Origin of the sequence: Micromonospora sp. M42 (assembly GCF_000568915.1) — a bacterium.
In the GTDB taxonomy this organism is placed as follows: Bacteria; Actinomycetota; Actinomycetes; order Mycobacteriales; family Micromonosporaceae; genus Micromonospora; species Micromonospora chalcea.
In genome coordinates, this window is the sequence record NZ_KK037233.1 from 5500782 (window position 1) to 5558452 (window position 57671).

Annotated in this window: 46 protein-coding genes and 1 pseudogene (1 of these 47 only partly in view); 28 read left to right on the plus strand and 19 right to left on the minus strand. The window is 72.2% G+C overall.

Annotated features, from left to right (window positions below):
• From MCBG_RS25420 to MCBG_RS25445, 6 genes and pseudogenes are all read left to right on the plus strand, one after another.
• The coding region (locus tag MCBG_RS25420; protein ID WP_043328715.1) for an alpha/beta fold hydrolase at positions 1-1007 on the plus strand (1007 nt) is incomplete at its 5' end.
• A gap of 123 nt (positions 1008-1130) precedes the next feature.
• Positions 1131-2921, plus strand: coding sequence for a 3-hydroxyacyl-CoA dehydrogenase family protein (locus tag MCBG_RS25425; protein ID WP_043328718.1), 1791 nt, complete (start codon positions 1131-1133; stop codon positions 2919-2921).
• A gap of 41 nt (positions 2922-2962) precedes the next feature.
• Positions 2963-3456 (plus strand): annotated as a pseudogene (locus tag MCBG_RS25430) (SigE family RNA polymerase sigma factor).
• Positions 3453-4529 carry a hypothetical protein gene (locus MCBG_RS25435; RefSeq protein WP_043328722.1) on the plus strand — a complete coding sequence of 359 codons (1077 nt, stop codon included), beginning with the start codon at positions 3453-3455 and terminating at the stop codon, positions 4527-4529. Before MCBG_RS25430 ends, MCBG_RS25435 begins: the two are co-directional and overlap by 4 nt.
• 63 nt (positions 4530-4592) lie before the next feature.
• Entirely contained in the window at positions 4593-4919 is a 327-nt protein-coding gene (locus tag MCBG_RS25440) for a hypothetical protein (protein ID WP_223201325.1), read from the plus strand.
• A gap of 67 nt (positions 4920-4986) precedes the next feature.
• Positions 4987-5796 carry an alpha/beta hydrolase gene (locus tag MCBG_RS25445; protein ID WP_043328726.1) on the plus strand — a complete coding sequence of 270 codons (810 nt, stop codon included), beginning with the start codon at positions 4987-4989 and terminating at the stop codon, positions 5794-5796.
• Between the two features lie 4 nt (positions 5797-5800).
• On the opposite strand, the gene MCBG_RS25450 is transcribed toward MCBG_RS25445, so the two are convergent.
• From MCBG_RS25450 to mce, 5 genes are all read right to left on the minus strand, one after another.
• Positions 5801-7018, minus strand: a complete 1218-nt coding sequence (locus tag MCBG_RS25450; protein ID WP_043328728.1) for an AI-2E family transporter — start codon at positions 7016-7018, stop codon at positions 5801-5803.
• Between the two features lie 153 nt (positions 7019-7171).
• A complete protein-coding gene (locus MCBG_RS25455) occupies positions 7172-9268 on the minus strand; it encodes a coiled-coil domain-containing protein (protein ID WP_043328730.1) in 2097 nt (698 codons plus the stop codon).
• Positions 9269-9440: 172 nt separating this feature from the next.
• Positions 9441-10691 carry a DivIVA domain-containing protein gene (locus MCBG_RS25460; protein WP_043328731.1) on the minus strand — a complete coding sequence of 417 codons (1251 nt, stop codon included), beginning with the start codon at positions 10689-10691 and terminating at the stop codon, positions 9441-9443.
• 264 nt (positions 10692-10955) lie between these two features.
• On the minus strand, positions 10956-12311 hold the full coding sequence (gene ccrA, locus MCBG_RS25465) for a crotonyl-CoA carboxylase/reductase (protein WP_043328733.1): 1356 nt from the start codon (positions 12309-12311) through the stop codon (positions 10956-10958).
• 300 nt (positions 12312-12611) lie between these two features.
• On the minus strand, positions 12612-13076 hold the full coding sequence (mce, locus tag MCBG_RS25470) for a methylmalonyl-CoA epimerase (RefSeq protein WP_043328735.1): 465 nt from the start codon (positions 13074-13076) through the stop codon (positions 12612-12614).
• Between the two features lie 62 nt (positions 13077-13138).
• Here mce and MCBG_RS25475 point away from each other — a divergent pair, with 62 nt between their 5' ends.
• The 3 genes from MCBG_RS25475 (at position 13139) to MCBG_RS25485 (ending at position 16035) form a co-directional block, all read left to right on the plus strand.
• A complete protein-coding gene (locus tag MCBG_RS25475) occupies positions 13139-14332 on the plus strand; it encodes an acetyl-CoA C-acetyltransferase (RefSeq protein WP_043328737.1) in 1194 nt (397 codons plus the stop codon).
• A 78-nt stretch (positions 14333-14410) separates the two neighbouring features.
• Positions 14411-15346 (plus strand): methylmalonyl Co-A mutase-associated GTPase MeaB, encoded by a 936-nt coding sequence (gene meaB, locus MCBG_RS25480; protein ID WP_240925857.1) that lies wholly within the window; start codon positions 14411-14413, stop codon positions 15344-15346.
• Between the two features lie 284 nt (positions 15347-15630).
• The gene (locus tag MCBG_RS25485) at positions 15631-16035 is read left to right on the plus strand and encodes an Asp23/Gls24 family envelope stress response protein (RefSeq protein WP_043328740.1); all 405 of its coding nucleotides are present in this window, start codon (positions 15631-15633) and stop codon (positions 16033-16035) included.
• 15 nt (positions 16036-16050) lie between these two features.
• Here MCBG_RS25485 and MCBG_RS25490 read toward each other — a convergent pair whose 3' ends face one another.
• Positions 16051-16467 (minus strand): GntR family transcriptional regulator, encoded by a 417-nt coding sequence (locus MCBG_RS25490; RefSeq protein ID WP_030503874.1) that lies wholly within the window; start codon positions 16465-16467, stop codon positions 16051-16053.
• Positions 16468-16731: 264 nt separating this feature from the next.
• Here MCBG_RS25490 and MCBG_RS25495 point away from each other — a divergent pair, with 264 nt between their 5' ends.
• From MCBG_RS25495 to MCBG_RS32660, 5 genes are all read left to right on the plus strand, one after another.
• On the plus strand, positions 16732-17058 hold the full coding sequence (locus MCBG_RS25495) for a DivIVA domain-containing protein (protein WP_369799366.1): 327 nt from the start codon (positions 16732-16734) through the stop codon (positions 17056-17058).
• The gene (locus MCBG_RS25500) at positions 17055-17312 is read left to right on the plus strand and encodes a hypothetical protein (RefSeq protein ID WP_043328742.1); all 258 of its coding nucleotides are present in this window, start codon (positions 17055-17057) and stop codon (positions 17310-17312) included. The genes MCBG_RS25495 and MCBG_RS25500 overlap by 4 nt, the downstream gene beginning before the upstream one ends.
• A 152-nt stretch (positions 17313-17464) precedes the next feature.
• Complete coding sequence (locus tag MCBG_RS25505; protein WP_223201326.1) at positions 17465-18181, plus strand: FadR/GntR family transcriptional regulator; 717 nt, start codon at positions 17465-17467, stop codon at positions 18179-18181.
• Between the two features lie 191 nt (positions 18182-18372).
• Complete coding sequence (locus MCBG_RS25510; RefSeq protein ID WP_043328746.1) at positions 18373-19824, plus strand: P1 family peptidase; 1452 nt, start codon at positions 18373-18375, stop codon at positions 19822-19824.
• Positions 19825-20075: 251 nt separating this feature from the next.
• Positions 20076-20276 carry a hypothetical protein gene (locus tag MCBG_RS32660; RefSeq protein ID WP_146074891.1) on the plus strand — a complete coding sequence of 67 codons (201 nt, stop codon included), beginning with the start codon at positions 20076-20078 and terminating at the stop codon, positions 20274-20276.
• A gap of 320 nt (positions 20277-20596) precedes the next feature.
• Here the strand turns inward: MCBG_RS32660 and MCBG_RS25515 are convergent, their stop codons facing one another.
• The 3 genes from MCBG_RS25515 to MCBG_RS25525 form a co-directional block, all read right to left on the minus strand.
• A complete protein-coding gene (locus MCBG_RS25515; RefSeq protein WP_043328747.1) occupies positions 20597-22117 on the minus strand; it encodes an ABC transporter substrate-binding protein in 1521 nt (506 codons plus the stop codon).
• A 124-nt stretch (positions 22118-22241) separates the two neighbouring features.
• Positions 22242-23198, minus strand: coding sequence for a formylglycine-generating enzyme family protein (locus MCBG_RS25520; RefSeq protein WP_043328749.1), 957 nt, complete (start codon positions 23196-23198; stop codon positions 22242-22244).
• A 7-nt stretch (positions 23199-23205) separates the two neighbouring features.
• Positions 23206-24294 (minus strand): 3-isopropylmalate dehydrogenase, encoded by a 1089-nt coding sequence (locus tag MCBG_RS25525; protein ID WP_043328752.1) that lies wholly within the window; start codon positions 24292-24294, stop codon positions 23206-23208.
• A 185-nt stretch (positions 24295-24479) separates the two neighbouring features.
• Here MCBG_RS25525 and MCBG_RS25530 point away from each other — a divergent pair, with 185 nt between their 5' ends.
• The 9 genes from MCBG_RS25530 to MCBG_RS25570 are packed head-to-tail and all read left to right on the plus strand — an operon-like array spanning position 24480 to position 35414.
• On the plus strand, positions 24480-26006 hold the full coding sequence (locus MCBG_RS25530; protein ID WP_030503866.1) for a MocR-like pyridoxine biosynthesis transcription factor PdxR: 1527 nt from the start codon (positions 24480-24482) through the stop codon (positions 26004-26006).
• Between the two features lie 11 nt (positions 26007-26017).
• Positions 26018-27253, plus strand: coding sequence for a M20 family metallopeptidase (locus MCBG_RS25535; RefSeq protein ID WP_043328753.1), 1236 nt, complete (start codon positions 26018-26020; stop codon positions 27251-27253).
• Positions 27250-28692, plus strand: a complete 1443-nt coding sequence (locus MCBG_RS25540; RefSeq protein ID WP_043328755.1) for an aldehyde dehydrogenase family protein — start codon at positions 27250-27252, stop codon at positions 28690-28692. The genes MCBG_RS25535 and MCBG_RS25540 overlap by 4 nt, the downstream gene beginning before the upstream one ends.
• A gap of 22 nt (positions 28693-28714) precedes the next feature.
• Positions 28715-29659, plus strand: coding sequence for an ABC transporter permease (locus MCBG_RS25545; RefSeq protein ID WP_043328757.1), 945 nt, complete (start codon positions 28715-28717; stop codon positions 29657-29659).
• Entirely contained in the window at positions 29656-30540 is an 885-nt protein-coding gene (locus tag MCBG_RS25550; RefSeq protein ID WP_043328759.1) for an ABC transporter permease, read from the plus strand. Before MCBG_RS25545 ends, MCBG_RS25550 begins: the two co-directional genes overlap by 4 nt.
• Before the next feature lie 5 nt (positions 30541-30545).
• A complete protein-coding gene (locus tag MCBG_RS25555; protein WP_223201327.1) occupies positions 30546-31532 on the plus strand; it encodes an ABC transporter ATP-binding protein in 987 nt (328 codons plus the stop codon).
• Positions 31529-32353 (plus strand): ATP-binding cassette domain-containing protein, encoded by an 825-nt coding sequence (locus tag MCBG_RS25560; protein ID WP_030503861.1) that lies wholly within the window; start codon positions 31529-31531, stop codon positions 32351-32353. Before MCBG_RS25555 ends, MCBG_RS25560 begins: the two co-directional genes overlap by 4 nt.
• Positions 32350-33105: an SDR family NAD(P)-dependent oxidoreductase gene (locus tag MCBG_RS25565; RefSeq protein ID WP_043328763.1), complete on the plus strand. Its 756-nt coding sequence runs from the start codon at positions 32350-32352 to the stop codon at positions 33103-33105. The genes MCBG_RS25560 and MCBG_RS25565 overlap by 4 nt, the downstream gene beginning before the upstream one ends.
• Before the next feature lie 8 nt (positions 33106-33113).
• A complete protein-coding gene (locus tag MCBG_RS25570; RefSeq protein ID WP_043328766.1) occupies positions 33114-35414 on the plus strand; it encodes an arylsulfatase in 2301 nt (766 codons plus the stop codon).
• A 75-nt stretch (positions 35415-35489) separates the two neighbouring features.
• On the opposite strand, the gene MCBG_RS25575 is transcribed toward MCBG_RS25570, so the two are convergent.
• The 5 genes from MCBG_RS25575 to MCBG_RS25595 all read right to left on the minus strand — a co-directional run bounded on the left by MCBG_RS25575 (position 35490) and on the right by MCBG_RS25595 (position 41906).
• On the minus strand, positions 35490-36758 hold the full coding sequence (locus tag MCBG_RS25575; RefSeq protein ID WP_043328768.1) for a dihydrolipoamide acetyltransferase family protein: 1269 nt from the start codon (positions 36756-36758) through the stop codon (positions 35490-35492).
• 14 nt (positions 36759-36772) lie between these two features.
• Positions 36773-37747 (minus strand): alpha-ketoacid dehydrogenase subunit beta, encoded by a 975-nt coding sequence (locus MCBG_RS25580; RefSeq protein ID WP_043328770.1) that lies wholly within the window; start codon positions 37745-37747, stop codon positions 36773-36775.
• A gap of 27 nt (positions 37748-37774) precedes the next feature.
• Positions 37775-38905: a thiamine pyrophosphate-dependent dehydrogenase E1 component subunit alpha gene (locus MCBG_RS25585; protein ID WP_043328772.1), complete on the minus strand. Its 1131-nt coding sequence runs from the start codon at positions 38903-38905 to the stop codon at positions 37775-37777.
• Between the two features lie 116 nt (positions 38906-39021).
• Positions 39022-40353: an aspartate aminotransferase family protein gene (locus MCBG_RS25590; protein ID WP_043328774.1), complete on the minus strand. Its 1332-nt coding sequence runs from the start codon at positions 40351-40353 to the stop codon at positions 39022-39024.
• Positions 40354-40373: 20 nt separating this feature from the next.
• On the minus strand, positions 40374-41906 hold the full coding sequence (locus MCBG_RS25595) for a CoA-acylating methylmalonate-semialdehyde dehydrogenase (protein ID WP_051611371.1): 1533 nt from the start codon (positions 41904-41906) through the stop codon (positions 40374-40376).
• Positions 41907-42012: 106 nt separating this feature from the next.
• Between MCBG_RS25595 and MCBG_RS25600 the strand changes: the two genes are divergently transcribed.
• Positions 42013-43656: a PucR family transcriptional regulator gene (locus tag MCBG_RS25600; RefSeq protein ID WP_043328776.1), complete on the plus strand. Its 1644-nt coding sequence runs from the start codon at positions 42013-42015 to the stop codon at positions 43654-43656.
• A gap of 3 nt (positions 43657-43659) precedes the next feature.
• Here MCBG_RS25600 and MCBG_RS25605 read toward each other — a convergent pair whose 3' ends face one another.
• On the minus strand, positions 43660-44028 hold the full coding sequence (locus MCBG_RS25605) for a hypothetical protein (protein WP_043328777.1): 369 nt from the start codon (positions 44026-44028) through the stop codon (positions 43660-43662).
• Between the two features lie 319 nt (positions 44029-44347).
• Between MCBG_RS25605 and MCBG_RS25610 the strand changes: the two genes are divergently transcribed.
• From MCBG_RS25610 to MCBG_RS25620, 3 genes are all read left to right on the plus strand, one after another.
• Positions 44348-46036 (plus strand): acyl-CoA mutase large subunit family protein, encoded by a 1689-nt coding sequence (locus tag MCBG_RS25610; protein ID WP_043328778.1) that lies wholly within the window; start codon positions 44348-44350, stop codon positions 46034-46036.
• Positions 46037-46215: 179 nt separating this feature from the next.
• A complete protein-coding gene (locus MCBG_RS25615; protein ID WP_043328779.1) occupies positions 46216-47133 on the plus strand; it encodes a tetratricopeptide repeat protein in 918 nt (305 codons plus the stop codon).
• A gap of 58 nt (positions 47134-47191) precedes the next feature.
• Complete coding sequence (locus tag MCBG_RS25620) at positions 47192-48466, plus strand: arginase family protein (protein WP_043328780.1); 1275 nt, start codon at positions 47192-47194, stop codon at positions 48464-48466.
• 12 nt (positions 48467-48478) lie between these two features.
• Here the strand turns inward: MCBG_RS25620 and MCBG_RS31295 are convergent, their stop codons facing one another.
• The 4 genes from MCBG_RS31295 to MCBG_RS25640 all read right to left on the minus strand — a co-directional run bounded on the left by MCBG_RS31295 (position 48479) and on the right by MCBG_RS25640 (position 54213).
• Entirely contained in the window at positions 48479-49363 is an 885-nt protein-coding gene (locus tag MCBG_RS31295) for an adenosine deaminase family protein (protein WP_064447796.1), read from the minus strand.
• A 2-nt stretch (positions 49364-49365) separates the two neighbouring features.
• A complete protein-coding gene (locus MCBG_RS25630) occupies positions 49366-50664 on the minus strand; it encodes a methyltransferase domain-containing protein (RefSeq protein ID WP_043328781.1) in 1299 nt (432 codons plus the stop codon).
• A complete protein-coding gene (locus tag MCBG_RS25635) occupies positions 50661-51974 on the minus strand; it encodes a prenyltransferase/squalene oxidase repeat-containing protein (RefSeq protein ID WP_158629869.1) in 1314 nt (437 codons plus the stop codon). The genes MCBG_RS25630 and MCBG_RS25635 overlap by 4 nt, the downstream gene beginning before the upstream one ends.
• A gap of 274 nt (positions 51975-52248) precedes the next feature.
• Positions 52249-54213: a penicillin-binding transpeptidase domain-containing protein gene (locus tag MCBG_RS25640; RefSeq protein WP_043328783.1), complete on the minus strand. Its 1965-nt coding sequence runs from the start codon at positions 54211-54213 to the stop codon at positions 52249-52251.
• A 288-nt stretch (positions 54214-54501) separates the two neighbouring features.
• Between MCBG_RS25640 and MCBG_RS25645 the strand changes: the two genes are divergently transcribed.
• On the plus strand, positions 54502-57671 hold the 5' portion of the coding sequence (locus MCBG_RS25645) for an NAD-glutamate dehydrogenase (RefSeq protein ID WP_043328784.1). The gene runs 1897 nt beyond the window's last position; the window shows 3170 of its 5067 coding nt (coding positions 1-3170); it begins with the start codon at positions 54502-54504; the stop codon falls past the right edge of the window.

A 57671-nucleotide genomic window follows, 5' to 3' on the forward strand; every position in this document is an offset into this window, starting at 1 on the left:
CCGGTCCGCCGGACGGCGTACCGGTCCTGCTGGTGCACGGCAACGTCTCCTCCTCCGCCTTCTGGGAACCGCTGCTCGCCCGGCTGCCGGACACGCTCCGGGTGGTCGCCCCCGACCTGCGCGGCTACGGCGAGACCGACACCGCACCCGTTGACGCCACCAGGGGGCTCGACGACTTCGCCGACGACGTGGCCGCGTTGCTGGACGTCCCGGGGCTGTTCCCGCCCGGCGCCCGGCCGGTGGTGGCCGGGCACTCGCTCGGCGGCGGCGTGGCGATGCGGCTGCTCGTCGGCCACCCCGAGCGGGTATCCGGGCTGCTGCTGGAGGCGCCGGTGTCCCCGTACGGCTTCGGCGGCACCCGGGACCTCGACGGCAACCCCACCACGCCCGACTTCGCCGGGACCGGCGCCGGAGGCGCGAACCCGGACTTCGTGGCGCGGCTCGCCGCCGGTGACCGGAGCGCCGACGGCCCGACCAGCCCGCGGGCGGTGCTGCGCGCCGCGTACGTGGCCGACCCGGCCTCGCTGGGCGAGCACGAGGACCTGCTGCTGGACAGCATGCTGACCACCGCCACCGGGGACGACAACTACCCGGGCACCGCGGTGGCCTCGGCGCACTGGCCGGGGACCGCCGCCGGGCCGCGCGGCGTCCTCAACGCGTTGGCCCCGGCCCACTTCCGGCTCGCCGACGAGCTGGTCGCCGTGCCGGTCAAGCCGCCGGTGACCTGGGTACGCGGAGACGCCGACGTGATCGTCTCGGACACCTCGCTGTTCGACCTGGCGTACCTCGGTCAGCTCGGCGTGGTGCCCGGCTGGCCGGGCCCGCAGGAGTGCCCGCCGCAGCCGATGGTGGGGCAGACCCGCGCGGTGCTGGACCGGTACGCGGCGGCCGGCGGGACGTACCGTGAGGTGGTGCTGCCCGGGTGCGGGCACAGTCCGCACCTGGAGCGGCCGGCGGAGTTCGTCGCCGAACTGCTGGCGCTGGCCGGGGAGAACGCCACCGGCTGAGGCGCGGTGCGTGAAATATCCCACGGCGTCTCGACAACACAGCGTCACGTGGCAGACTCCGGCGCATAACCTTAGCGGCCGTTCATGTCGCGGACGGCGGAGTCGAGCCAGGGGAGGCCGGTCGTGGCGCGGGAGTTCACCAGGGTGGGCGTGGTGGGTCTGGGCACCATGGGTGCCGGCATCGTGGAGGTTTTCGCCCGCAACGGCCTCGACGTCACAGCCGTCGAGATCTCCGAGGCCGCCCTGGAGCGGGGCCGGGTCACGCTGACCGGCTCCACCGACCGGGCCGTCGCCAAGGGCAAGCTCGCCGAGGCCGAGCGGGACGCGCTGCTGGCGCGCGTCGACTTCCGGGTCGGCCTGGACGCGCTGCACGACGTGGACCTGGTGATCGAGGCGGTGCCCGAGCACCTGGACCTCAAGCAGCGGATCTTCGCCGAGCTGGACCGGGTCTGCAAGCCCGAGGCGATCCTGGCCACCAACACGTCCTCGCTGAGCGTCACCGAGATCTCCGTCGCCACCTCCCGGCCCAACCAGGTCATCGGCATCCACTTCTTCAACCCGGCCCCGGTGATGAAGCTGGTCGAGGTGGTCCGCACGGTGGTCACCTCGGCCGACGTGGTCGCTGACGTGGAGGCGCTCTGCGAGCGGCTCGGCAAGGTCGACGTGACGATCAGCGACCGGGCCGGCTTCATCGCCAACGCGCTGCTGTTCGGCTACCTGAACCACGCGGTCGGCATGTTCGAGGCCCGCTACGCCACCCGCGAGGACATCGACGCCGCCATGAAGCTCGGCTGCGGCCTGCCGATGGGCCCGCTGGCGCTGATGGACCTGATCGGTCTGGACACCGCGTACGAGATCCTCGACACGATGTACCGGCGCGGCGGCCGGGACCGCCGGCACGCCCCGGCCCCGCTGCTCAAGCAGATGGTCACCGCCGGGCTGCTCGGCCGGAAGTCCGGTCGCGGCTTCTACACCTACGAGCGGCCGGGCTCGCCGAAGGTCGTACCCGACGAGTACACGCCGCCGGCCGGTGACGCCGCGCTCGCCGACGGCGCCCGCGCCATCGCGAAGGTCGGCGTGGTCGGCTCCGGCACCATGGCCACCGGCATCATCGAGGTCTTCGCGAAGGCCGGCTACGAGGTCATCTCGGTGACCCGGGGCGCGGAGAAGTCCGCGAAGGTCTGCGAGGCGGTCAAGACCTCGCTCAACAAGGGCGTGGTGCGGGGCAAGCTCAGCGAGACCGACCGGGACGCCGCGCTGGGCCGGATCACCTGGTCCGCGACGCTGGACCACCTGGCCGACGTCGACCTGGTGGTCGAGGCCGTGATCGAGGAGCTGAGCGTCAAGAAGGCGCTGTTCGCCAGCCTCGACGAGATCTGCAAGCCGGGCGTCGTGCTCGCCACCACCACCTCGTCGCTGCCGGTGATCGACGTGGCGATGGCGACCCAGCGCCCGGCCGACGTGATCGGCCTGCACTTCTTCAACCCGGCGCCGATCATGCCGCTGGTGGAGATCGTGCGGACCATCCGCACCTCCGCCGAGACGTCGGCCACCGCCCGCGCGGTCTGCGCGACGCTCGGCAAGACCGGCGTGGTCTGCGGCGACCGGTCCGGCTTCATCGTCAACGCGCTGCTTTTCCCGTACCTGAACGACGCGGTGCGGATGCTGGAGGCCAGCTACTCGACCGCCGACGACATCGACTACGCGATGAAGCTCGGCTGCGGTTACCCGATGGGCCCGTTCGAGCTGCTCGACGTGGTCGGCCTGGACGTCTCGCTGGCCATCCAGCGGGAGCTGTACCTGGAGCTGCGCGAGCCCGGCTTCGCCCCGGCGCCGCTGCTGGAGCACCTGGTGACGGCCGGCTACCTGGGCCGCAAGTCCGGCCGCGGGTTCCGCGACCACACCCGGCGCTGACCGTCGTCAACAGCCGGGCCCGGTGACGGCGTCTTCGAGGTGTGACCTTCGAGGAGTACGTCGGCAGCCGCGGCCCGGCTCTGTTGCGTCTGGCCCGGCTGCTGACCGGCGACGCGCACCGCGCCGAGGACCTGACCCAGGACGTGCTGGCCCGCGCGTACGTGCACTGGCGCAAGATCGCCCGGGCCGACCGGCCCGACGTGTACGTGCGCCGGATGCTCGTCAACGCCAACACGTCCTGGTGGCGGCGGCGGTCCAGCCATGAGCTGGCCGTCGACACGTTCGCCGACCGGCCCGAACGCGGCGACCTCGGCGGCGAGGCGGCGGACCGGACGAGATGTGGGGGCTGATCCGCGCCCTCCCGGACCGCCAGCGCGCCGTACTGGTGCTGCGCTACTACGAGGACCTGGACGACGCCACGATCGCCCAGATCCTCGACTGCTCCCCGGTCACCGTCCGCACCCACGCGATGCGGGCGCTCGCCCACCTCCGGGAGCGCTGTGGCGTCCCGATGACAAAGGGGAGCCGGCTGTGACCGACCTCGACCAGCGAATCGTCTCGGTGTTGCGGGAGCACGCCGAGGGCGAGACGGACACCGGACGCCTGCTGCGCCGCTCGCGCGCGCTCGGCCGGCGCCGGCAGGTACGCCGCCGACTCACCGCCGGCACCGCGCTCGCCCTGGTCGGCGTGCTCGGCTTCGTCGGCGTGGTACGCGCGGACTTGGGCGGGCTGGCCGAGCGGATGCCCTGGACGGCCGCGACGCCGACAGCCGGCGTGCCGGTGCCGCCGAAGGCCGACGGGGTGCCGGGCGCCGACCAGCGTCCCGAACTCGTCGGCACCGACCCGCTGGTGCTGCACCTGGGGGTGGACACCAGCCGGGCCCGCTACCTGCGGTGGGCCGTCTTCGGCTCGAACCGGACCGAGTCGATCCGGTACCGCGTCGGCGGCGGGAAACCGGTGCTCGTCGAAGTGAGCCCGGACGCCCGGGCGGTGAACGAACTCCTTCTCGACGGCCTTCCCGGCGCCGAGGGAGCGATCCCGGTGACGTTCGACGGCAAGGTCCGGGAGTTCCGGGTCGGGGCCGGCGGCGTGATCCGGGCATGGCAGCCGGTTCCCGGCCTGTACGCCCGGGCGAGCATGCTCGGCGGCGACCGGAACGCGCTGGCCGAGGCGCTGCGCGCCATCCGCTGGAACGAGGCACGCCGGTGCGACGCGCCCCTGCGGTTGGGCGCCGTGCCGCAGGACGCCCAGGTGGCAACCTGCGAGGTCGAAGCCGGCGCCTTCCCGGGCGGCCTCACCGTCTTGCTCACGATCACGCGGTCGCCGAGCGCGACGATGGAGGTGAGACTGGTCTACGGGGCGCAGATCGCCCGGGACGTCACCCGGGCCGACCGGACGGTCGGCGGCCGTCCCGCCTACCTCTATCCGGACGGACACCAGCTCGAACTGCTCGGCATCCCGAAGGCGCACCTGACCGCCACGTTCGGCTGGCAGTGGCCGGAGGACCCGCCCAAGGGGCAGATCGACTTCACCGAGACGGAGGCGGCGAACGTGCTGGCCGGGACACGGGTGGCACAGGACCTGACCGACCCGTCGACCTGGCGCTGACACCCGCCGGCCGGGCCGCCCGACCCGGGCCGGTCCGGCCGGCGGCCCGTACGCTTGGTGACCGTGAGCCCCCGTCGCAACCGGCCCCGCCGGGACGAGATCGCCGCCGTGGACGCCGAGCGTGCCCGCCACGGCGTGCCGACAGTGCAGCAGTGGCGCGACGGCGACTGGCAGGTACGCGCGATCAGCGGCGGCGCATCGGTCAAGACGTACCGTTGTCCCGGCTGTGACCAGGAGATCCGGCCGGGCGTGGCGCACCTGGTGGCCTGGCCGGCCGACGACCGGGGCGACCTGACCGACCGCCGGCACTGGCACTCCGGCTGCTGGCGGGCCCGGGACCGGCGCGGCCCGAACCTCCAGCGCGGCCGGGGCGCCCCGCGCTACGGCTGAGCGATCTGGATCACCCGGTTCCCGTCCCACTGGGCGGCCGGGCCGCCGACGCGGGAGACTGGCAGGCGTGAGCACTCCGATTCGCGCGTCGTCGATCCTGCCCGGCCGCCGGGAGGACATCGAGCTGCACACCGCCGACGGGCTGACGCTCGTCGGTGAGCTGGCCCGGCCGCTGGAGGGCGAGCCGTCCGCCACCCTGGTCTGCCTGCACCCGCTGCCCACCCACGGCGGGATGATGGACAGCCACGTGTTCCGCAAGGCGGCCTGGCGCCTACCCGCGCTGGCCGGCCTGGCCGTGCTCCGGTTCAACACCCGGGGCACCAGCAGCGTCCGCGGCACCAGCGAGGGCGCCTTCGACGGCGCCGTCGGCGAGAAGTTCGACGTGGCCGCCGCGATCGAGTACGCCGAGTTCCACGAACTGCCGAACATCTGGCTGGTCGGGTGGTCGTTCGGCACCGACCTGGCGTTGAAGTACGGCTGCGACCCGGCGGTGGCCGGCGCGATCCTGCTCTCCCCGCCGCTGCGCTACTCCGCCCCGGAGGACCTGGCGGTCTGGGCCGAGACGGGCAAGCCGCTCACCGCGCTGGTCCCCGAGTTCGACGACTACCTGCGGCCGGAGGAGGCCGGGCAGCGGTTCGCCGCCGTCCCGCAGGCCGAGGTGGTCGGCGTGAACGGTGCCAAGCACCTCTGGGTCGGCGACGCGGAGAAGGTGCTGGACGAGATCGTCCGGCGGGTCGCCCCGGGTGTACCGCTGCCGCTGCCCACCACCTGGGACGGCCCGATGGAGACCGGCGACGTCAGCGCGTACGCGGACCGCACTGTCGCCGCGTTCGCCGACACCCCGGTGCCCGGCCCGGCCCAGCGGCGCGCCGAGTAACGGCTCAGCGGGCGTCCTGGCGGGGTAGCACCACCTCGCGCAGGATCAGCTGCAACGCGGCCACCGTGGGAATCGCGATGAGCGCGCCCACCACGCCCAGCAGCGCCACCCCGAGCAGCGCGGCCAGCAACGCGGCCACCTCGTTCACCGAGACCGCCCGGCGCATGATCTTCGGGTAGATCAGGTAGTTCTCCACCTGCTGGTAGACCACGAAGAACACCAGGCAGGCGATGCCCACCGGCAGGTCGGTCGCGAGCCCGACGAGCGTCACCACCACCGCGCCCAGCGTCGCGCCGATCTGCGGGATCAGGTCGGTCACCGCGACCACCACGGCCAGGGCGAACGGGTACGGCAGGCCGACCGCCAGCGCGAACACGAACGTGCTGACCCCGGCCAGCACCGCGATGGCGAGCGCGCCCACCATGTACGCGCCGACCCGGGTCAGGATCTCGTCGCCGATCAGCCGGACCCGCTCCCGGCGCGAGCGCGGCACCAGCGCGTACCCGAGTTCGCGCAGCCGGTCGAAGTACGCCAGGAAGTAGATCGTCAGCACCAGCACGGTGAGCAGGCGGAAGAGCGTCCCGAAGATCAGTTGCGCGCCGCCGAGCACACCGCCGAGCGCCCGCCCGACGTTGTCCGCGTTCGCCGCCGCCTGGACCCGCTCCATCACGTCGTAGCGGATCACCAGGTCGTTGACAGTGGGGTTGCGGCGCAGCTCCTCGACGTACCCGGGTAGCTGCTGGATGAACTGGCCGGACTGGGTCACCACCGGCGGCACCAGCGCCAGCAGCCCGGCGACGATCAGCAGCAGCAGGGTGAGTGTCACGACCGCCACCGCCAGCCCGCGCGGCAGGCCCCAGTTGCGCAGCCGGACCACCGCCGGGTGCAGGCCGACCGCGAGGAACAGCGCGATCACCACGAGCACCAGGATGCCGGCCGCGTTCCGCACGCCCAGGAACAGCGCGTACGCCAGCAGCACGCCGAGCGCGCCGGTGAAGCCGATCAGGAAGGCGCTGCGCCGTAGCGGGCGCCCCGGCACGCCGAACCGGCCGCTCGGCTCGAACTCGGCCGGCTCGACGTCGGTCGGCCGCTCGCTGCCCGTGTCCGTGCCGGCTCGCGGGTTGCCGACGGCGGTCGTGGCGTCGCGCGCGGGTTCCGCCTCGCCGGTGGGGTTCACGGCCGCCGCCTCGTCATCAGGGGCGGCGGAGACCTCCTGCGACACCCGTGCCTCCCGGCTTCCGCGCTGCCGGCTCGCCCGCCGGTGCCGTCCACGGCCGACGCGCGGCCCTCTGCCCGCAGGGTAGTCCTCGCCGTCCGCCCCGACCATCCCACCACCGCTTCCGGCCGGGCCGTCCCGCCGGGTGCGGCGGGTGGGTCAGTCCTTGTCGACCGTCACCGTGCTGGGCTTGGCGCTGCGCTCGTCGGTGGTCGGCTTGGTCGGGCGCTTGCCGTTCTCACCGGTGCTGGTGATCTTCGTGGGGGTGGCGCCCCGCCCGCCCTCACCCGGCACGGCGGCAACAGTGGGCTCGCCGTCGACGCCCGCCCCGCCGGGGGAGTCCATCGTGGTCACCGGCTCGCCGACCGGCTTCGCCTTGCCCGCCTCGGCGGGCTCGCCGTCACCAGTGGCCGGCCCGGCGCCGTTGGGGACCGCGGTGGCGGTGCCCTTCGCGGCCACCGGCGCACCTCCGCCGGCCGGGGTGTCGCCGGCGCTCTCCGCGCCGCTGGTGACCAACGTGCCCTCGGCGGCCGGCGTGCCGTCGTCCGTGGACCGGCCGGTGGAGGCGGCGGCGAGGTCGTCCGGGTCGACCGGGGTGGCCGTGATGCCGGCCGAGTCGGCGTCGCGCCGCAGATCCGCGAGCTGCCGCTGCAGGTCGTCGGACTCCTGCCGCGACTTCCACGTCTCGGTACGCAGGTCGGCCAGCTCCTGCTGCGCCTTGGCGATCTCCAGCATCACACCGGCGAGCTGCTGCCGGCCGGCGGCCACCTCCTGCTGGGTCGCGGCCAGGTGCTGCTGCGTCGTGGCGAGGTGCTGCTGGGTGGTGGCCGCGTACTCCTCGAACTGGCGGCGCGAGGCCGCGACGTGCTCGTCGGCCTTGCGGCGCTGCGCGCCGGCATCCGCCTCGGCCCGGCGCAGCAGCTCGGCGGCCTCCAGCTCGGCCTGCTGCCGCATGCTCAGCGCGTCGGCCTCGGCGGCCTGCCGGACGTCGGCGGCGGTGCGCTCGATCTCGTCGCGGCGCGTGGTGTACGCCTGTTCCAGCTCCTCCTGCCGCTTGGCGTGCTGCTTGTCCAGCTCGTCGCGGCGCTTGGCGAACTCCTGCTCGGCGGCGGCCCGGCGCTGGGCCAGCTCCTTCTCGGCGCTGTCCCGCCGCTCGGCGACCTCCTTCTCCACCCCGGCCCGCCAGGCGCCCAGCTCCTGCTGGGTCTGGGCGCGGGACTGCTGCACGTACGCCTCGGTCTCGGTGCGCATGCGCTGCACGTACGCCTCGACCTCGGCGCGGTTGCGCTTGCCGGCCTCGGCGGCCTCGGTGGTTAGCCGGTTGGCCTCGGTGCGGGCCCGGCCGCGGGTGGCCTTGGCCGCCTCCTCCGCGTCGTCCACGATCTTCTTGGCCTCGGCGAGCGCCTTGGCGTGCGTGGCCCGGCCGGCCTCGGCGGCGGCGTCGGTGAGCCGCTTGGCCTCCTGCTGGCCCTTGGCGTGCACCTCCTTGGCCGCCTCGCGGAGCTGGTTCGCCTCCTGCTGGGCCTTCGCCAGCGCCTCCTTGGCCGTCTCGCGCAGCCGGGCGGCCTCCTGCTGTGCCCGGGAGTGGATCTCCTTGGCGGTGTCGCGGAGCTGGGTGGCCTCCTGCTGGGCCTTCGCCAGCGCGTCCTGGGCGGTCCGGCGCAGCTTCTCCGCCTCGTCCCGGGCGGCGGCGCGCATCTTCTCCGACTCGTCCTGCGCGCTCTTGCGCAGCGTCGCCGACTCGTCCTTCGCGGCCTTCAGCGTGGCCTCGGCCTCGGCCTTGCGGGCGGCGGTGTGCCGCTCCTCCTCGCTCCGGCGGGCGGCCAGCGCGATCTCGAAGTCCTTCAGCGCCTGGGCGGCCTGCTCCCGGGCCTCCTCGACGATGTGCTCGGCGGCGGCCCGGCGGGCCTCGATCTCCTCGTTGGCGGCGGCGAGGATGTCGTCGGCCTGCTCCTCGGCCATGGTGAGGATCTGCTCGACACGCGGGCCCAGGTGCCGGAACGACGCCCGGTCCACCACCGCCGCCTGCTTGCGCACCTGGGCCAGGTCGCGCTGGAGCACCTCGACCTGACCGGCCAGCTTGTGGATCTGCGTGTACGCCTGTTCCCGCTCGGTCGTCAGCGCCGCGATCTCGTGCTCCGCGCGAGCGACGTAGCGGTCGACCTGCCGTTTCTCGTACCCCCGCAGGGCGGACTCGAAGCTGGGCTCCGTCGTCACGTCCCCGCCGAGCGCGAACAGTTCCTCGCCGTGCGACATGACCCCATCCTCACACGCATCCGGCTCTGCTGGGGCGATACGGACGCCCCTTCTGGGAGCTACTTCACCCTCCCGGCGAAACGGGCCCGCACAGCATGACGGCGCGAGGCGACACCGGTCACCCGGTGTCACCCCGCGCCGTGGCTCATGCCCCCGACAGCGGGTGTAACGGTCAGCCGGCCGACTCGGCCGTCACCTTCTGCCCGGAGGCGTCGGCCTTCGGGGTGTCGCCCTTGCCGCCGGCCGGCACGCCCGGCACGATGCCGGCCAGGCCGGACAGCATCTGCCCGAGCTGCGAGGTGACCGCGTCCTTCTGGCGGGTGAGGTCCTCGACCTCGCGGCGGGCCGCCTGCGTGGTCAGCTCGGCCTCGGTACGGGCCTCGTTGAGCACCCGCTGCGCCTCGGCGCGCGCCTCGTTGAGCGTCTTGTCGGCCAGCGCCTTGGCCTTGTCGACGGTCTCGTTGGCGGTGCGCTCGGACTCGACCCGGCGGGCCTCGGCCCGCTGCTCGATCTCCTTGGCCCGCTCCTGCGCGGCGCGGGCGCGCTGCTCGGCCTCGTTCACCAGCTTCTGGGTCTGCGCGACCTGGGCGGCGTGCCGCTCCGACTCCTCGCGCTCGGCCTTCTCCCGCCGCTCGGCGAGCTGGAGCTCCAGCGCCTGCAGGTCCTTGTCGCGCTTGTCGCGCGCGTCGGTGAGCAGCTTGGTCGCCTCGGCGCGCTTCTCCTCGGCCTCCCGGGCGGCCTTGGCCCGCTGCTGGGTGATCTCCCGCTCGGCGGTGGCGCGCAGCGTGGCGACCTCGCGCTCGACAGTCGACTTCAGCTCGGCCACCTCGTGCGCGGTGACCGTACGCAGCTGCTTGGTCTCGCGGTCGGCGTCGGCGCGCAGCGTGTCGGCCTCGCGGCGGGCCTGCACCCGGACCTCGGCGGCCTCGCGCTCGGCGGCGGTACGGACGCTGCCGGCCTCGCGCTCGGCGGTCGCCTTCATGGCGGCGGCCTCGGCGCGGGCCTTGTCGGTGATCTCACGCGCCTCGAGGCGGGCGGCGGAGAGGATGCCCTCCGACTCGCGCTTGGCCTCGTTGCGGTGGTCGTTGGCCTGCTCCTCGGCCAGCCGCAGGATCTGCTCGACGCGAGTGCCCAGGCCGGACAGGGTCGGCCGGCTGTTCTCCTCGAGCTGCTTGTTGGTCTCGGTGAGCTTCTGCTCGAGCGCGCTCTGGCGCTGCTCGGCCTGCCGCAGCCGGCGCTGAGCGTCGTTCATCCGCTGCTCGGCCTCGGCGCGGGCCTGCTCGGACTGGCTCAGGGCGGCGGTGAGGCGGCCGATGAAGTCGTCCACCTGGTTGGTGTTGTAACCGCGCAGGCCAACGGTGAAATCGGGCTGTGAGTTCGCGTTATCGAAGAACGCAAGAGGGGAGGACTGCTGCTGGGGCATTGGGACATACTGGCAGACGCCCCAGGGTGGTTCGCAAGAGCGGTCGGCACCTTTCGCGTCCTGTTTACATGGTCAACTCGGCCGCCCGGCGGGACCGGACCAATAGGCGATCTTGGCAGCTCCCGGGCGGGTCGGGCGGGTCGGGCTTCTGCGGGGAAGGCGGCGCGAAAAGGGCCGCGGGTTCGACACCCACGGCCCTTTGTGCGTACGCCGGTCGAATGGCGCCCGGGTCGGCCGGAAAGGCAATCCGGGACGACCGTACGGTCAGTGACCGCGGAAGCGGTTGATCGCGCTTTCGTGCCGCGCGCGCATCTCGGTGTCCCGGACGCCCAGTCCGTCGGCGGGGGCGAGGCACCGCACGCCGACCTTGCCCTGGTGCGCGTTGCGGTGCACCTCGTACGCGGCCTGGCCGGTCTGCTCCAGCGCGTACGTCTTCGACACGGTCGGGTGCACCTTGCCGAGCGCGACCAGCCGGTTGGCCTGCCACGCCTCGTGGTAGTTGGCGAAGTGGCTGCCGACGATCCGCTTGAGGTGCATCCACAGGTAGCGGTTGTCGTACTGGTGCATGTAGCCGCTGGTGGAGGCGCAGGTGACGATCGTGCCGCCCTTCTTGGCGACGTAGACGCTGGCGCCGAACGTCTCCCGGCCCGGGTGCTCGAAGACGATGTCCGGGTCCTCGCCGCCGGTCAGCTCGCGGATGCGCTCACCGAAGCGGCGCCACTCGTCCTGGTCCTGGGTCTGCTCGTCGGACCAGAACTTGAACCCCTCGGCGGTGCGGTCGATGACCAGCTCGGCGCCCATCTTGCGGCACAGCTCGGCCTTCTCCGGCGAGGAGACCACGCAGACCGGGATCGCGCCGCCGTTGAGCGCCATCTGGGTGGCGTACCCGCCGAGGCCGCCGGACGCGCCCCAGATCAGCACCACGTCGCCCTGCTTCATGTTCGCGCCGTGGTGCGAGACGAGCTGCCGGTACGCGGTGGAGTTGACCAGCCCCGGGCTGGCCGCCTCCTCCCAGCTCAGGTGGCGCGGCTTCGGCATCAGCTGGTTGGCCTTGACGATCGCCAGCTCGGCCAGGCCGCCGAAGTTGGTCTCGAAGCCCCAGATCCGCTGCTGCGGGTCGAGCATCGTGTCGTCGTGACCGGCGGAGTCCTCCAGCTCGACCGACAGGCAGTGCGCGACCACCTCGTCGCCGGCCTTCCACTTGGTCACGCCCGGGCCGGTGCGCAGCACGACGCCGGCGGCGTCCGAGCCGACCACGTGGTACGGCAGGTCGTGGCGGCGGGTCAGCTCGGAGAGCCGGCCGTAGCGCTGGAGGAACTTGAACGTGGGCAGCGGCTCGAAGATGCTCGTCCACACCGTGTTGTAGTTGATCGCGCTGGCCATCACCGCGACGAGCGCCTCACCCGGGCCCAGCTCGGGGGTGGGCACCTCCTGCACGTGCAGCGCCTTGCGCGGGTCCTTGTCGCGGGTGGCCATGCCCTCGAACATGCGGGTGTCCTCGGCGCGCACCACCACGCCCCGGTAGCTCTCCGGCACGGGCAGGCCGGCGAGCCCGGCGAGCTCCCGCTCCGGCTGCGACGAACCCTCCGCCGCCATGATCGCTTCGAGGATGTCCTGCACGGTGACCTCCCGTTTGTCCGCACCCGCACACCGCGGGCAGGGGTGCTGCCATCGTCGGCGCCGGTGCGACGGGACCGCCATGTCGGCAATCGACACATTCGGCACCGGTCGCCGCTGCTGTTCGGGCGGACGTTACTTAACGGTAGCTAAAGCAGGAACCCCTCTGTGAAAAACTGCATCGGCCGATGCGTGGAGGTGTACGTGGGAACGTGCAAGCGCGCACTGCCGCGCGCGTTCCCACTTGTTAGGAAGGGCCCCTTCTTAACAGACGTCTGTTAAGAAGGGGCCCTTCCTTGCGCATCAGGCGGGCTGGACCAGCTCGATCAGCACGCCCCCGGCGTCCTTCGGGTGCACGAAGTTGACCCGGGAGTTCGACGTGCCGCGCCGCGGAGCGTCGTAGAGCAGCCGCACGCCACGCTCGCGCAGCGCCGCGCAGGCCACGTCGATGTCCGCCACCGTGTACGCCACCTGCTGGATGCCCGGACCGCGCTTGTCCAGGAACTTGCCGATCGTGGTGTCCGGGGACAGCGGCGCGAGCAGCTGCACCATGCCGCCGGACGCGTCCGGCCCGACCGCCAGCATCGCTTCGCGTACGCCCTGCTCCTCGTTCGTCTCGGTGTGCATGCAGCGCATGCCGAAGGTGCGCTGGTAGAAGTCGATCGCGGCGTCCAGGTCGCCGACGGCGATCCCGACGTGGTCGATGCGGCGCAGCCCGATGTCTGTGACAAACTCGGCAGCGGGCTCGACGGGGGAGTTCTCAGCCATGACGCTAGTCTGACCGAACAATCGTTAAGGCGTACAGGTCGGCACCCCCTCGGAGGCAGGCAATGGCTTCGGTGATCGTCAGCGGCGCGCGGACCCCGATGGGGCGCCTGCTGGGCAACCTCAAGGACCTCCCCGCGACCAAGCTCGGTGGCATCGCGATCAAGGCGGCGCTGGAGCGCGCCGGCGTCGCGCCCGAGCAGGTCCAGTACGTGATCATGGGGCAGGTGCTCCAGGCCGGCGCCGGGCAGATCCCGGCCCGGCAGGCCGCCGTCGAGGCCGGCATCCCGATGTCCACCCCGGCGCTGACCATCAACAAGGTCTGCCTCTCCGGGCTGGACGCGATCGCGCTGGCCGACCAGCTCATCCGGGCCGGCGAGTTCGACGTCGTGGTGGCCGGCGGCATGGAGTCGATGACCAACGCCCCGCACCTGCTGCTCGGCCAGCGCTCGGGCTACAAGTACGGCGACGTGGCGGTCAAGGACCACATGGCGCTGGACGGACTCACCGACGCCTGGGACTGCTGCTCGATGGGCGAGTCCACCGAGCGGCACGGCGCGAAGCACGGCATCACGCGCGAGGAGCAGGACGCGTTCGCCGCGGCCAGCCACCAGCGCGCCGCCGCCGCGCAGAAGAACGGCCACTTCGCCGACGAGATCACCCCGGTGGTCATCCCGCAGCGCAAGGGCGAGCCGCTGGTGATCAGCGAGGACGAGGGCATCCGGCCGGACACCACCGCCGAGTCGCTCGGGAAGCTGCGCCCCGCCTTCACCAAGGACGGGACCATCACCGCCGGCAGCTCCTCGCCGATCTCCGACGGCGCCGCCGCGGTCGTGGTGATGAGCAAGGCCAAGGCCAAGGAGCTGGGGCTCACCTGGCTGGCCGAGATCGGCGCCCACGGCAACGTGGCCGGCCCGGACAACTCCCTGCACTCGCAGCCGTCCAACGCGATCAACCACGCCCTGAAGAAGGGCGGCCTGAGCATCGACGACCTCGACCTCATCGAGATCAACGAGGCGTTCGCGGCGGTCGGTATCCAGTCCGCCCGTGACCTCGGCGTCGATGCCGACAAGGTGAACGTCAACGGCGGCGCGATTGCGCTCGGCCACCCGATCGGCATGTCCGGCGCCCGGCTCGTGCTCACGCTGGCGATGGAGCTGAAGCGCCGGGGCGGCGGCACCGGCGCGGCGGCGCTCTGCGGCGGTGGCGGGCAGGGCGACGCGCTGATCATCCACGTGCCGACCGGTGACGAGAGCTGATAGCTGATACCTGTGAGTGACGTACAGAACGCCCCGGCGGCGGCCACCGGCCCGGTGCGCCGCAGCCGGGACGTACCCATGCTTGTCGAGCGGGCCCGCGCGGGCGACCCCCGCGCGGTGGCCCGGCTGATCACCCTGGTCGAGTCCGGCGACGAGGTGCTGCCGCAGGTCGCGGCGGCGCTCGCGCCGTACGCCGGGCAGGCCCAGGTCGTCGGCCTGACCGGCTCGCCCGGGGTGGGCAAGTCGACCACCACGAACGAGCTGGTCCGGGCGTTGCGGGCGCGCGGTCACCGGGTCGGCGTGCTGGCGATCGACCCGTCCAGCCCGTTCACCGGCGGCGCCATCCTCGGCGACCGGGTCCGGATGCAGGACCACGCGACCGACCCGGGCGTCTACATCCGCTCGATGTCCAGCCGGGGCCACCTGGGCGGGCTCTCCGCGGCCACGCCGCAGGCGGTGCGGGTGCTGGAGGGCGCGGGCTGCGACGTGGTGCTGGTCGAGACCGTCGGCGTCGGGCAGGCCGAGGTGGAGGTGGCCTCGCTCGCCGACACCACGCTGGTGCTGCTCGCGCCGGGCATGGGCGACGCGATCCAGGCGGTCAAGGCCGGCATCCTGGAGATCGCCGACGTCTTCGTGGTCAACAAGGCCGACCGGGACGGCGCCGACGCCACGGTCCGCGACATCCAGGGCATGATCGCGCTCGGCGAGCGCGGGCCGGGGGAGTGGCGTCCGCAGGTGGTGCGCTCGATCGCCGCCCGCGCCGAGGGCATCGACGACATCGCCGCCGCGATCGACAAGCACCGCGACTGGCTGGAGCGCCACGGCGAGCTGCGCCGCCGCCGGGAGACGCGGGCCGCCGCCGAGATCGAGGCGATCGCGCTGGGCGTCCTGCGCGCGCGGATCGGCTCGCTGCGCGACGGTACGCAGCTCCCGACGCTCGCCGCCAAGGTGGCCGAGGGCGCCATCGACCCGTACGCGGCGGCCGACGAGCTGCTGGCCCAGCTAGGCTCCTGACCCGCCCCGCCCCGCCCCGCCCCGCCCCGCTCCCGCCGAGATCTTGGTATGAAACGGCCCCCATAGGGGCCCTTTCGTACCAAGATCTCCACCGCTCCCACCTGGCGGAACGCCGATCTCGCGTGACGGGAGGCGCTCGCCGAACCTCGGGCCCACGCCACCCCACAACCCCGCGATCTTGCAGTTGCGGCCCCGGAGGCGCCTGCTTCGCGGCTTCTGTCGGGGCCGCAACTCCATGATCGACGGTCGATGTACGCTCCCCCGGACGAGGGAGGGTGGGACGCGTGGAGCACGACGCTACTCAGGAGCTGCCGGTGACACCTGGCGTGGTCGCGGGCGGGAGCACTTCGGTGTCGGACGAGGTGGTCGAGAAGATCGCGGTGGCCGCCGCGAAGTCGGTGCCCGGGGTGGCCGAGCTGGGCGGCGACATCGCCCGCTTCTTCAACGCCGTGCTGGACCGGGTCGGGCTGGACCAGGTCGGGGACGCGCGGCGCGGCTGCTCGGCGCTCGTCACCGACGGGTCGGCAGTGGTCAACCTCGTCCTCGTGATCGATGCCGGCCACCCGGTGCCGCAGGTGACGAACGAGGTGCGGGCCGCTGTGGCGTCCGCGATCGAGGCGTACGGACTGCGCGCCGCCGAGATCAACATCCGGGTCGACGACGTGGCGATGGGTACGCCCACCGTCTGACGAGCGCCGCCCGGCTCAGTCGTGTGCCGGGCGGGTCAGCTCCACCTCGTCGCCCGGCAGCAACTCCACGTCGCCCTCCGGGCCGTGGATCTCGAGCACCGGTACGCCCTCGTCCAGCAGCATGTTCCGGCGCTCGGCACCGGTAGGCATCCGCGCGACGACTCTCGCGCCCGCGGCCAGCTCCACCTGCCTGCGCTGCGGCGTCTCCCGGACCCGCGTGCCGAGCGGACGGCTGGTGGTGACGAGCCCTTCCGATCGCAGCAGCGAAATCGCCATCCGGACCGCGTCGCGGCCGATCTGGTGTTCCTGGCTGAGCCGCGACTCGCTGCCGACGCTCGCCCCGGGCGGCAGCGCGCCCGATTCGATCTGCTCCCGGATCAGGTCGGCGAGCTGGACGTAGACCGGCGTGTGCGAGCGCGGATCGATGGTCATGACGTAAGCCTTGTGCCCCGATAGATCTGATCCATCAAGGCTTTATGGCGATGATGGATTGTAGCCATGTTGGATTCTTGCTATGGTCGGAGCGTGTTCGCGCGGTAACCGGCGGACATGACTCCTTCGAGTGCGCTCAATCTCGACTGCCCCGGTGCCGTACCGCGAAGTGACGCTGCGGTGGCGGGGCGGGCGGGTCCGCCCGCGCGCGGCGGGCGGGTGGTCCCGCCCTTCCAGTCCTTCGACCACGAGAGGCAGGCGTTCGTGCGGTGGAACATCCGGTGGCCCGGTCGGCGCGCGCGAGCCGGTCGCGGCACCACCCAGCCGGGCTGCTACCGGGCGGCCAACTACACGCCGTTGCGCCCCTGGCAGGTGCGGGAACGGCGGTTCCGGACGACGCGGCTGGGCCGGCGCGGGCTCGACCCGGCCGAGGTGCACGAGTTCCTCGACCGGGTGGCGCTCGACCTGGCCGACGTCTACCGGGCGCTCGGCGTCAGCCGGGAGGAGACCGCGCGGGTCCGGGACGCGCTGCGGCGCTGGCAGTCCGAGCAGGCGCAGATGCGGATGAACGCGGGAGCGTACCGTCGATGAGTCCCCGCGAGCGGTTCGTCATCCACCTGCCGGTCGTCGCCGGTGACCTGGCCGGCGCCGTACGCCTGGCCCGGGTCGTGGCCCGCTGGTCGGGCGTGCTCGCCCAGGCCGACCCGGGCGAGACCACCGTCTCGGCCGAGGACGAGCAGGGCGTACGCCATCGGGTCTTCTGTGATCTGCGGATGGGCGACGGCCGGCGCTGCCTGCTGCGGGCCGACCACGACGGCCCGTGCGCCCGCCGGCCGCTCCGGTGACCCGCCGCCCGGCCTGCGCACTCGTCGCGACGGGCGGGGGCTGACCGCCGCACGGGTCGATGCACCGTACCGTTGTTCCCAGCGGCGCGAGGCCGCCGTGCGTCGGGAGGTTCGCCATGCCGAAGGGTGTCTCGTTCGCTCCAGTGCGAACCGTGAGGGCGTACGAGGGGATCGTCCGGCAGGTCGAGGAGCGGATTGCCGCCGGGGTTCTGCGGCCGGGGGACCGGCTGCCGAGCGAGCGCGAACTGACGACGCAGTTCGACGTCAGCCGGTCCACTGTGCGTGAGGCGCTGCGCGTGCTGGAGAGCAGCGGCCTGATCCGTTCGCGTCCCGGTGACCCGCTCGGGCCGCAGGTGATCGCCTCGACGGCCTCGGCGATGCGCAAGCTGTTCGCCCGGGTCGTGGACAGCCGGCGGCTCGGCGTGGCGGAGTTGCTCCAGTTCCGGATGATCATCGAGTCGGCGGCCGGTTCCGTCGCCGCCCGGATGGCGTCACCGTCCGAGCTGGACGAACTGGAGCAGGCGCTGGCGGGCATGCGGGACGCGGTGGCCGACGGCTACGAGGCGTTCAGCGCGGCCGACGTGCGCTTCCACGAGCACGTCGCCCGGCTGTCCGGGAACGAGTTGCTCGTGCTCTGCCTCGACGCGGTCCGGAGCATGGTGCTGGACCTGATCTCCACCAAGCTCGCCGAGTCGCCGGACCGCGAGGCCCTGATGGAGCGCACCCTGGCCCACCACCGCCGCGTTCTCGACGCGATGCGCGCCGGTGAGGCCGACGAGGTCACCCGGCTGACCCGCGAGGAACTGCACCGCTACTACGCCGAGTACGTGCCGGAGGCGCGCCGCTCGATGGTGGACGTATTGCTCTGAATCCGCCTGATGTGGCCTGACCTCGGATTATGAGAGTCGGCCATCAGCTGAGCAGGCTCTTCCCTTCAACTGGTCTGACCAGTAGCCTCCCCCACATCTCGTCGTGTACCACGGGGGACCACCAGTTGCCCAATGCATCGACCGCCCCGGATTGGGGCGGAGGTCGCACCGCTTCACATGGGAGAAGCTGCATGAAGTCGTCCAGATTCGCCGCGATCGCCGCGGCAGCCCTGGTCTGTCCGGGACTCGTGCTCGTCGGGTCGCCCGCGTCGGCCAACCCCGCCGCCGGCGCCCCGGGCGCCCACAACGCCATCACCGACGTTCCCGGAATCCAGGTCGGCCAGGTCCAGTCCGACACCGCCCCGTACCTGACCGGCACCTCGGTCGTGTACATGCCGCAGATGTCTGTGGCGAGTGTGGACCAGCGTGGCGGCGCCCCCGCCACCAAGGAGACCGACCTGCTCAGCCCGCTCAACTCGAACCCGGGCGTCAACGCGATCCAGCTCGGTGGCAGCAGCATGTACGGGCTGTCCGCCACCAACGGCATCATCCGCTGGCTGGAGGACCGTGGCGAGGGCGTACGCGTCGGCGCCGGCGGTGTGGCCCCGATCGTCCCGGCCGCGGACATCTTCGACCTCGGCCGCGGCGGTGACCCGAAGGCGCGCACCTCCGCCGAGTGGGGTTACCTCGCGGCGCAGGCCACTTCGGACGGTCCGGTCCGTCAGGGCGGCGTCGGCGGCGGCACCGGCGCCCGCGGCGGCGGCCTGCGCGGCGGCGTCGGCACCGCCAGCGTCCACCTCGGCGACGGCATCTACGTCGGCGCGATGGTGATCGTCAACCCGGCCGGCTCCCCGGTCGACCCGGCCGACTGCACCCTGTACGGCGTCAAGTTCGGCATCGGCAACGAGTTCGCCGGCTACAAGGCTCCGAAGAAGCAGGAGTGCAACCCGCCGAGCACCGCCGCGCAGCAGCCGGCGAACACCACGATCGCCGTGGTCGCCACCAACGCGCCGCTGGAGAAGGCCGCTGCCCAGCGGATGTCCGGCAACGCGCACGACGGCATGGCCCGCGCGATCAGCCCGATCCACACCCTGGGCGACGGTGACACCGTCTTCGCCGTCTCCACCGGCAAGGGCGAGGCGCTGCAGATCAACGACCCGGCCGACACCCGTCAGCTGAACGCCATCTTCAACGCCGGCGCCAGCACGCTGGCCCGTGCCATCGCCAAGGCCGTTCTCTCGTCCGAGAGCATCGGCAACACCACCAGCTACTGCGACCGCTACCCCTCGGCCTGCAAGGGCATGAAGCAGCTCAAGCAGTGGCGTACGCAGGGCAACGCCCCGGACGTGACCCCGGAGACCTTCGCCCAGGCCACGCAGGCGCTGGCGCAGACCCCGGTCCCCGCGCCGGCCGGTGCCGACAACGGCAAGCCCAAGCCCAAGCCGAAGGCCGCTCCGGCGGGCAACACCACGCAGCAGGAGTCGCAGAACGGCATGGTCCTCGCCTCCGACAACACCGGCGGTCCCACGCTCTCCACGGGCGTGACCACGGGCCTGCTGGCCGCCGGCATCCTGGGCGTCGGCCTGCTGGGCATGCACCTGCGGGGTCGCCGCCGGGGGCAGGCTTCCGACCAGCTCGCCTGACACGCACGCCGTCTCACCCTCGCGCCGGTAGCTAGGCGCGTGTGAACGATCGAGGCGGGTTCCGTCCACTCCGGACGGGACCCGCCTCGCTGCGTTCCTCACCCCACCCTCCCCAGGGTGCGCTCGGCGGCGCCTCGTCGATCTTGGACTTATGGTGGCTCACAAAAGTCGCCACTCGGGCATCCTGGGCGCCACAACTCCAAGATCGGTGGAGTGGGCCGTCACGGCCCGCGCACCTCGAAGCAGGGCAGATGCTGGGCGCGCCGGACGCAGCCGGCCAGGCGTGGGGAGCGTGCCGCCTCGGCGGGTTGCTGCGCAGCGCTGTCGCCGGACTCCAGGGCCGGGCGTACGCAGTTCAGCCCCGGCTCGGCGACGATCGTCGACGTCCCGCGTCCGGGCAACGCGAACCCGGCTCGGCGATGCTCGTGCCGGTGCCCCGGGCGTTGCCCTAGAGGCCGTCGGCCGGCCCGAGCCGCTGCCGGGCCAGTCGGTGTCGGGGCGACCCGAGGCACGCCTGCACCATCACCTCGACCTCCTCGCGCACTGCGGGCCGCCACGCCGACTCGCCCGCCCCGAAGCCCGTCGCCCCGCTGCGCCGGGAGGACCCCGGCTCCGGGGATCCTCCCGGGCCGTCGATCTTGCGCCTTGTGCCCTGACGAGAGGGGTGAATCCCCCCGCACCGGGGGCCGCAACTGCAAGATCGCGGGTGCAGGCACACGTAGAAGGACCTGGTGGGCGGAGCCCACCAGGTCCTTCTGGGTCGTGGTGCTGGCTACTTCTTGGAGACCTTGGTGACGTCGAACGACTGGGTCACCGCGTCCTTCGGGTAGCCCTCGACGCCGTCGCGGATCACCGCCAGGTTCGGCAGCAGGAACAGCCAGTCGCTGGCCGCCTCCTGCGAAATGACCTTCGCGGCCTCGGCGAACTTCTTGTCCCGGGTGGCCCCGTCCAGGGCCGTGTCGGCCTCGTTCATGAGCTGCGTGACGGCCGGGTTCTTGTACCGGTAGTAGTACTCCGGCTGGCCGTAGCGGACCAGGTCACGGGGCTCGACGTGGGCGATGATCGACATGTCGTAGTTGGCCTTGCCGAGCACCTTGTCCAGCCACTGCGGCATCTCGACGTTGTTCTGGGTCACCTTGATGCCGACCTCGGCGAGCTGCGAGGCGACGAACTGCGCGGAGGCGCGGGCGTAGCCGGGCGGCGGGACGTCCATGGTCAGGGTGAGCCCGTTCGCGTGACCGGCGTCGGCGAGCAGCTGCTTGGCCTTGGCGGGGTCGTGCGGGAAGTCACCGGTGCGGTCCTCGTACCACGGGTCGCTCGGCGGCACCATGCTGCCGATCTTCGTGCCGTAGCCGGACCACACGGTCTTGATCAGCGCGTCGTGGTCGATCGCGTGGCGGATCGCCTGGCGCACCCGGACGTCGGCCAGCGGGCCCTTGCTGTTGTTCATCGACAGGACGACCTCACCGGTCGTCTTGCCCTCGATCACCTGGAACTGCTTGTTGCCCTTGAACACCTCGAGCAGCTGCGGCGCCTGGATGTTCGCCACGATGTCGAGCTGGCCGGAGAGCATCGCGTTGTTCAGCGCGTTCGCGTCGGTGATGTAGCGGAAGACGGCGGTCGCGACCTTCGCCTTCTCACCCCAGTAGCCGTCGTTGCGCACCAGGGTGATGCTGTCGCCGCGGTTCCACTTGTCGAACTTGAACGGGCCGGTGCCGTTCGGCTTGGTCCCCAGGTCGGTGGCGTTCTCCTTGAGCACCACGCCGACGCGGCCGGCGACGTCGAACAGCCAGCTCTGGCTCGGCCGCGACAGCGTCACCTCCACGGTGGACGCATCCGGCGCCTCGACGGTCTTCACGACCGTCATCTGGGACTTGAACGGGTTCGTCGAGCCCTCCGCGGTCACCCGCTTGAAGCTCCACACCACGTCCTGCGCGGTGAGCTTCTGGCCGTCGTGGAAGGTCACGCCGTCGCGGAGCTTGAACGTGTACTTGGTGCCGTCGTCGGACATCTTCCATTCGCTGGCCAGCAGCGGCTCCACCTCACCGGTGTCCGCGTTCTGGCGCACCAGGCCCTCGTACACGTTGTAGAGCAGGACCTGCGGGATCGCGGCGCCGGCCTCGGCGGTCAGGTCGAGGCTCACCGGCTCGAGGTAGGCGCCGAGGGTGACCGTACCGTTGCCGGAACCGCCACCGCCGGTGGTGGTCTCGGAGTCACCATCGCTACTGCACGCGGTCAGAGCCAGCGCCGTGGCGAGCAGCACGGCGGGCAGCGTTATCTTCAGCCGATTCATTCGTGTGTCCCATCGCGAAGAACGCCAAGGGCGCTCGTAGCCTGTGAGGCGGGACACTAGGAGTGTGGTACCCGATGCAAAAGGGCCAGTTCAGCGGGGTCGGCAGGTACCAATCGGCGTCTGACTACCGGGCCACCCGGAATCCGGTGTTGCCACTTGAGGAGTCAACGGTGGTCCGACTCCGTGCGGCCACGCGGTAACGGTTGCAATAAGAGTCGTGGCAGAGGTACGAACCACCCCTGATGACGCTCTCACCTGGTGAGACGTGTCCTCGGCGGTCGCGCCAGGGTTCGGCCGTGAGTTCCCAAACGTTGCCCGCGACGTCGTACAGGCCGTAGCCGTTCGGCGGAAACGCGGTCACCGGAGAGGTGCCCACGAACCCGTCGTCCGCCGTGTTGACAGCGGGAAAGGCGCCCTGCCAGATGTTGCACAGGTGCCGCCCGCCCGGGGTCAGCTCGTCGCCCCAGGCGTAGCGGGCCTGGGACAGCCCGCCGCGTGCCGCGTACTCCCACTCGGCCTCGGCCGCCAGCCGCGTCCCCGACCACTCGCAGTACGCCTCGGCGTCCCGGTGGGAGACGTGGACGACCGGATGCCGCTCGCGTCCGGACAGGCCCGAGCCGGGCCCGTCCGGAGCCGCCCAGCGCGCCCCCTCGACCGCCAGCCACCAGGGCGCGCCCGGCACCGTGGCGTCGAGCACCCACGGGCGCGCGGACGGGGCGAGCAGCAGGTGGAAGACGAAGGACCAGCCGTACCGTTCCGCGTCGGTGCGGTAGCCGGTGGCCTCGACGAAGCGGGCGAACTGCCGGTTCGTCACCGGTGTCGCGGCGATCTCGAACGGGGCCACGGTGACCGGGCGGACCGGCCCTTCCAGGTCCTCCGGGAAGCCCTCCGGATCGTCGGTGCCCATGAGGAAGGTACCGCCGGGCAGCGCGATCAGGTCGTCCGTACCGGCGGGGCCGGCGCGGACGGCACTGGGGCCGGCCGTCGATCCGGCGGCGGCGGGCGGGCGTTTCGGCGCGCAACACGGCGACGGCGGAGGGCTTCCTCGGCCGTCGTCCGGTTCAGCCGATTCGGTGCTCACATCCGTGCTACGCCGGCAGGACGTCCGCCTGGTACGCGTCCTCGCTGATGGCGGCGGCGACGGCGTCCCCGAAGTCCTCCGTCGACATGCCCATCTCCGGCCCGCGCATCGCGCCCAGGCGCGGCAGCACCGCCTTCACCCCGTCCTCCAGGCTGCGGGCCGCCTCCGGGTGGCCCAGGTGCTCCAGCATCAGCGCGGCGCTGAGGATCGACCCGGCGGGGTTGGCCCAGCCCCGGCCCGCGATGTCGGGCGCGGAGCCGTGCACCGGCTCGAACATGCTCGGCGCCGACCCGGTCGGGTTGAGGTTGCCGCTCGCGGCCAGGCCGAGACCGCCCTGCACGGCCGCGCCGAGGTCGGTGATGATGTCGCCGAACAGGTTGTCGGTGACCACGACGTCGAACCGCTCCGGCTGGGTGACCAGGTAGAGGCACATCGCGTCGACGTGCACGTACTCCACCGAGATCTCCGGGTACTCCGCCGCGACCTCCTCGAAGGTCCGCTGCCACAGGTCGCCGGCGTACGTGAGGATGTTCGCCTTGTGCACCAGGGTCACGTGCTTGCGGCGGGTCAGGGCCAGCCGGAAACCGTGCCGGATGAGGCGTTCGACCCCCTTGCGCGTGTTGACCGACTCCTGGGTGGCGATCTCGTCCGGCCCGCCCCGGTGGATGAAACCGCCGGCACCGACGTAGGCGCCCTCGGTGTTCTCCCGCAGGATCACCAGGTCGCACTGCTCCGGACGCAGCCCGCCGATGGGCGAGGGCACACCTGGTAGCAGCTTGACCGGCCGCAGGTTGACGTACTGGTCGAAAGCGGTCCGCAGATGGATGACCAGGCCGCGTTCCAGCACCCCGGGTGGCACCGAGGGGTCGCCGACGGCGCCGAAGAGAATGGCGTCCGCCTTGGCCAGTTCCCGCTCCACGTCCGGCGGCACGACCTGGCCGGTGATCCGCCAGTAGTCCGCGCCGAGTTCGTAGTCTTCCCAGACCAGGTCCAGCCCGAACCGCTGGGCGGCGGCGTCGCACGCCTTGACCGCCTGCGCGGTGACCTCCGGTCCGATGCCGTCGCCGGGCACCAGCGCGATTCGCTGGGCGCTCATTAGTCCACCTCTGTCCGCGTGCAGGAGACCCTCACCTGCCATCGTCGGCCAAGAGTGGCGGGATCGGGCCCTCCGCAACAGGTCCAGGTCTCCGGCTAGGCTGGTACCAGCGGGATGCGGATGGTGTGCGCAGGAGTGCGACGACGGGACGAGGCGAGATCCCCGCGAGAGGTGGGGAGGTCGAGATGGCGGATTTTCTGCTGCCGGTCAACCCGCAGAGCACGGTTCCGCTCTACGAGCAGATCATCACGGGGCTTGAGGACGCGATCCTCGCGGGGCAGTACGACGACGGCCCGCTGCCCAGCACCCGCCGTCTGGCCGAGGCGCTGGGCGTCTCCCGGAACACGGTGCTGACCGCGTACGACCGGCTCATGGAGCAGGGCCTGATCGCGACGATTCCCCGGCGCGGCCTCTACGTCTCCTCCGAGGCGGTGGTCCGGATGCGGGCCGCGCGCCGGACCTCCCGCTCCGCGACACGGCCCATCGACTGGGAGGCACGGCTGCCCGAGCCGCCGCCCACCCCCGTACACCGGGACCCGGCGTGGTCGCGGGCGCCGTTCCCCTTCGTCGTCGGCCAGCCGGATCCCGGCATGTTCCCCACCGGCGCGTGGGAGCGGGCGCAGCGCGAGGCGGTACGGCAGGACGGGCTGTCCCGGGTGATCGGGGACGCCGGCCAGGCCGACGACCCGCAGCTCGTCCGCCAGCTCTGTGAGCACGTGCTGCCGTCGCGTGGCATCTCGGCCGAGCCGAACCAGGTGATGATCACGCTGGGCTCGACGCACGCGCTGCACCTGCTGGCGAGCGTCCTGGTCCGGCCGGGCAGCGTCGTGCTGGTGGAGGACCCGGGCTACCCCGACGCGCGGACGATCATGCAGATGGCGGGCGCCGACGTGGTGCCCGGCCGGGTGGACGAGGACGGCCTCGTCGTGGAGGACCTGCCGGCCGACCTGCACGGCGCGGAGCTGGTGTACGTCACGCCGAGCCACCAGTACCCGACCGGCGCGACGATGTCGGCGTCCCGGCGTGAGGAGCTGCTGCGCCGGGCCGGCGCGGCGGACGCGGTGGTGATCGAGGACGACTACGACCCGGAGATGACGTTCCGGGGCATCCCGGCGGTCGCGGTGCGGGCGCTGGACGACGAGGACCGCGTGGTCTACCTCGGCAGCTTCAGCAAGCTGCTGGCGCCGGGCCTGCGGCTCGGTTACGTGGTGGCGTCCCCGGCGCTGGTGGAGGCGATGCGGGCCCGCTCCCGCTACGTGCTGCGCCACCCGCCCGGACCGATGCAGCGCGCCCTGGCCCGGATGATCGCCAGCCGGGACCTCGCCCGCCACGTGCGGCGTATCCGCGCCCACTACCAGGGGCTGTACGAGGAGATGACGCGCGCGATCGAGCGCCACGTGCGCTGGGGGCCGCAGCCGGTGCCGCGCGGCGGCCTGGCCCGGTGGATCACCGGCCCGCCCGGTCTGGACGCCGGGCAGCTCGCCGTCGACCTGCGCCGCCAGGGTGTCCTGCTCGACCCGGGCGAGCCGTACTGGACCACCCGCCCCACCCCGCGTCACCACTTGCGGCTGGGGTACCAGGTGATGCCGCTGGACCGGATCGACGAGGGGGTCCGGCGGGTCGCCGCGGCCGTAGAAGACCAGGTCCGGCCACGGCTGGTACCCCCACCGACCCGGAAACTGGACGTTCCCCTCCGGGGTCGGAGTTCGTAACCTCCGACGCCATGACGTCGGACACCCATGCCTCCCTCCGCGCCGGCCATCTCGTGGACGAGCAAGCCGTCGTGTCGCTCACCCAGGACCTGGTCCGCATCCCCTCGACCTGGGACGCCGCGCAGGGGCGGAGCGAGCAGCCAGTGGCGGAGCTCGTCGCGCAGGTCATGCGGGGCTTCGGCTGGCGGCCGGAGGTCACCGAGGTCGTTCCCGGGCGGCCCAACGTGGTGGCGGTGGTGGAGGGCGGCCTGCCCGGTCCGACGCTGATGTTCGAGGGGCACACCGACGTCGTCACCGAGGGTTCTCCCGAGGAGTGGACGGTCGACCCGTTCGGCGGCGACATCGTCGACGGGCGGCTGTACGGTCGCGGCTCCGCCGACATGAAGGCCGGCGTCGCCGCGATGATCCACGCGGCCCGGGCCGTCGAGCTGGCCGGACCGTTCCCGGGCCGGATCGTGGTGGCGGCCCTGGTGGACGAGGAGGGCCAGATGCTCGGCGCGAAGCACTTCACCACCACCGCGCTGGCCCGCGAGGTGGACGCCGCGATCATCTGCGAGCCGGAGGCGGAGGAGATCTGCGCGGTCGCCAAGGGCGCGGTCCGCCTGCTGGTCACCTGCACCGGCAAGATGGCGCACGGCGCGATGCCGCAGCACGGCCGCAACCCCGTACCGGCGGTGGCGGAACTGGTGGCCGCGCTCGGCCGGTACCAGAAGGAGCTGCAGGCCGACCCGGGGGAGCACGAGCACCTCGGCTTGACGTTCCTGACCCCCACGGTCCTGGACGCCGGCTCCGCCGACCAGCTCAACGTCATCCCCGGCCGCGCCGTGCTCGGCGTGGACTGCCGGACCGTCCCCGGCGTCGACCACGCCGCGCTCGCCGCGCGCGTGCGCTCCGACGCCGACGAAATCGGCGCCCGGCACGGCGTCAGCTTCGCCGTCGAGGTCGTCGACGACCGGCCGTGCGCGGTCACCCCGGAGGACCACCCGATCTCCCTGGCGGTGGCGCAGGCGCACAGCGCCGTCACCGGTACGGCGCCGGTCTTCGGCGGTGTGCCCGGCGCGACCGACGGCACCATCCTGTGGCGCGACAGCGGCATCCCGAACGTGGTGTACGGCCCCGGCCCGAAGTGGATCGCCCACCAGCCCGACGAGTACGTCGAGGTCGACGACATCGTCCGCAAGACCAGGGTCTACGCCGAGGCGGCGCTGGCCTTCCTCACCGGCGCCGCGACGGGTGCGGCGTCGTGACCGCGCAGGAGCTGCTGACCGCGCTGCCCGCCGGCCTGCCGATCGGCGCGGGCTGGGCCACCACCGCGCAGACCGCGCCGGTCCGTTTCCCGTACGACGGCAGCACCGTGACCCAGGCGCCCTGGGGTGACACCGCCGACGCGGAAGCGGCTGTCGACGCCGCGCACGAGGTCGCCGCGGAGATGGCCGGCCTGCCCGGTCACCGGCGGCGCGCCATCCTCACGACAGTCGCCGCCGAGGTCCGCGCCCGCGCCGACGACCTCGCCGAACTGCTGGTCCTGGAGACCGGCAAGCCGCTTGTCGACTGCCGGGTCGAGGTCGCCCGCACGCTCGTCACGCTGGAGACGGCGGCCGAGGAGGTCGGGCACCTCACCGGCGAGACGGTGGCACTGGACATGCAGCCGGCCGGCGAGGGCATGCTCGGCTTCTGGGTACGCCGACCGGTCGGCGTCGTCGTCGGCATCACCGGGTTCAACTACCCGCTGCTGCTGGCCGCCCACAAGGTCGCGCCGTCGGTGGCGGCGGGCTGCCCGGTGATCGTCAAGCCGGCGCCGAACACGCCGCTGGCCACGCTGGTGCTGATCGACCTGTTCCGCCGGGCGGGCTGCCCGGCCGCCGGCGTCCAGCTCGTCACCGGCGGTGTCGAGGTCGGCAAGCTCCTGACCACCCACCCGCGCGTCGCCGCCGTGTCGTTCACCGGGTCCGCGCAGGTCGGCCACCAGATCGCCCGCGCCGCGGCCCCGCGCAAGGTGCTGCTGGAACTCGGGTCCAACGCGGCGCTCGTCGTCGGCCGCGACGCCGACCTCGACCGGGCTGCGGAAGCGGTCGTACGCGGCGGGTTCTACGCCTCCGGCCAGGCGTGCATCAGCGTGCAGCGGGTGATCGTCGAGGAGCCGGTCCGCGAGGCGCTGCTGGACCGCCTCCGGCCGCTGCTGGCGAACGTCACCACAGGTGATCCCCGGTCCGCCGACACCCGCGTGTCCGCCCTGGTGGACGAGGCGTCCACCGAGCGGGTCCACTCGTGGGTGGACCGCGCGGTCGCCGCCGGGGCGCGCTGCCTGGCCGGCGGTACGGCGCAGGGCCGGGTGCTGCAGCCGACGGTGCTCGTCGACGTCCCCGAGGGCGCCGAGTGCTGGGCGGAGGAGATCTTCGGGCCGGTGGTCTGCGTCCGGTCGGTGCCGGACATGGACGCGGCAGTCGAGCTGGTCAACCGGTCCCGCTACGGGCTCCAGGCCGCCGTCTTCACCCGCGACCTGGCGGTGGCCCTCGACGTGGTGCGCCGCCTCGACGTCGGTGGCGTGCTCGTCAACGAGGTGCCCGGCTTCCGCGCCGACAACATGCCGTACGGCGGCGTCAAGGACTCCGGCATCGGCCGGGAGGGACCGCGCTTCGCCATGGAGGAGCTGACCGTGACCAAGATGGTGATGATCAGGCCATGATTCGGAGTGGGAGCACACAGGCATGGTGATCTACTTCGTCCGGCGGCTGGCCATCCTCGCGGTATCCCTGTTCGCCGCGTCGATCCTCGTCTTCACGATGCTGTCGCTGCTGCCGGGCGACCAGGCGCAGGCGATGCTCGGCGTGAACGCCACGCCGGAGGCGCTGGAGGCGCTGCGGGAGCAGTTCGGGACGAACCGCCCCTTCACCGAGCGGTACCTCGACTGGGCCGGCGGCCTGATCCGCGGTGACTTCGGCATCTCGCCGCTGAGCGGGGTGTCGGTCGGCTCGGAGATCGGCGACAAGCTCGGCGTGACGGTGCCGCTGATCCTGGCCGGGATGACGCTGGCGCTGCTCATCGCCGTACCGCTGGGCATCCTCGCCGCGGTGAAGAGCCGGACCGCGATCGGCACGGCGCTGTCCGCGCTGAGCCAGGTCGGCATCGCCGTTCCGTCGTTCTGGCTCGGCATCCTGCTCATCACCGTGTTCGCGGTGAAGCTGCAGTGGCTGCCCGCCGGCGGGTTCACCGGATGGGACGACTTCGGCGGCACCGTGCGGGCCCTGCTGATGCCGGCGCTGGTCCTCGGCGTGGCCCAGGGCGCGATCCTGATGCGCTACGTCCGGTCCGCGGTGGTCGAGGTCATGCAGGAGGACTTCATCCAGACCGCGCGGGCCAAGGGGCTCAGCCGCTCGCAGGCGCTGACCCGGCACGCGCTGCGCAACGCGGCCATTCCGGTCATCACCGTCCTCGGTCTGCAACTCGCGACGCTGCTCATCGGCACCGTCGTGATCGAGAACGTCTTCGGCCTGCCCGGTCTCGGTCGGATGCTGCTGCAGGACGTGGGCAACCGCGACCTGCTGAAGGTGCAGGGCACGGTGATGGTGCTGACCGCCGCGGTGCTTCTGATCAACTTCGTCGTCGACGTGGTGTACCACGCGGTCGACCCCAGGCTGAGGAGCAAGGCATGACATCAGTCGCCGACGCCCCACCGGACGCCACCGCCGACGTCGTCGCGGCCGGCCCGGTCAAGCCGCGCCGCCGCTGGAACCTCACGCTGGTGATCGGCGCCGGCCTGGTGGGCCTGGTCGTCCTCACCGCGCTGGTGTCGTTCCTCTGGACGCCGTACGACCCCACCCGGGTCGACCCGTCGCAGACGCTGCTCTCCCCGGGCGGCGACCACTGGCTCGGCACCGACCACTTCGGCCGGGACATCGTCAGCCAGCTCCTCGTCGGCGCGCGGACCACACTGTTCGTCGGCGTCGTCGCGGTGGCGATCGCGGCCGTCGTCGGCGTACCGCTGGGTCTGCTCGCCGCCACCGGGCACCGCTGGCTCAGCGAGCCGGTGATGCGGGCGCTGGACATCGTGTTCGCGTTCCCGGCCATCCTGCTGGCGATCATCCTGGCGGCAGGCTTCGGCGCGTCCACGCTCACCGGCATGATCGCGATCGGCGTCGCCAACGTCCCGGTGTTCGGCCGCCTCACCCGGGCCGGCGCGATGCAGGTGCTGCAGAGCGACTTCGTGCTGGCCGCGCGCAGCTACGGCCGCCGGGGCGTGGTGCTCATGGTCCGGTACGTGCTGCCCAACATCGCGGCCCTGCTGATCGTGCAGGCGTCGGTGTCGTTCGCGCACGCGGTGCTCGCCGAGGCGGCGCTGTCCTACCTCGGGTACGGCACCCCGCCGCCGACCCCCACCTGGGGCCGGATGCTCCAGGAGGCCCAGAACTACTTCGTCGTGCAGCCGATGCTGGCCGTCTGGCCCGGTCTGGCCATCGCCCTGTCGGTGCTCGGGTTCAACCTCATGGGCGACGGGCTGCGCGACGCCCTCGACCCGCGGCTGAGAGGACGGTGACCGGCGTGAGCGGGCTCGTGGTGGAGGACCTCGTCGTCAAGGTCCACGACATCCAGGCCGTCAAGGGCGTCTCGTTCGAGATCGGGCGGGGCCGGCGGATGGGGCTCATCGGCGAGTCCGGCTGCGGCAAGTCCCTGACCGCGCTCGCGCTGATGGGCCTGCTGCCGCACGGTGTGACGGCGTCCGGCCGGGTGCTGCTCAACGGGCGGAACCTGCTCGACCTGTCCGACAAGCAGATGTGCGCGGTCCGTGGCAACGACATCGCCATGGTGTTCCAGGAGCCGATGACGGCGCTGAACCCGCTGATGCGGGTCGGCAACCAGGTCGCCGAGTCGCTGCGGCTGCACAAGGGGATGAGCCGCGCGGCGGCCTCCGCCCGCGCCGTCGAACTGCTCGAACGGGTCCAGCTGCCCGAGCCCGACCGGACCGCGCGCAAGTACCCGCACCAGCTCTCCGGCGGTCAGCGCCAGCGGGTCGTGCTGGCCATCGCGCTGGCGTGCGACCCGGCCGTGCTGGTCGCGGACGAGCCCACCACCGCGCTGGACGTCACGGTGCAGGCGGAGATGCTGCGGCTGATGGACACGCTGGTGCGCGAGGAGGGCGCGTCGCTGCTGCTCATCACGCACGACCTGCCGGTGGTCGCCAGCATCTGCGAGGAACTGCTCGTCATGTACGGCGGCTCGATCGTCGAGCACGGCGACGTGGCGACCGTCTTCGACTCGCCCCGGCACCCGTACACGGCGGGCCTGCGGGCGTCGACGGTGCTGGAGAGCACCGACGGCAGCGGCCGACTGTCGACCATCCCGGGCCGCGTGCCGTCGCTCGGGTCGTTCCCCACCGGCTGCGTGTACCGCAACCGCTGCTCGCGCGCCGACGACGTCTGCGGCACCGTGCCGCTGCTGACGGCGCCGCCCGGCAGCACCCAGCGGGCCGCCTGCCACCACCCGATCGAGAGCGACCAGCCCCTAGGAAGCGGGAAGGCCAGCGCATGACCACCACCCCGTTGCTGGAAGCCGTCGACGTGGTGCGCGAGTACCGCGCCCCGCGGCGGTCGCTGCGTACGCCGGGCCAGCCGATCCGCGCGCTCGACGGCGTGAGCGTGCAGGTCCACGAGGGCGAGGCGTTCGGCATCGTGGGGGAGAGCGGCTCCGGCAAGTCGACGCTGTCGCGCATCCTCATGGCCCTCGACCAGCCGACGTCGGGCACCGCGTTCTACAACGGCCAGCGCATCAGCGGCGTACCGGAGCGGAAGCTCGCGTTCCTGCGGCGCGACGTGCAGATGGTGCTCCAGGACCCGATGTCGTCGCTGAACCCGCGGATGCGCGTCGCGGACATCATCGCGGAGCCGATGCGCGCGCTGCGCCTGCCCGGCGACCACCGGGCCCGGGTGGCCGAGCTGATGCACTCCGTCGGCCTGCCCGAGGAGGCGGTGACCCGCTACCCGCACCAGTTCTCCGGCGGTCAGCGGCAGCGCATCGCGATCGCCCGCGCCCTCGCGGCCGGGCCCAAGGTCATCGTCGGGGACGAGCCGGTCAGCGCGCTCGACGTGTCGGTGCGCGCGCAGATCCTCAACCTGCTCACCGACCTGGCCGAGCAGTTCAAGCTGACCCTGATCCTGGTCTCCCACGACCTGTCCGTGGTCCGGTACCTCTGCGACCGGATCGCGGTGATGAACCAGGGCCGGATCGTCGAGACGGGTGACACCGAATCGATCTACTCCGACCCTCAGCACCCCTACACCCAGAGGCTGCTGTCCGCGGTGCCCACCCTGAGCGGCGACCTCCTGGACCGATTCAACAGGAGCAGCACATGAGGTTGGTTGACCGCGTCGCCGTCGTCACCGGAGGCGCCAGCGGCATCGGACTGGCCACCGTCGGCCGGCTGGTCGAGGAGGGCGCGCGCGTCGTCATCGCCGACCTCGACGGCGACCGCGCCGCCGAGGCGGCCGCCGGCTTCGGGTCCGCCGTCGTCGGCGTGGCCTGCGACGTCACCCGGGCGCAGGACTGCCGCGCCGCCGTCGAGACCGCCGTCGAGCGGTTCGGGCGGCTCGACCTCATGCACGCGAACGCCGGTACGCCGTTCACCGGACCGGTCGACGAGGTGGACCAGGCGACGCTGGACCGCGTGATCGACGTCAACCTCAAGGGCGCGTTCTGGACCGCGCAGGCGGCCGTGCCCGCGCTGATCGAGGCCGGCGGCGGCGCGATCGTGTTCACCGCGTCCCTGCAGGCCGTCATCGCCCGCCCCCGGTACGCGCCGTACACCGCCGCCAAGCACGGCGTCATCGGCCTGATGAAGGCGCTGGCGCTGGAACTCGCGCCGCACGGCATCCGGGTCAACGCGATCGCCCCGGCGGCGACCGAGACGCCGATGTTGTCGGCGTTCCTCGGTGGCATGGGCGACGTGCCGGACAGCGCCAGGGAGAACTTCCGCGCGTCGATCCCGCTGGGCCGCATGGCGACGCCACGGGACTCCGCCGACGCGGTGGTGTTCCTCGCCAGCGAGGAGGCGCGGATGGTCACGGGCCACACGCTCGTCCTCGACGGCGGCACGACGGCCGGCTGAGGCGTACCGTGACCAGTTCGCTGGCGGACCCTCCGTACGAGGGCACGATCGGACGCACCTACCACGACTCGACGGAGCACTGGAGCGCGCCGCCGTCGGCCGCCCCGGGCACCCCGAACGTGGTGTACGTGCTGCTGGACGACGTCGGGTTCGCCGACTTCGGCTGCTTCGGCGCCGAGATCGACACCCCGACGATCGACCGGCTGGCCGCGTCCGGGCTGCGGTACACCAACTTCCACACCTCGCCGCTGTGCTCGCCGACCCGGGCCAGCGTGCTCACCGGCCGCAACCACCACAGCGTCGGCATGCGCATGCTGTCCAACTTCGACAGCGGCTTCCCCAGCGGCCGGGGGCGGATCACCCACGCCGCCGCCACCGTCGCGGAGATGCTCGCCGACGCCGGGTTCAACACCATGGCGGTCGGCAAGTGGCACGTCGCGCCGCTGGAGCACACCACGCCGTCCGGGCCGTACGACCAGTGGCCGCTGGGGCGCGGCTTCGAGCGGTACTACGGCTTCCTGGAGGCGGAGACCGACAACTTCTATCCGGAGCTGGTCCACGACAACCACCAGGTGGACCCGCCGGCCACCCCGGAGGAGGGTTACCACCTCACCGAGGACCTGACCGACCGGGCCATCGGGTTCGTCCGGGACCAGACGTCGTTCACCCCGGAGAAGCCGTTCTTCCTCTATCTGGCGTACGCCGCGGCGCACGCCCCGCACCAGGCCCCGCCGGAGTACCTGGCGAAGTACCGGGGCCGCTACGACGCCGGCTGGGACGTCGTCCGCGCGGACCGGCACCGGCGGCAGATCGGGCTGGGCATCATCCCGCCGGACGCGCCGCTGCCACCGCACAACCCCGGCGTCGTGCCGTGGGACGACGTGCCGCCGGAGCAGCGCCGCCTGTTCGCCCGCATGCAGGAGGCGTACGCGGCGATGGTCGACCACACCGACGCCCAGCTCGGGCGCCTGGTCGACTTCCTGGAGCGGATCGGCCGCCTCGACAACACGATCTTCGTGGTCATGTCGGACAACGGGGCCAGCCCCGAGGGCACGCCGCTCGGCACGCTCAACCCCACCGCCTTCCAGAACCGGGTGCCGGAGAATCTCCAGGACAGCCTGGACCGGATCGACGAGATCGGCGGCCCGCGGGCGCAGAGCAACTACCCGCTGGGCTGGGCGCAGGTCAGCAACACCCCGTTCCGCCGCTACAAGCAGCACACCCACGAGGGCGGGGTCCGGGTGCCGTTCGTGCTGAGCTGGCCGGCCGGTGACGTGCCCGGCGGGCAGGTGCGCACGCAGTTCCAGCACAGCATCGACGTCACCGCGACGGTGCTCGACCTGGTCGGGGTGCAGCCGCCCGCGGTGCGCCGGGGCGTACCGCAGATGCCGCTGCACGGCCGCAGCTTCCGCGACGGGCTGCGCGACCCGGCGGCGCCGCCGTCGCGGGACCGCCAGTACTTCGAGATGTTCGGCCACCGTGGCATCTACCACCAGGGCTGGAAGGCTGTCGCGTTCCACGAGCGCGGCACCTCGTGGGACGAGGACCGCTGGGAGCTGTACCGGATCGACGAGGACCCGACCGAGAGCCGGGACCTCGCCGCCGAGTACCCGGAGGTGCTGCGGCGTCTCATCGAGGAGTTCTGGATCGAGGCGGCCCGCTACGACGTGCTGCCGCTGGACGACAGGGGATTCGCGGTCCGGGCCCGGGTGCCACGCCCCGGGTCGGTGCGGGACCGGCTTGTCTTCACCTACCTGGCGGGCGTACCGACTGTGTCCGGCGCGGCGGTGCCGCCGACGATGAACCGCTCGCACGCCATCACCGCGCGGCTGCGCCGCACCGACGCGGCGCAGGGCGGCGTGATCGTGGCGCTCGGCAACGTCAGCGGCGGCTACGTGCTGCACATCAAGGACAACCGCCTGGTGTACGAGTACAACTACCTCGGCGAGCACCACGTGCTGCGGTCCGAGGGCGAGCTGCCGCTGGGCCCGGTGGAGCTGACCTTCGAGCTGACCAAGACCGCCGACTGCCAGGGCGTCGGCCGGCTGTACGTGGACGGCGAGGCGGCGGGCGCGGCGCTGTTCCCGCGGTTGCTGCCGTTCTTCCACGGGTTCGCCGGCATGGACATCGGGCGCAGCATCCACTCGCCGGTGTCGCCGAGCTACCCGGCCCGGCACGAGTTCTCCGGCGAGCTGGAGTACGTGCGGTTCCGGCTGGCCGCGTCCGAGGAGGTCGGCGAGCCCATCGCGGCGGCGGACGACGTCGCGCCACGGCCGTCGGCCGGCGTGGGGTTCGAGGTCGTGGACTGACGCGCGCGGCGCGTACGGCGACGGCGCGTGGACGGACCTCGTTGTCCGTCCACGCGCCGTCTGTCTGCGGGGGCCTCAGCGCAGGGCCAGGCCCCACAGCGGGTCCTCCAGGAACCGCCCGACGTGGGCGAGCACCCGGCTGCCCAGCTCCCCGTCCACGAGCCGGTGGTCGAACGACAGTGACAACTGCACCGTCCACCGGGGAACGACCTGCTCGTCGACGACCCACGGCATGCGGCGCAGCGCGCCGAGGCAGAGGATCGCCGCCTCACCGGGGTTGAGGATCGGGGTGCCCGCGTCCACCCCGAACACTCCGATGTTGGTGATGGTGACGGTGCCGCCGGCCAGGTCGGCGGGACGGGTGCGGCCCTCCCGCGCGGTGGCCGCCAGCTCGTTCAGCGCGACCGCGAGGTCCCGTACCGGAAGGGTCTGCGCGGCCTTGACGTTCGGCACCAGCAGGCCGCGCGGCGTCGCGGCGGCGATGCCGAGGTTGACGTCGGCGAACCGGACGATCTCCTGGTTCTCCTCGTCCCACCGGGCGTTGACGTCCGGGTGCCGGCGGATCGCGTCCAGCAGCGCCAGCGACGCCACGAGCAGCGGGCTGACCTTGATGCCCTGGAAGGACGGGTCCTGCTTCAGCCGGTCCACGAACTCGACGGTGCCGGTCATGTCGACGGTGAGGAACTCCGTGACGTGCGGCGCGGTGAACGCGCTGGCGACCATGGCGGCGGCCGTCGCCTTGCGCACCCCGCGTACGGGCAGGCGCTCGTCCCGCCGGGCGTCGGTCGCCGCTGCCGGGCCGGTGGTGTGGTCGAGCAGGTCCTGGCGCGTGATCCGGCCGCCGGGGCCGCTGCCGCGCACGTCGGCCAGTTCCACGCCGAGGTCCTTGGCTAGCTTGCGCAGCGGCGGCTTGGTGAGCACCGGCGGCCGGGACGTGTGCGGCCGGCGGGCCGGCTCGGCCGGGCGGACCGACGGCGTGGCGCGACGGGGCCGGCGGGTCCGCGCCTGGGCGGACACCCCGTAGCCCACGAGCACCGCGGTACGTTCCTCGGCGGGCTCCTCGGCGGGCGGCGATGCGGCATCCGGCGCGGCGTCCGCGTCACCGCCGGTCCGGATCGCGATGATCGGCGCGCCGACCTCGACGGTCTGCCCCTCCTCGGCGAGCAGGCGGTCCACCACCCCGGCGTACGGGCTGGGCAGCTCGACGACGGCCTTTGCCGTCTCGATGTCCACCAGGATGTCGTTGAGGCCGACCGGATCGCCCGGAGCGACCCGCCAGGTGACGATCTCGGCCTCGGTGAGACCTTCGCCGACGTCGGGCAGGCGGAACTGCTGAACGCTCACTGGTACCTCTCCCTTCACGCGGCCAGGACGCGGTCGACGGCGTCGAGGATCCGGTCCAGGTCGGGCAGGTACTCCTCCTCGACCTTGGCCGGCGGGTACGGCAGGTTGAACCCGCCGACCCGCTCGACCGGCGCCTCCAGCGAGTAGAAGCACCGGCTCGTCACCTGCGCGACGACCTCGGCGCCGAACCCGGCGAACGTGGGGGCCTCGTGGACCACCACCGCCCGCCCGGTACGGCGGACCGACTCCTCGATGGTCGCCACGTCCAGCGGGGAGATGGACCGCAGGTCGATCACCTCGATGTCGCGGCCCTCCTGCGCCGCGGCCTCGGCGGCGGCGACGCAGGTGGCGACGGTGCCGCCGTACGTCAGCAGCGTCACGTCGGCGCCGGGGCGCACGACGCGGGCGCGGTGAAGCGGCATCGGCGGCCCGGCGTCCTCCGGCGTCACCTCGCCCTTGACCCAGTAGCGGCGCTTCGGCTCGTAGAAGATCACCGGGTCGTCACCGGCGACGGCCTGGCGGATCATCCAGTGCGCGTCGTCCGGGCTGGCGCAGTAGACGACCCGCAGCCCGGCGGTGTGCGCGAAGTACGCCTCGTTCGACTCGCTGTGGTGCTCCACCGCGCCGATGCCGCCGCCGACCGGGATGCGCACCACCACCGGCAGGGCGGTACGGCCGCCGGTGCGGGCCCGCATCTTGGCGAGCTGGGAGACGATCTGGTTGAACGCGGGGTAGACGAAGCCGTCGAACTGGATCTCGCAGACCGGGCGGTACCCGCGCAGCGCCAGCCCGATGGCGGTGCCGATGATCCCGGACTCGGCGAGGGTGGTGTCCACCACCCGGGCCTCGCCGAAGTCCTTCTGCAGACCGTCGGTGACCCGGAAGACGCCGCCGAGCCGGCCGACGTCCTCGCCCATCAGGAGGACCTTGTCGTCGTCCTCCATGGCGCGGCGCAGGCCGCTGTTCAGTGCCTGACAGAGAGTGAGCATGAACGAGTTCTCCGATCGGGGCGGACGTCAGTCGAGGAAGGAGCCGCGGTAGGCGACGAACGCGTCGCGCTCCTCCCGCAGAAGCTGGGGCACGCCGGACAGCACCGTGGCGAAGGCGTCCGCGAGGTCCGGGGCCGTCAGGGCCAGGCACTCCCGGCGGGTCCGGTCGGCGAGTTCGTCCGCCTCGGCCTGGATCTGGCCGAGGAACGTCTCGTCGCTCCAGCCCTCGGCGCGCATCAGCGCCTCGACCCGGGCCAGCGGGTCCCGCGCCCGCCAGGCTTCCAACTCGTCGTCGGTGCGGTACCGGGTCGGGTCGTCGGACGTGCTGTGCCCGCCCATCCGGTACGTGGTGGCCTCGACGATCGCGGGGCCGCTGCCTGCGCGGGCGTGCTCGGTCACCGCTGACGTCACCGCGTACACCGCCAGCACGTCGTTGCCGTCGACCCACTCGCTGCGCAGGCCGAACCCGGCGCCGCGCCGGTGGATCGGGGTACGCGTCTGCGACGCGGTCGGTGTGGAGATGGCCCACTGGTTGTTCTGGCAGAAGAACACCATCGGGGCGGCGTTCACGGCGGCGATGTTCATGGCCTCGCTCGCGTCGCCCTCACTGGCCGCGCCGTCACCGAAGTACGTCACGACCACCGTGTCGCTGCCGTCGCGCTGCACGCCGAGCGCGTACCCGGTGGCGTGCAGCAGCTGCGCGGCCAGCACCAGCGTGTAGATGTGGAACGAGTACGGCTCCGGGTCCCAGCCGCTGTGCGCGACGCCGCGCCACTGCCGGAGCAGGTCGGCCGGGCCGATGCCGCGCCACAGCGCCGCCGCGTGCTCGCGGTAGCTCGGGAAGACGTAGTCGTCGGCGCGTACCGCCGCGACGGAGCCGACCTGTGCGGCCTCCTGGCCGCGGCACTGCAGCCACAGGCCCAGCTCGCCCTGTCGCTGCAACGCGAACGCCTCGTCGTCGAGGCGGCGGGCCAGCCGCATCCCCCGGTACAGGTCGCGGGTGAGGCGGCCGAGGGCGTCTCGGTCGACGTCCACGTCCGGGTGCAGGCGTCCGTCCGGGGTGACGAGCTGGGTCCAGCCCTCGGCGGCGCGCGGAAGGTCGGTGGTACCGGTGAAGGGGTTGGTGACCGGTGGGTCGGCGAGATCTACGGTAGTCATTCGTCACCTTCTGGGTGCGTCGGTCTCCGCGTCACCGGGGTCGCCGGCCGTCTCGCGGATCTCGGATATGGGACCGCCCGCCGGGGTGGACCCGGCGGGCGGTGATGGGCGTACGTCTAGACCGTGTGCCGGTCGGCGAGTGTCAGCGCCTCGTCGAGGACCGCCAGTCCCGCCTTGGCCTCCGTCTCCGACACCGTGCAGGGCGGCACCACGTGGATCCGGTTGAAGTTGGCGAACACGACCAGGCCGCCCCGCTTGCACTCGGCCAGCACGTCGTTCATCTCCGGCGACGAGGCCCCGTACGGCGCCAGCGGCTCCCGGGTCTCGCGGTCGCGGACCAGTTCCAGCGCCCAGAAGACGCCGAGCCCGCGTACGTCCCCGACGCTCGGGTGCCGCTCGGCGATCTCGCGCAGCCCCGGGCCGAGCACGTCCGCGCCGATCCGGGCGGCGTTCTCGACGATGCCCTCGTCCCGCATCGCGTTGATGGTCGCGACGGCGGCGGCGGTGGCCAGCGGGTGGCCGGAGTAGGTCAGCCCGCCGGGGTAGGGGCGGGTGGCGAACGTGTCGGCGACGTGGTCGGCGATCACCACACCGCCGAGCGGCACGTAACCGGAGTTCACGCCCTTGGCGAAGGTGATCAGGTCGGGCGTCACGCCGTAGTGGTCGATGGCGAACCAGGCGCCGGTACGCCCGAACCCCGCCATCACCTCGTCGGCGATGTAGAGGATGCCGTGCCTGTTGCACAGCTCGCGTACGCCGGCGAGGAAGCCCGGCGGCGGCGGCATGATGCCGGCGGTGCCCGGCACGGTCTCCAGCACGATCGCGGCGATGGTGGACGGGCCCTCCATCTCCACGACCCGTTCGAGGTGGCGCAGCGCGAGCCGGCTCTCCTCCTCCTCGGTCGTGGCGCCGAACTCCGACCGGTACAGGAACGGGCCGAAGAAGTGCACGACCCCGGCGGTGCCGTTGTCGCTGGGCCAGCGACGCGGGTCGCCGGTCAGGTTCACCGCGGTCTGGGTGCCGCCGTGGTAGCTGCGGTACTGGGACAGCACCTTCGGCCGGCCGGTGTGCAGCCGGGCCATCCGGACGGCATGCTCGATCGCGTCCGCGCCGCCGTTTGTGAAGAACACCTTTTCCAGGCCCGCCGGGGTCCGCTCGGTGATCAGCCGGGCCGCCTCGCTGCGGGCGTCGTTGGCGTACGACGGCGCGATGGTGCACAGCTTGGCGGCCTGCTCCTGGATCGCCGCCACGACCGCCGGGTGCTGGTGGCCGATGTTGGTGTTGACGAGCTGGGAGGAGAAGTCCAGGTAGCGGTTCCCGTCGCCGTCCCAGAAGTACGAGCCCTCGGCGCGCTCGACCACCATCGGGTCGAGCAGGGCCTGGGCCGACCAGGAGTGGAAGACGTGGGCGCGGTCGAGTTCGTAGGTGCGGCGTGCGCTGGTGCTCATTGTCGCGTCTCTCCCGCTGCTCAGACGTTCTCGGGGAAGCCGAGGTTGATTCCGCCGTGGCTGGGGTCGAGCCAGCGGGAGGTGACGACCTTGCCGCGGGTGAAGAAGTGCACGCCCTCGGCGCCGTGGGCGTGGGAGTCGCCGAAGAGGCTGTCCTTCCAGCCGCCGAACGAGTAGTAGGCCATCGGCACCGGGATCGGCACGTTGACGCCGACCATGCCGACCTCGACCTCGTTCTGGTACCGGCGGGCCGCGCCGCCGTCGTTGGTGAAGATGGCGGTCCCGTTGCCGTACGGGTTGGAGTTCACCAGCTTGAGCGCCTCGTCGTAGCTGCCGACCCGCACCACCGACAGCACCGGCCCGAAGATCTCGTCGGTGTAGACGCTCATCTCCGGCGAGACCCGGTCCAGCAGGCTCGGCCCGAGCCAGAACCCGGACTCGTCGCCGTCGACCTGCACCTTCCGCCCGTCCACCACCAGTTCGGCGCCGGCCTCGACGCCCGCGTCCAGGTACGACGCGACCCGGTCGCGGTGCTCCCGGGTGACCAGCGGCCCCATGTCGCAGGAGCGGCGGCCGTCACCGATCTTCAGGCCGGCGATGCGCTCGCGGATGCGCGCCACCAGGTCGTCGGCGACGGGCTCGACGACCACCAGGGCGGAGATCGCCATGCACCGCTCGCCGGCCGAGCCGAACCCGGCGTTGACCGCCGCGTCGGCGGCCAGGTCGAGGTCGGCGTCCGGCAGCACCACCATGTGGTTCTTCGCGCCGCCGAGGGCCTGTACGCGCTTGCCGTTGCGGGTGCCGGTCTCGTACACGTACCGGGCGATCGGGGTGGAGCCGACGAACGACACGGCCTTGACCTCGGGGTGCTCCAGCAGCCGGTCGACAGCGACCTTGTCGCCGTGCACCACGTTGAACACGCCGGCGGGCAGGCCGGCCTGCTCCCAGAGCCGGGCGACGAGCAGCGACGCGGACGGGTCCTTCTCGCTGGGCTTGAGCACGACGGCGTTGCCGGCCGCGATGGCGATCGGCACGAACCACATCGGGACCATCACCGGGAAGTTGAACGGGGAGATGACGGCGCAGACGCCGACCGGCTGCCGGATGGAGTAGACGTCCACGTTCGTGGACACGCCCTCGGAGTAGCCGCCCTTGAGCAGGTGCGGGATGCCGCAGGCGAACTCCACGACCTCCAGGCCGCGGGTGACCTCGCCCAGGGCGTCCGAGACGACCTTGCCGTGCTCGGCCGTGATCAGCTCGGCCAGTTCCTGCTTGTGCTGGTTCACCAGCTCCCGGAACGCGAACAGCACCTGGGTGCGCTTGGTCAGCGACGAGTTCCGCCAGGAGGCGAACGCGGCGGCGGCGGAGGCGACCGCCTGGTCCACCTCGTCGGCGGAGGCCAGCGGCACCTCCGTCCGGACCGTGCCCAGCGCCGGATCGTAGACTGGGGCCGTACGCTCGGTGACGCCGGCGAACGCCTTGCCGTCGATCCAGTGGGTCACCCGCTCCAGCGGGACGGGAGCGGGCACGGTGCCGGGTGCTGTCTGGGTCATGCCCGGATCATCTGCGCTTCCCCAGGCCCGGGCAATGGGCACTGTGTCGTTCCAGCCCGGGAGAAGCACACATACTGTGCGCCGGAGCGAGGAGGGAGACGGTCTGATGCCGATGACGGTTCGCGACGTGCTCGAACTGCCGGCGTTGCAGCAGGCCGGGCCGCGTGTCATGGCCGGGCGGGACCGCCTGGACGCTCCGGTGCGCTGGGTGCACGTGGCCGAGATCCCGGAGATCGCCGACCTGCTCCGCGGCGGGGAGCTGGTGCTGACCACCGGTATCGGCCTGCCGCCGGACGACGACGGGCTGCGCCGGTGGATCGACGGCCTGGCGGCGGTCGGCGCGGCCGGGGTCGTGGTCGAGCTGGGCCGCCGGTTCGGCGGGACGCTGCCGGCCGCGCTCGTCGAGCAGGCCCGCAGCCGGAACCTGCCGCTCGTCGCGCTCCAGCGGGAGATGCGGTTCGTGGCGGTGACCGAGGTGGTCCACTCGGTGATCGTTGAGGAGCAGACCGCCGAGCTGCTCGCGAAGGACGAGATCCACCGGATCTTCACCGAGCTGTCGGTGGAGGGCGCGGAGCCCCGGCAGGTGCTCCGCGAGGTCACCCGTCTGTCCCGGCGTCCCGTGGTGCTGGAGAACCTCTCCCACCAGGTGCTGGCGTACGAGACCGGCCCGCTGTCGGCCGAGGAGCTGCTCGACCGCTGGGAGACCCGCTCACGCGCGGTCGAGGTCCCGTCCGGCACCGGCTACGAGCCGCGTTCGGGCTGGCTGGTGACCGGCGTGGAGGCGCGGGGCAACAGGTGGGGGCGGCTGGTGCTGCTGTGCGACCAGGAGCCGCCGGCCCGGACGAGCGTCCTGCTGGAGCGCGCCGCGTCCACCATCGCGCTGAACCAGCTCGTCGCCCGGGACGACTCGTCTGTCGAACGGCAGGCGCGCAGCAGCCTGCTGTGGAGCATCGTCAACCACTCCGCGCCGACCCGGGACGTGGCGCTGCGGGCGCGCGGGCTCGGTGTGGCGCTGGAACAGCGGCGGCTGCTCGGGGTGGTGGTCCGCCGGCGCCGGCCGGGCCCGGGGCCCGGCGCCGAGATGAACGCGCGCCGCCGGGAACTGCTGGACGCGGTGGAGACGGCGGTGCGCGACTGCGGGCTGTCGGCGCTGGCCGGGGACGTCGACGGGCTCGGTGGTGCGGAGGTCACCGTGCTCGTCGCCCTCACCGACGCCGAGTCCGACGAGGCCGCGTTGCTCGGCCTGTCCACCGCGCTCACCCGGGCGGGCGTGCGGGCCGGGTCGGACGTCGTGGTCGCCGCCGGATCAGTGGTCAGGTCGCTGGACCTGGCGCGGCGCTCGCTGATCGAGGCGGCCCAGGTGGCCGACGCCACGGCGCACACCGCCGAGCCCCGGCCCTTCTACCGGCTCCTCGACGTCCGCCTCCGGGGCCTGCTGTACCTGCTGCGCGACGACGTGCGTCTGCAGACGTTCGTCGAGCGCGAACTGGGCCCGCTGCTCTCCTACGACGAGCGGCACGGCACGAACCACGTGGCGCTGCTGGAGGCGTACCTGGTCGAGGGGCGCAACAAGCGGCGTGCGGCGGAGGAGATGTCGCTGTCCCGCTCCGCGTTGTACCAGCGGTTGCAGTTGATCGAGCGGGTGCTCGGCGTCGACCTGGATTCGAGCGAGCGGCGCCTGTCGCTGCACGTGGCGCTCACCGCCCGCGACGTCATGCGCGGCGGTGGCATCTCCGGTGCCGCGGGCTGACTGTCACCTGCCGCGACGGGCCCGGGGGCGCCGGACACCGTCGCGGGTGGGCGAGGTGTGCACGCTGACGCTGACGACCGGGATCGCCCTCGCGACGCTCTTGCGTACCGTCTCCAGCGACGCCGTGGCGGGGGAGCACTCCACGATCATCACCGCCGATCGGTCCGGGCACTGCACGTACTGGACGTGCGTCACCGCGACCCGGCGTGAGTGCAGGACGGACAGCACCTTGAGCAGGCCGGTGGTGGAGTGCCCGGGGCCGAGGTGCACCACCATCGTGCACGCGCCGGCGGGGGAGTCGTCGTGCGGCCGGACGGCCGGGCCGGGAAGCTGGCGATCGACGGTGTCGGGGGGAAACGGGAACGTGGTCACGGGAGCCTCACAGTGTCGAGCCGACAGGGTGGCTTGGCCGGCGACGCACGCGAAGGCGTACGCCGCCTAGGTAATCGGCCCGATCGCGATGTGCATGCCCACGGCGGGGAGTGTGGCACGTCTCCGGGCCGCCGGGGAGGCTCCGGCGGCAAGCCGTCCGGCACGTGAGACAGCGCTCTGACCTGCGGATCGACGATCGTGGTGGGGCTTCGCGCCGGGCGCCTGCGAGTTACCGGCCGGTACGCATGCACTTAAGGATCGTTCAGGATCTCGCTCTACACTCGGGCTTGGGACGACGACTTGAGAAGGAGCTCCGCGCATGGACGCTGACGAGATCGCCGCCGGTCGGGCCCGCTGGCAGGCCCGCTACGACGCCGCCCGCAAGCGCGACGCGGACTTCACCACGCTGTCCGGCATGAGCGTCGAACCGGTGTACGGCCCGCCGGAGGGCGCGGCGTACCCGGGCTTCGACCGGATCGGCTGGCCGGGCGAGTTCCCGTACACCAGAGGTCTGTACCCGACCGGCTACCGCGGGCGGACCTGGACCATCCGGCAGTTCGCCGGTTTCGGCAACGCCCGGCAGACCAACGAGCGGTACAAGATGATCCTCGGCGCCGGTGGCGGCGGGCTCTCCGTCGCCTTCGACATGCCGACGCTGATGGGACGCGACTCCGACGACCCGCAGTCGCTCGGCGAGGTCGGCCACTGCGGTGTCGCCGTCGACTCGGCCGCCGACATGGAGGTGCTGTTCGACGGCATCGACCTGGCCGGCGTGACCACCTCGATGACCATCTCCGGTCCGGCCGTGCCGGTCTTCTGCATGTACCTGGTCGCCGCCGAACGGCAGGGCGCCAATCTGTCCACACTGGACGGAACGCTCCAGACGGACATCTTCAAGGAGTACATCGCGCAGAAGGAGTGGCTGTTCGACCCCGAGCCGCACCTGCGCCTCATCGGCGACCTGATGGAGTACTGCGCCCGGGAGATCCCCCGGTACAAGCCGCTGTCCGTCTCCGGCTACCACATCCGCGAGGCCGGCTCGACCGCCGCGCAGGAGCTGGCGTACACGCTGGCCGACGGGTTCGGGTACGTCGAGCTGGGCCTGTCGCGCGGGCTCGACGTGAACACGTTCGCCCCCGGCCTGAGCTTCTTCTTCGACTCCCATGTGGACTTCTTCGAGGAGATCGCCAAGTTCCGCGCCGCCCGCCGGATCTGGGCCCGCTGGCTGCGCGACGTGTACGGCGCCACCAGCGAGAAGGCGCAGTGGCTGCGGTTCCACACGCAGACCGCCGGAGTGTCGCTGACCGCGCAGCAGCCGGTGAACAACGTGGTACGCACCGCCGTGGAGGCCCTGGCCGCGGTGCTCGGCGGCACCAACTCGCTGCACACCAACGCGCTCGACGAGACGCTCGCCCTGCCCACCGACGAGTCGGCCGAGATCGCCCTGCGTACCCAGCAGGTGCTGATGGAGGAGACCGGCGTGACGAACGTGGCCGACCCGCTCGGCGGCGCCTGGTACGTCGAGGCGCTCACCGACCGGATCGAGGCCGAGGCGGAGGAGATCTTCGCCCGGATCAAGCAGCTCGGCGGCGAGGGCCCGCACGCCATCGGCCCGATGACCTCCGGCATCCTGCGCGGCATCGAGGACGGCTGGTTCACCGGGCACATCGCCGAGTCGGCGTTCGCCTACCAGCAGGCGCTGGAGAAGGGCGACAAGAAGATCGTCGGCGTCAACTGCCACACCGGCACCGTCGCCAAGGACCTGGAGATCCTGCGCATCTCGCACGAGGTGGAGCTGGAGCAGCGCCGGGTGCTGGCCGAGCGCAAGTCGGCCCGCGACGACGCCGCCGTCACCGCCGCCGTGGCGCGGATGGTCGAGGTCGCCCGCAGCGGCGAGAACATGATCCCCGCCATGCTCGACGCGGTCCGCGCCGAGGCCACCCTCGGCGAGATCTGCGACGCCCTCCGCACCGAGTGGGGCGTCTACCGCGAGCCCGCCCGCTTCTGACCGCCGCTTTGTAAGGAAGGGCCCCTTGTTAACAGCTGCTGTTAACAAGGGGCCCTTCCTCTACCGCAGGCGTTAACAAGGGGCCCTTCCTTGCGGGCGGGCTGAGCTGGGGGAGAGTGGTGACTGTCGCCGTCGCGGCTGGTCGGAGATCCGTCGCGTACGTGCGAGACTAGACAACCATGAGCGACCCACGGATCACCTCGTCGATCTTCACCCGCGGCGCGGTCGACCTCAGCGCGCTGCGCACCCCCGCACCTGCCGACACCTCCACCGCCACACCGTCTCCGGGCGGCACGCCCGCCGGGCTGCCGGGCAGCCCCGCCGGCTCCGCCGCCGTGATCGACGTGACCGAGGCGAACATCCAGTCCGAGGTGCTCGAACGCTCGCTCACCACACCGGTAGTGGTCTTCTTCGGCGCCGCCGGTTACCCGGAGAGCGACCAGTTCGCCCCGGTGCTGGAGAAGCTGGCCGCCGAGGGCGGCGGAGCGTGGCTGCTGGCCCGGGTCGACGTGCAGCAGCAGCCGCGGCTCGCGCAGATGTTCCAGCTCCAGGCGCTGCCCACCACGTACGCCATCGTCGGTGGCCGCCCGATCGACGCCTTCCCGGGCCCGGTGCCCGAGTCGCAGTTGCGACAGTGGCTCCAGGCCGTGCTCAAGGCCGGTGGCGTCACCGTCGCCGAACCGGAGGACCCGCGCCTCGACGCCGCCGACGACGCGCTGATGAGCGGTGACCTCGACGCGGCCGAGGCGGCGTACCGGAAGATCCTCGCCGAGTCCCCGGCCGACGCGGCGGCGGAGGCGGGCCTGGCGCAGGTCGGGCTGGCCCGCCGGGTCGCCGGCGCCGACCCGCAGGGCGCGCTGGACGCCGCGGCCGCCGCCCCCGACGACGTGGACGCCCAACTGCTGGCCGCCGACATCGAGGTGCTCAGCGGCCTCGCCGACCAGGCGTACCAGCGGCTCGTCGGCCTGGTCCGGCGCACCGCCGGGGACGACCGGGACCGGGTACGCCAGCACCTGCTCGGCCTGTTCACCATCGCCGGCCCGGACGACCCCGCCGTGGCCTCCGCCCGACGCGCCCTGGCCAGCGCGCTGTTCTGAGTCAACCCGCGCGGGCCGGCGCACCGCCGGCCCGCCCGACCACCGAGGACGGGAGCCCATGATGCGCCGGATCGCCGTCCTCGACGCGCCGACGAACCTCGGGCTGCGCCCACCCACCGCCAGCTCCGTGCCCGGATGCGCCAAGGCGCCGGGCGCGCTGCGCGACCACGGCCTGCTCGCCCGGCTGCGGGCCCGAGACGCCGGCTGCCTGACCCCGCCCCGGTACGACCCGGGGGACTGGCGACCCGGCGACGGCGTCTGCCACGCGCCGGAGATCTCCGCGTACTCGCTGGCGCTCGCCGACCGGATCGGCGCGATCATCGACCGGGGCGAGTTCCCGCTGGTGCTCGGCGGGGACTGCTCGGTGCTGCTCGGCTCCGGGCTGGCCATGCACCGCCTCGGCGAGGCGGTCGGCGGGCGGATCGGCCTGGTCTTCGTCGACGGCCACTCCGACTTCCGGCACCCCGGCAACGCCTCCTACGTCGGCGCGGCCGCCGGGGAGGACCTGGCGCTGGTCACCGGGCGGGGGCAGCCCGACCTGGCGGCCATCGAGGGGAGGCGGCCCTACTTCCGGGACATCGACGTGGTGGTGCTCGGCATCCGCGCGCAGGACGAGTACCGCCTCGACCTGCAGGCCGCCGGCATCACCACCCGGCCGGTGCCGGCGCTGCGCGCCGAGGGCGCGGCCCGGACCGCCCAGTGGGCGCACGAGCAGCTCGTCGACTGCGCCGGCTACTGGGTGCACATCGACGTCGACGTGCTCGACCCGGCGGTGATGCCCGCCGTGGACGCGCCCGACCCCGGTGGCATCGCCTTCGCCGAGCTGGAGATCCTGCTGGCCGGGCTGGTCGACACCCCGCACTGCCTCGGCGTCGAGCTGACCGTCTTCGACCCCGACTACGACCCGGACGGGGCGTACGCGGCCGAGATCGTGAACACGGTGGTGGCCGGGCTCGCCCCGGTCGTCGCGCCGGGCGCCGTTCCGCCCCGTCTGCTGCCGCCCGGCCCGCCGCCCCAGCGCGCACGGTACGCGGAGGCAACCCGGGCGGGCAGCTTCCTATCGCCGAACGGCGACGCCGCAGAGCGGGACGCGGATCCGGCGGCCGGGACCGCCGGGCTCGGCTCCGGCCTGGCGGCGGACGAGCCGGATCTCGCCTCAGCGCCGACGTCCGGAGGGCTCGCCTCGGCGTCGTTGGAGACGCCGGTGCCGGCCGTCGCCGTTGAGCCGATCGGGCCAGCCGCCGCGGTCTCCTCCGGGCTGCTGCGTCGGGTGCCCCAGACCGACGAGGACGCACCGAAGGACACCCCGCCGTCGTCCGCGGGCATCGACTGATCGCGCGGCAGTTCAGCCCGGCCGTCGGAACACGAACGCCGCCGCCTTCCGCTGCACGGCGGTCACCTCGGCGACGCTCAGATGGAGCAGCCTCGCCGCCGACGCCATCTCCTCCGGAAGCGTAGCCCCGCTCTCCAACGGGACGTCCGTGTTGAAGCAGACCGGCACACCCGCGTCGAGGAAGGTCCGCACCGGGTGGGCGTGGGCCGCGTCGACCGCGCCCAGGGCCAGATTCGATGAGATCGACACCTCGACGAGCACACCGTCGTTTCCCAACCGCTTGAGCAGCGACGGGCTGCGGGCGGCGGCGACCGCGTGGCCCAAACGCTGCGCGCCGAGTTCGTCCAGGGCACGCCATACGCCATCCAGGTGCCCGAACTCCCCGGCGTGCACCGTGACGCCGAGCCCCGACTCGCGGGCGGCGCGGAACAGGCCCCGGAACGGAGCCGTGTCGTCGTACCTGCTCTCGTCGCCGGCGAGGTCGATGCCCACGAAGGTGGCCGGAAGGTCGGCCAGCGCGCCCGTGCAGGCGCGAACGAACTCCTCGTCGCTGTCCCGGTTGATCAGGAGAATCCCCCGGACCGACGGGCGCTCCAGCGACTCCATTGTGGTGTGCGCGACGCGGAGGAACGCGGCCAGTGGCATGCCGTCCCACACGAACCGCCGCGGCGAGAGCCGGAGTTCGACGTGATCCACCCCTTCCCGGCGCTGCTCCTCGTGCATCTGCCGGATGAACGATCGCAAGTCGTCCGCCGATACCGGGAGCCGTCCGCGATTGCCGACGTCGTGCGCGGCGAAGAAGGCCGCCGGATCCCGGCGATGCTCGGCGGGAGTCAGGCCCACCTGTAGACGTTTGCGCTGCTGGGGTTCGAGGTGCAGATGGAGGTGGGGCAGCACGGTCAGTACCTCCTCGTAGCCAGCACCTTTACCCAGCTCTGCGCGGATCGGCCCGAGTTGCTCTCCTCCTCGGTCCAGGCCCGGGTCACCTCGAAGCCGGCCTCCTCTACCAGAGCGCGCAGCTCGGGCAGCTCGTACAGGAAAAAGTGCCGGACCTCGCCCGATTCGCCCAGCTGCTCGCTGACGAGCCCTCGGCCCTCCTTGACCGAGATCTGCATGATGCCCCCGGGTCTCAGCACCCGGTGCAGCTCGTCGAGCGACCGTCGTACGTCCGCACCGCCGAGATGCAGCAGGACCGCCGAACACCAGATCGCGCCGACGGAGCAGTCGGCCAGTGGGATGTCCCTGATGTCGGCCACCAGCCGTGAGAACGGGGCGCTCCACTTGACCTGGGTGAGCAGGGAGGCAGAGGCGTCCATGGCGACGACGGGACGGCCCCTGGCCGCCATGTAGTGTGCGTCCCGACCCGCGCCCGCCCCGGCGTCCAGTACCGGACCGGTGGTCGCATCGAGCAGGTGGTCGATCTGGTGGGGAAGCGCGGAGTCGTCCGCGAACTGTTCGGTGTCCGCCGCGTAGCGCGCGGCGTTGTTCTCGTAGGTGGCCAGCGTCTCGTCCAGGACCTCGGCACCAATCGTCTCGTTCATCCGCGCCTCGTCCCGTCGGAGTTCCCTAATGGTGATGTGGCAGTTCTCAATATAGGGAAAAGCGGCCCAGTCCCAGGTGTCCGGCAGGCCCACGATTTCGGCCCAGACACGTCGCGCGTACTGCGAAACCGCAGGAGGTTCGAGGGTCAGATAGTGGAAGGACGGTGCCCACGAGCAGTAGTAGTAGTTCCTGCGGGCGTCGGCCGCCTTGATCAATGGGCCGAGGCCGTCGACGGGGTGGGCGCCGGGCGGAACCAGCGCGCGGGCATCCGCCTCCGGCGGGAGCGGAAACAAATGGATGTGACAGTGGGTGATGCAGCCGCCGCCGCGGTGACCGGCCTCCTTGCCCGACGAGCCGTGTTCGACCAGAGTCACCCGGCAGGCGAAGACGCGCTCGATCTGGGCGGCGACGGCGCGGGCCAGGACGTGCAGCCGGGACCGTTCCCCGGCGGGGAGGTCGCCGCTGCTCGGCGCGTGACGGTGCGGTACGACCAGGGCGTAGCCCGGAGTCAGGGAGCCGAGTCCGGCCATGACGTCGAGGCCCGACCACCGCATGACGAGCCGGGGCGGCGAGGGATCGTCGAGGCCGGACGCGCCAACGGTGTTGCGCCTGACCTCCCGGCACATCTCGCAGCTGTCGGCCGGTCCGCCCGTCACTGCCCTTGCCCTCCGCGCCGCCGGCGTGCCCCCCAGATCAGTTGGAAGATCAGCAGCAGCGCGGGGAGGATGAGACCGACCAGAAACTCGGTGCGATCGACGGCTCTGGTCAGGTAGAGGACCACCGCGCCGATCGAATAGACGACCCCGATCGACCACAGTGCGAGCGTCACCTTGCGTCGGCGTACCCAGTTCAGCAGGAAGTTGCGCATCAACAGGGCGCTGGTCAGCCTCCTCGCGCTCACCTGTGTCTGTACCAGGGCGCAACCCGGGTAGAGGAGCTGAGCCTCGCCGGTCCGTCCGGGGAACACCGCCTCCCGCATCTTCGACAGGGCCGAGACGAAGGGCCAGATCGCCCAGATGGACTCCCGTAACGGGCTGCGTGGCAGTTCCCAGGCGCCGGTCGGACCCTGATCCCGCATGATCGCGGAAGCCGCCGTGAACAGTTTGGGTTGCAGCGGGTCGACGCCGGCCGCCAGGAGAGCGGTGACGGCGATCGGGCCGGCGAAGTGCGGCAGGACATTCTGGAACACCGTCTGGCGGTCCCCGTCCGGGTACGGGACGTCGAACTCCTCCACCGTCGACGACCGCTCGACGTGCTCGCCCGCCTCCAGCCGTTCGAGGATCCAGTCGGTCGTCTTGCTGATCGTGTTGACGCTCAGCGCGCCCTCGAGTTGGGAGAGGGCGAGCAGTGCGAAGCTGGTGTGCAGGAGGGTGGGCGGAGCGCCGGGCAACGGGCCCCAGGCCGGCGCGTCGGGGCTCTGCGCCCCGATCAGCCACTTCTTGGCGTTGTCGATGACGTGCGGCGGGCCGCCGCACTCCTGGAGCGCCAGCATGCACAGCGCGGTGTGGAAGACTCGTGAGGGTTGACCGGCGTATGAGGCCCAACCGAAGTCGGTGTTCTGGTTCTCTTCCAGGAAGCGCACGCCACCCCGCAATGCGTCGGACGCGGCGAGCCGACCCGTGCCGGGAGGGCTCAGCGCGCGTACCACCCACGCGGTGGCCTCGATGATCGGGAAGCCGTTGGTGGTTCTCACGGCCCAGCCACCCGCTCCGCCGTCCGGATCGACGATCTGCTGGTCGACCAGGTATTTGATGATCTCGTCAGCCCGTTCGAACTCCTGACCCGCGATGCGGAAGGTGAACAGCCCGACGGCGGAGGCGGTGATTCCCGGATTGGGATCGTCCAGGAAGTGATACCAACCAGCCGTGCCCTCGGGCGACCGGAAGTTGACCCGAAGGCAGGACAAGGCGCGGTCGATGGATTCGGACAGGGATTTTCCCGAGAGCGCTGCTACTGGGTGTGCCAATTCATCTCCACAGCGATGATGGGCGGATCGCCGCCTGTGGGCGCGTGTCGGCACCGTACAGCGCTGTCTTGATGTTCACCACCCGTCATGACGGGAGTCGATGGCCGTCGGTTGCGGTAATGACCCGATCGACGACTGTCCGAGAAAAAGCGCAAGGGATTTGCGAGGGTGTGTCGGAGTTTCGTCGCCGCGTCGGCCGCCGCTTCCCCACCGCAAGTGAATGCCGGACATCCGACAGTGCTGCGCCCGGTGCGCGTACGGCGGGGCAGGCGGGCTAGCGGGCGAGGCCGCGCAGGAACTTCTCGGCGATCGGCGCCGCCACCTTCGAGCCCGCCCCGCCCTGCTCGACGAAGACGGCGAAGGCCACGTCACCCTGCCACCCGACGAACCAGGCGTGCGTGTTCGCCGGGTTGTTGTCGTACTCCGCGGTGCCGGTCTTGCCGTGCACCGGCTCGCCGGGCACGTCCGCCAGCGCGCTGCCACTGCCCGCTGTGACCACCCCGCGCATCAGCGACTTCAGCGCCGTCACCGACTCCGGCTTGAGCGCCTCGCCGGCCGGCGTGGGCTTGGCCGGCGCCGGGTCGAGCAGCAGCTTGGGCTGCTCGAACTTGCCCCGGGCCACGGCCGCGGTGGCGCTCGCCATGGCCAGCGGGCTCACCAGCGTGGTGCCCTGGCCGATCGCGGCGGCGGCCTGCTCGGTGGCCGGGCCGTTGGCGGAGACCTTGCCGGTGAACGCGTCCGCGCCGAGATCCCACGCGGCCTCCAGGCCGAGCGTACGACCGGCCTGCGCCAGCCCGTCCGGGCCGAGCTTCGGCGCCAGCGCCACGAACGCGGTGTTGCAGGACTTGGCGAAGTCGGTGGCGAACGGCACCGCGCCCAGCTCGAAGTTGTCCGAGTTCTTGAAGCTGCGGCCCTCGACCGTCGCCGTCTTCGGGCAGTTCACAGTGGTCTGCGGGGTCACCGCGCCCCGGTCGAGCAGGCCGAGCGCGCTGACCATCTTGAACGTCGAGCCGGGCGGCACCTGGGCGGTGAACGCGAGGTTCTCGCCGGCCGCCCCGGGACCGTTCGCGGCGGCCAGCACCGCGCCGTCGCTGATCCGCAGCGCCACCAGCGCGGAGCGGCGGGTCTGCCCGCGCAACGCGGCGTCGGCAGCGTTCTGGGTCGCCACGTCGATGGTGGTCTTCACCGGCTGACCGGGCTTCGGGTCGGCGCGGTACAGCTCCGTGCCGGTCGGCTCGACCTTGCCGTCCGGGGTGGTCCGCTCGGTGATCACGGTGACACCGGTGACGCCGCGCAGCCGCTCGTCGTACCGGCCCTGGAGGCCGCCGTGGCCGACCAGGTCGCCGCGCGCGTACCGCTCGGGGTGGGCCTGCAGGTCGTCGGCGGTGGCCTGGTCGACCGAGCCGAGCAGCGCCCGGGCGAACTCGCGCGTCGGGGCCAGCATGAGCTGGTCGGTGGCGAACCGGGTGCCGGGCAGCTCGTAGATGCGTGGCTTGATCTGCCGGTATGCGTCCTCACGCAGCGTCACCACCTCGACGAGCCCGTCCGGCTTCGCCTCCTTGAGCCGCTTGGGCAGGTCGCCCAGGTCGACCGGCGGGCTGAGCGCGGGCCGGATCGCCTTGAACGCGGCGTCCAGCTTCTTGACCAGGCCGGGCACGTCGGTGACCTCGCCGGGAACGACCTGCACCCGGACCACCGGGCGCGGCGCGACGATCGGCTGGCCGGCGGCGTCCAGCACGCCGGCGCGCTGCGCCGGCTCCCGCCGCAGCGCGATCCGGTCGCCGCTCTCCAGCTTCTCGTGCACCACAGCCGGTTCCCAGATCACCTGCCACTGGTCGTCGCCGCCGCGCTTGAGGCGTACCGGGTTCTCGTAGGCCCAGCGGGCGCCGCCGGGCAGCGCCCAGCTCACCTTGACCCGGGCGGTGGCGACGTCGCCCTTGGTGGTGATCTCGCCGGTGCGCGTCAACTCCGGCGGGTTGGCGGCCAGCTCACCGGCGAGCGCCTGGAGCTGCTTGGTCACCTCGCCGGCCGCCACCCGCCCGCCGGCCGGCTGGATGAAGCCGACCGCCTGCAGGTCGCCGGAGCGCCAGCCGCCGAGGAACGCCTCGACGGCCGCCTCCGGGCCGTCGTCGCCGGAGCAGCCGGTCAGCGCGCCCGCTGTGACCAGGGCGGCGGCCAGCCCCGCGAGGAGGCGACGACGGGTGTGACGGCTGGGGCGGACGGGGTACGACACGGGCATGAAGCGGTCCCTCCGGTGCTCAACTGCCCTGCACGCTAGTACGGCCCGGCGCTCGCCACCGCCCCGCCACGGCCTCCGGCAGCGCGGAAAGCCCCGTGTGGCAGTGTGATGAACATCGCCAGTCGGGGTACTCCGCGGGCGGCCGACCACGAACCCGCAACGGGTGAAAGGACAGAGTCCCGATCCGGACGTCCGGCCGGTGGTCCGCCGCGGGAGGTACCACGCGGTAGGGCCTAGGCTGGGCGGCAGAGTGACCCACAGTGCGGTGGGTCGAGGGGAGTGGCACCGATGGACCGGCGTCCGGCGATCAAACCGGGACCCGACCTCCGGCAGGCTGACACCGGCCGGGACGACGACAGCTTCGATTCGGCGACCGACGGGGACGGTTTCAGCCGTCTCGACACAGGAGTGACCGGGATGACCGGTTCCAGCATCGACACCCTCTACGACCTGGGCCTGCCCACGCAGGCACTGGCCGACGAGTCGGAGGACGCCGAGCTGGACGAGCCCGTTCCCAACGCGGAGCGGCTGGTCGCCCAGGCGGTCGCGCTGGCCGGCGACGACCACGACGCGGCCACACTCGTGGACCGCTTCTGGCGGTTCGCGCCGGACGAGGAGCTGATCGGCTTCACCGCCGAGGAGATGCTGGAGGCGGCCCGGGCCCACCGGGACCTGGCCCAGCAGCGGGTTCCGGGCGAGCTGAAGCTGCGCATCCACGAGCCGGACGCCGAGCAGCACCACACGGTCGTCGAGATCGTCACCGACGACATGCCGTTCCTGGTCGACTCGGTGACCGCCCTGCTCAACTCCCGTCACCTCGACGTGCACCTGCTGGTGCACCCGCTGGTCGTGGTGCGGCGCGAGCCGCTGGGCCGGCTCACCGAGGTCTCGGCGGACGTGGAGCCGGACGACGCCATCGCCGGTGACCTGGTCGAGAGCTGGATGCGGATCGAGATCGACCCGGTCCGCGACCCGGCCGAGCGGGAGGCGCTGCGCCGCGAGTTGCAGCGGGTGCTCACCGACGTGCGCGAGGCGGTCGAGGACTGGCCGAAGATGCGGCAGCGGGCCCTCGCGCTCGCCGACGAGCTGGCCGCCGCCCGGACGTCGGACAACCGCCCGCCGGTGCCGGAAAAGGACATCACCGACTCGGTGGAGCTGCTGCGCTGGCTGGCGCACGACCACTTCACGTTCCTCGGCTACCGCGAGTACCGCCTGGTCGACGCCGACGGCGCGCGCGGCGGCGGGCAGGCCCTGGAGGCGGTGCTCGGCACCGGCCTGGGCATCCTGCGCTCCGACTCGCCGGAGGCCCGGTCGCTGAACTCGATGACGCCCGAGGCGCACGAGAAGGTGCTGGAGAAGCGCCTGCTCATCATCACCAAGGCCAACTCGCGTGCCACCGTGCACCGCTCGGCGTACCTCGACTACATCGGCTTCAAGATCTTCAACGAGGCCGGCGAGGTGGTCGGGGAGCGGCGCTTCCTGGGCCTGTTCTCCACCGCCGCGTACCGGACCAGCGTGCAGGAGCTGCCGGTGGTCCGGCGCAAGGTCGCCGAGGTGCTCGACCGCTCGGGCCTGAGCCTGCGCAGCCACTCCGGCAAGGACCTGTTGCAGATCCTGGAGACGTACCCGCGCGACGAGCTGTTCCAGATCAAGACCGACGACCTCTACCACGCGGTGATCGGCGTGCTGCGGATGGCGGGCCGCCGGCAGCTGCGGGTGTTCCTGCGCCGCGACGCGTACGGGCGGTTCATCTCCTGCCTGATCTACCTGCCGCGGGACCGGTTCACCACGCAGAACCGGCTGCGCATGCAGGACATCCTGCTGCGCGAGCTGAACGGCGTCGGCGTCGACTACACCACCCGGGTGACCGAGTCGATGCTGGCCCGCGTGCACTTCATCGTGCGGACCGACCCGAACAACCCGCCCGGTGACATCGACGCCGACCTGCTCGCCGAGGAGCTGGCCGACGCGACCCGCCTCTGGGACGACGACTACCGGCTGGTGCTGGAGCGCAAGCTCGGCGACGAGCAGGCCAAGCACCTGTTCGCCCGGTACGCCGACGCGTTCCCGGAGGGCTACAAGGACGGGCACACGCCGTACGAGGCGATGAAGGACCTGGCGAAGCTGGAGCTGCTGGAGGAGCCCGGCCAGCTGGAGATGCACCTGTTCCGCAAGCAGGCCCCGCCGCGTCCGTACGCCGCCCGCGCCGCCGACGCCGACGAGGCGATGGACGTGCGGTTCAAGGTCTACCGGTACGGCGAGCCGATGATGCTCTCCGCCGTGCTGCCGGTGCTGCACTCGCTCGGTGTGAAGGTGGTCGACGAGCACCCGTACGAGGTGGAGCGCGTCGACGGCCGGATCTGGCTCTACGACTTCGGTCTGGAGCTGCCCGAGCGGCACCAGGACCTGGCCGAGGTACGTCCGCACGTGGAGAACGCCTTCGCCGCCGCCTGGCGGGGCGAGGCCGAGGTGGACGGCTTCAACGAGCTGGTGCTCCGGGCCGGGCTCACCTGGCGGCAGGTCGTCGTGCTGCGCGCGTACGCGAAGTACCTGCGCCAGGCCGGCACCGTGTTCTCCCAGGAGTACATGGAGCAGACGTTCATCGCGTACCCGCAGATCGCCGAACTGCTGGTGAAGCTGTTCGAGACCCGGTTCGCCCCGGGCGCCACCACGCTCGACGAGCGGCGGCAGCGCAGCGGTGAGCTGGTCGACGCGATCGGCGAGGCGCTGGACGAGGTGGCCAGCCTCGACCAGGACCGCATCCTGCGGGCCTACCTGACGCTGATCCAGGCCACGCTGCGCACCAGCTTCTACCAGAAGCCGGTGGGCGGGCGGCCCAAGCCGTACGTGGCGTTCAAGCTGGACCCGCAGGCCATCCCGGACCTGCCCGCGCCGCGACCCAAGTTCGAGATCTTCGTCTACTCGCCCCGGTTCGAGGGCGTGCACCTGCGCTACGGGCCGGTGGCCCGCGGCGGCCTGCGCTGGTCCGACCGGCGCGAGGACTTCCGGACCGAGGTGCTCGGCCTGGTCAAGGCGCAGATGGTGAAGAACGCGGTGATCGTGCCGGTCGGCGCCAAGGGCGGCTTCGTGCTCAAGCAGAAGCCGGGCGACCGGGACGAGGCGGTGATCTGCTACAAGGAGTTCATCTCCGCGCTGCTGGACGTCACCGACAACATCGTCAGCGGCGAGATCGTGCCGCCCGAGGACGTGGTCCGGCACGACGGCGACGATCCGTACATGGTGGTGGCCGCCGACAAGGGCACCGCGACGTTCTCCGACATCGCCAACGAGATCTCCGAGGCGCACAGCTTCTGGCTGGGCGACGCGTTCGCCTCCGGCGGCTCGGCCGGCTACGACCACAAGAAGATGGGCATCACCGCCCGGGGCGCCTGGGAGTCGGTCAAGCGGCACTTCCGGGAGCTGGGGCACGACACCCAGACGCAGGACTTCACTGTGGT

Excerpts from the sequence above, each read along its gene's own strand:
- MCBG_RS25530 (WP_030503866.1), top strand. The coding sequence starts at position 24,480 with ATGGCGGATTTTCTGCTGCCGGTCAACCCGCAGAGCACGGTTCCGCTC.
- MCBG_RS25610 (WP_043328778.1), top strand. The coding sequence starts at position 44,348 with ATGGACGCTGACGAGATCGCCGCCGGTCGGGCCCGCTGGCAGGCCCGC.
- MCBG_RS25535 (WP_043328753.1), top strand. The coding sequence starts at position 26,018 with ATGACGTCGGACACCCATGCCTCCCTCCGCGCCGGCCATCTCGTGGAC.
- MCBG_RS25545 (WP_043328757.1), top strand. The coding sequence starts at position 28,715 with ATGGTGATCTACTTCGTCCGGCGGCTGGCCATCCTCGCGGTATCCCTG.
- mce (WP_043328735.1), bottom strand. The coding sequence starts at position 13,076 with ATGGCTGAGAACTCCCCCGTCGAGCCCGCTGCCGAGTTTGTCACAGAC.
- MCBG_RS25565 (WP_043328763.1), top strand. The coding sequence starts at position 32,350 with ATGAGGTTGGTTGACCGCGTCGCCGTCGTCACCGGAGGCGCCAGCGGC.
- meaB (WP_240925857.1), top strand. The coding sequence starts at position 14,411 with ATGCTTGTCGAGCGGGCCCGCGCGGGCGACCCCCGCGCGGTGGCCCGG.
- MCBG_RS25560 (WP_030503861.1), top strand. The coding sequence starts at position 31,529 with ATGACCACCACCCCGTTGCTGGAAGCCGTCGACGTGGTGCGCGAGTAC.
- MCBG_RS25585 (WP_043328772.1), bottom strand. The coding sequence starts at position 38,905 with ATGACTACCGTAGATCTCGCCGACCCACCGGTCACCAACCCCTTCACC.
- MCBG_RS25500 (WP_043328742.1), top strand. The coding sequence starts at position 17,055 with ATGAGTCCCCGCGAGCGGTTCGTCATCCACCTGCCGGTCGTCGCCGGT.
- MCBG_RS25620 (WP_043328780.1), top strand. The coding sequence starts at position 47,192 with ATGATGCGCCGGATCGCCGTCCTCGACGCGCCGACGAACCTCGGGCTG.
- MCBG_RS25510 (WP_043328746.1), top strand. The coding sequence starts at position 18,373 with ATGAAGTCGTCCAGATTCGCCGCGATCGCCGCGGCAGCCCTGGTCTGT.
- MCBG_RS25580 (WP_043328770.1), bottom strand. The coding sequence starts at position 37,747 with ATGCTCACTCTCTGTCAGGCACTGAACAGCGGCCTGCGCCGCGCCATG.
- MCBG_RS25460 (WP_043328731.1), bottom strand. The coding sequence starts at position 10,691 with ATGCCCCAGCAGCAGTCCTCCCCTCTTGCGTTCTTCGATAACGCGAAC.
- MCBG_RS25525 (WP_043328752.1), bottom strand. The coding sequence starts at position 24,294 with ATGAGCGCCCAGCGAATCGCGCTGGTGCCCGGCGACGGCATCGGACCG.
- MCBG_RS25515 (WP_043328747.1), bottom strand. The coding sequence starts at position 22,117 with ATGAATCGGCTGAAGATAACGCTGCCCGCCGTGCTGCTCGCCACGGCG.
- MCBG_RS25490 (WP_030503874.1), bottom strand. The coding sequence starts at position 16,467 with ATGACCATCGATCCGCGCTCGCACACGCCGGTCTACGTCCAGCTCGCC.
- MCBG_RS32660 (WP_146074891.1), top strand. The coding sequence starts at position 20,076 with ATGCTGGGCGCGCCGGACGCAGCCGGCCAGGCGTGGGGAGCGTGCCGC.
- MCBG_RS25550 (WP_043328759.1), top strand. The coding sequence starts at position 29,656 with ATGACATCAGTCGCCGACGCCCCACCGGACGCCACCGCCGACGTCGTC.
- MCBG_RS25600 (WP_043328776.1), top strand. The coding sequence starts at position 42,013 with ATGCCGATGACGGTTCGCGACGTGCTCGAACTGCCGGCGTTGCAGCAG.
- MCBG_RS25640 (WP_043328783.1), bottom strand. The coding sequence starts at position 54,213 with ATGCCCGTGTCGTACCCCGTCCGCCCCAGCCGTCACACCCGTCGTCGC.
- MCBG_RS25595 (WP_051611371.1), bottom strand. The coding sequence starts at position 41,906 with ATGACCCAGACAGCACCCGGCACCGTGCCCGCTCCCGTCCCGCTGGAG.
- MCBG_RS25590 (WP_043328774.1), bottom strand. The coding sequence starts at position 40,353 with ATGAGCACCAGCGCACGCCGCACCTACGAACTCGACCGCGCCCACGTC.
- MCBG_RS25455 (WP_043328730.1), bottom strand. The coding sequence starts at position 9,268 with ATGTCGCACGGCGAGGAACTGTTCGCGCTCGGCGGGGACGTGACGACG.
- MCBG_RS25475 (WP_043328737.1), top strand. The coding sequence starts at position 13,139 with ATGGCTTCGGTGATCGTCAGCGGCGCGCGGACCCCGATGGGGCGCCTG.
- MCBG_RS25615 (WP_043328779.1), top strand. The coding sequence starts at position 46,216 with ATGAGCGACCCACGGATCACCTCGTCGATCTTCACCCGCGGCGCGGTC.